Annotated in this window: 52 protein-coding genes, 1 tRNA gene and 1 pseudogene (2 of these 54 running past the window's edge); 24 read left to right on the forward strand and 30 right to left on the reverse strand. The window is 71.0% G+C overall.

The genetic code is table 11. From position 1 onward, the window contains the following. The 4 genes from KZ820_RS09185 to KZ820_RS09200 form a co-directional block, all read left to right on the forward strand. Positions 1 to 697: the 3' portion of a 5-oxoproline transporter, DUF979 family subunit gene (locus tag KZ820_RS09185; protein ID WP_219748558.1), read on the forward strand. It extends 203 nt beyond the left edge of the window; only the last 697 of its 900 coding nucleotides appear in the window; its start codon lies beyond the left edge, outside the window; its stop codon occupies positions 695 to 697. After that, entirely contained in the window at positions 694 to 1689 is a 996-nt protein-coding gene (locus KZ820_RS09190; RefSeq protein WP_219748346.1) for a DUF2891 domain-containing protein, read from the forward strand. The genes KZ820_RS09185 and KZ820_RS09190 overlap by 4 nt, the downstream gene beginning before the upstream one ends. A gap of 129 nt (positions 1690 to 1818) precedes the next feature. Further along, positions 1819 to 2442 (forward strand): YbhB/YbcL family Raf kinase inhibitor-like protein, encoded by a 624-nt coding sequence (locus KZ820_RS09195; RefSeq protein ID WP_219748347.1) that lies wholly within the window; start codon positions 1819 to 1821, stop codon positions 2440 to 2442. A gap of 5 nt (positions 2443 to 2447) precedes the next feature. Further along, the gene (locus KZ820_RS09200) at positions 2448 to 2909 is read left to right on the forward strand and encodes a DUF3429 domain-containing protein (protein WP_219748348.1); all 462 of its coding nucleotides are present in this window, start codon (positions 2448 to 2450) and stop codon (positions 2907 to 2909) included. A 27-nt stretch (positions 2910 to 2936) separates the two neighbouring features. Here KZ820_RS09200 and KZ820_RS09205 read toward each other — a convergent pair whose 3' ends face one another. Then, positions 2937 to 3845, reverse strand: coding sequence for a VOC family protein (locus tag KZ820_RS09205; RefSeq protein WP_219748349.1), 909 nt, complete (start codon positions 3843 to 3845; stop codon positions 2937 to 2939). Positions 3846 to 4344: 499 nt separating this feature from the next. Between KZ820_RS09205 and KZ820_RS09210 the strand changes: the two genes are divergently transcribed. From KZ820_RS09210 to KZ820_RS09240, 7 genes are read left to right on the forward strand one after another with little or no spacing between them, the layout of a single operon-like run. Then, positions 4345 to 5142 carry an SGNH/GDSL hydrolase family protein gene (locus KZ820_RS09210; protein ID WP_258047991.1) on the forward strand — a complete coding sequence of 266 codons (798 nt, stop codon included), beginning with the start codon at positions 4345 to 4347 and terminating at the stop codon, positions 5140 to 5142. Positions 5143 to 5144: 2 nt separating this feature from the next. Next, positions 5145 to 6776 carry an alpha-L-fucosidase gene (locus KZ820_RS09215; RefSeq protein WP_219748350.1) on the forward strand — a complete coding sequence of 544 codons (1632 nt, stop codon included), beginning with the start codon at positions 5145 to 5147 and terminating at the stop codon, positions 6774 to 6776. Further along, complete coding sequence (fucP, locus tag KZ820_RS09220) at positions 6773 to 8002, forward strand: L-fucose:H+ symporter permease (RefSeq protein WP_219748351.1); 1230 nt, start codon at positions 6773 to 6775, stop codon at positions 8000 to 8002. The genes KZ820_RS09215 and fucP overlap by 4 nt, the downstream gene beginning before the upstream one ends. Continuing rightward, positions 7999 to 8808, forward strand: a complete 810-nt coding sequence (locus KZ820_RS09225; RefSeq protein ID WP_219748352.1) for an amidohydrolase family protein — start codon at positions 7999 to 8001, stop codon at positions 8806 to 8808. Before fucP ends, KZ820_RS09225 begins: the two co-directional genes overlap by 4 nt. Next, positions 8805 to 9788, forward strand: a complete 984-nt coding sequence (locus KZ820_RS09230; RefSeq protein WP_258047993.1) for an aldo/keto reductase — start codon at positions 8805 to 8807, stop codon at positions 9786 to 9788. The genes KZ820_RS09225 and KZ820_RS09230 overlap by 4 nt, the downstream gene beginning before the upstream one ends. Beyond that, the gene (locus tag KZ820_RS09235; RefSeq protein WP_219748353.1) at positions 9785 to 10513 is read left to right on the forward strand and encodes an SDR family oxidoreductase; all 729 of its coding nucleotides are present in this window, start codon (positions 9785 to 9787) and stop codon (positions 10511 to 10513) included. Before KZ820_RS09230 ends, KZ820_RS09235 begins: the two co-directional genes overlap by 4 nt. After that, positions 10501 to 10860 carry an L-rhamnose mutarotase gene (locus KZ820_RS09240; protein ID WP_373369016.1) on the forward strand — a complete coding sequence of 120 codons (360 nt, stop codon included), beginning with the start codon at positions 10501 to 10503 and terminating at the stop codon, positions 10858 to 10860. Before KZ820_RS09235 ends, KZ820_RS09240 begins: the two co-directional genes overlap by 13 nt. 18 nt (positions 10861 to 10878) lie before the next feature. On the opposite strand, the gene KZ820_RS09245 is transcribed toward KZ820_RS09240, so the two are convergent. Beyond that, on the reverse strand, positions 10879 to 11667 hold the full coding sequence (locus KZ820_RS09245) for a GDSL-type esterase/lipase family protein (protein ID WP_219748354.1): 789 nt from the start codon (positions 11665 to 11667) through the stop codon (positions 10879 to 10881). A 225-nt stretch (positions 11668 to 11892) separates the two neighbouring features. Here KZ820_RS09245 and KZ820_RS09250 point away from each other — a divergent pair, with 225 nt between their 5' ends. From KZ820_RS09250 to KZ820_RS09275, 6 genes are all read left to right on the forward strand, one after another. Then, a complete protein-coding gene (locus tag KZ820_RS09250) occupies positions 11893 to 14796 on the forward strand; it encodes a TonB-dependent receptor (RefSeq protein WP_258047995.1) in 2904 nt (967 codons plus the stop codon). Between the two features lie 121 nt (positions 14797 to 14917). After that, positions 14918 to 17245: a glycoside hydrolase family 31 protein gene (locus KZ820_RS09255; protein WP_219748355.1), complete on the forward strand. Its 2328-nt coding sequence runs from the start codon at positions 14918 to 14920 to the stop codon at positions 17243 to 17245. 318 nt (positions 17246 to 17563) lie between these two features. Next, positions 17564 to 18352: an IclR family transcriptional regulator gene (locus KZ820_RS09260; RefSeq protein WP_132907302.1), complete on the forward strand. Its 789-nt coding sequence runs from the start codon at positions 17564 to 17566 to the stop codon at positions 18350 to 18352. 317 nt (positions 18353 to 18669) lie between these two features. Beyond that, a complete protein-coding gene (locus KZ820_RS09265) occupies positions 18670 to 19944 on the forward strand; it encodes an L-fuconate dehydratase (RefSeq protein ID WP_219748356.1) in 1275 nt (424 codons plus the stop codon). 164 nt (positions 19945 to 20108) lie between these two features. After that, the gene (locus tag KZ820_RS09270; RefSeq protein WP_219748563.1) at positions 20109 to 21560 is read left to right on the forward strand and encodes an ATPase domain-containing protein; all 1452 of its coding nucleotides are present in this window, start codon (positions 20109 to 20111) and stop codon (positions 21558 to 21560) included. Next, positions 21557 to 23590, forward strand: a complete 2034-nt coding sequence (locus KZ820_RS09275) for a hybrid sensor histidine kinase/response regulator (RefSeq protein ID WP_308462176.1) — start codon at positions 21557 to 21559, stop codon at positions 23588 to 23590. The genes KZ820_RS09270 and KZ820_RS09275 overlap by 4 nt, the downstream gene beginning before the upstream one ends. A gap of 34 nt (positions 23591 to 23624) precedes the next feature. Here the strand turns inward: KZ820_RS09275 and KZ820_RS09280 are convergent, their stop codons facing one another. The 3 genes from KZ820_RS09280 to KZ820_RS09290 form a co-directional block, all read right to left on the reverse strand. Further along, positions 23625 to 23888, reverse strand: coding sequence for a hypothetical protein (locus KZ820_RS09280; protein WP_219748357.1), 264 nt, complete (start codon positions 23886 to 23888; stop codon positions 23625 to 23627). Beyond that, the gene (locus KZ820_RS09285; protein WP_219748358.1) at positions 23885 to 24256 is read right to left on the reverse strand and encodes an SAM-dependent methyltransferase; all 372 of its coding nucleotides are present in this window, start codon (positions 24254 to 24256) and stop codon (positions 23885 to 23887) included. Before KZ820_RS09285 ends, KZ820_RS09280 begins: the two co-directional genes overlap by 4 nt. Positions 24257 to 24476: 220 nt before the next feature. Further along, positions 24477 to 25178, reverse strand: coding sequence for an NAD-dependent deacylase (locus KZ820_RS09290; protein WP_219748359.1), 702 nt, complete (start codon positions 25176 to 25178; stop codon positions 24477 to 24479). A gap of 71 nt (positions 25179 to 25249) precedes the next feature. Between KZ820_RS09290 and KZ820_RS09295 the strand changes: the two genes are divergently transcribed. Next, entirely contained in the window at positions 25250 to 25399 is a 150-nt protein-coding gene (locus KZ820_RS09295) for a hypothetical protein (RefSeq protein WP_183923435.1), read from the forward strand. Between the two features lie 17 nt (positions 25400 to 25416). Here the strand turns inward: KZ820_RS09295 and KZ820_RS09300 are convergent, their stop codons facing one another. From KZ820_RS09300 to phhA, 3 genes are all read right to left on the reverse strand, one after another. Then, positions 25417 to 25623 carry a hypothetical protein gene (locus KZ820_RS09300; protein ID WP_219748360.1) on the reverse strand — a complete coding sequence of 69 codons (207 nt, stop codon included), beginning with the start codon at positions 25621 to 25623 and terminating at the stop codon, positions 25417 to 25419. Between the two features lie 107 nt (positions 25624 to 25730). Beyond that, the gene (locus KZ820_RS09305; RefSeq protein ID WP_219748361.1) at positions 25731 to 26291 is read right to left on the reverse strand and encodes an FxDxF family PEP-CTERM protein; all 561 of its coding nucleotides are present in this window, start codon (positions 26289 to 26291) and stop codon (positions 25731 to 25733) included. A 191-nt stretch (positions 26292 to 26482) separates the two neighbouring features. After that, positions 26483 to 27355, reverse strand: a complete 873-nt coding sequence (phhA, locus tag KZ820_RS09310; protein ID WP_219748362.1) for a phenylalanine 4-monooxygenase — start codon at positions 27353 to 27355, stop codon at positions 26483 to 26485. Positions 27356 to 27378: 23 nt separating this feature from the next. On the opposite strand from phhA, the gene KZ820_RS09315 reads away from it, so the two are divergent. After that, the gene (locus KZ820_RS09315) at positions 27379 to 28032 is read left to right on the forward strand and encodes a TIGR02117 family protein (protein WP_308462177.1); all 654 of its coding nucleotides are present in this window, start codon (positions 27379 to 27381) and stop codon (positions 28030 to 28032) included. A gap of 142 nt (positions 28033 to 28174) precedes the next feature. Here KZ820_RS09315 and KZ820_RS09320 read toward each other — a convergent pair whose 3' ends face one another. Next, entirely contained in the window at positions 28175 to 28540 is a 366-nt protein-coding gene (locus tag KZ820_RS09320; RefSeq protein ID WP_219748363.1) for a hypothetical protein, read from the reverse strand. 111 nt (positions 28541 to 28651) lie between these two features. Here KZ820_RS09320 and KZ820_RS09325 point away from each other — a divergent pair, with 111 nt between their 5' ends. After that, positions 28652 to 29557, forward strand: a complete 906-nt coding sequence (locus tag KZ820_RS09325; protein WP_219748364.1) for a pirin family protein — start codon at positions 28652 to 28654, stop codon at positions 29555 to 29557. Here the strand turns inward: KZ820_RS09325 and KZ820_RS09330 are convergent. Further along, positions 29544 to 30557 carry a bile acid:sodium symporter family protein gene (locus KZ820_RS09330; RefSeq protein ID WP_219748365.1) on the reverse strand — a complete coding sequence of 338 codons (1014 nt, stop codon included), beginning with the start codon at positions 30555 to 30557 and terminating at the stop codon, positions 29544 to 29546. The two genes, KZ820_RS09325 and KZ820_RS09330, sit on opposite strands and share 14 nt — an antisense overlap. Positions 30558 to 31093: 536 nt before the next feature. Between KZ820_RS09330 and KZ820_RS09335 the strand changes: the two genes are divergently transcribed. Continuing rightward, positions 31094 to 31945: a LysR family transcriptional regulator gene (locus KZ820_RS09335; protein ID WP_258047997.1), complete on the forward strand. Its 852-nt coding sequence runs from the start codon at positions 31094 to 31096 to the stop codon at positions 31943 to 31945. Between the two features lie 222 nt (positions 31946 to 32167). Here the strand turns inward: KZ820_RS09335 and KZ820_RS09340 are convergent, their stop codons facing one another. After that, positions 32168 to 34690 carry a PhoX family protein gene (locus KZ820_RS09340; RefSeq protein WP_219748367.1) on the reverse strand — a complete coding sequence of 841 codons (2523 nt, stop codon included), beginning with the start codon at positions 34688 to 34690 and terminating at the stop codon, positions 32168 to 32170. Between the two features lie 400 nt (positions 34691 to 35090). Between KZ820_RS09340 and rplJ the strand changes: the two genes are divergently transcribed. Both rplJ and rplL read left to right on the forward strand, forming a co-directional pair. Beyond that, positions 35091 to 35606 (forward strand): 50S ribosomal protein L10, encoded by a 516-nt coding sequence (gene rplJ, locus KZ820_RS09345; RefSeq protein WP_219748368.1) that lies wholly within the window; start codon positions 35091 to 35093, stop codon positions 35604 to 35606. A 68-nt stretch (positions 35607 to 35674) separates the two neighbouring features. Beyond that, entirely contained in the window at positions 35675 to 36055 is a 381-nt protein-coding gene (gene rplL, locus KZ820_RS09350) for a 50S ribosomal protein L7/L12 (RefSeq protein ID WP_132909894.1), read from the forward strand. A 207-nt stretch (positions 36056 to 36262) separates the two neighbouring features. On the opposite strand, the gene KZ820_RS09355 is transcribed toward rplL, so the two are convergent. The 4 genes from KZ820_RS09355 to KZ820_RS09370 all read right to left on the reverse strand — a co-directional run bounded on the left by KZ820_RS09355 (position 36263) and on the right by KZ820_RS09370 (position 40775). Then, positions 36263 to 38098 (reverse strand): glycoside hydrolase family 15 protein, encoded by a 1836-nt coding sequence (locus KZ820_RS09355; RefSeq protein WP_219748369.1) that lies wholly within the window; start codon positions 38096 to 38098, stop codon positions 36263 to 36265. Continuing rightward, on the reverse strand, positions 38091 to 38903 hold the full coding sequence (locus KZ820_RS09360) for a glucose 1-dehydrogenase (RefSeq protein ID WP_219748370.1): 813 nt from the start codon (positions 38901 to 38903) through the stop codon (positions 38091 to 38093). Before KZ820_RS09360 ends, KZ820_RS09355 begins: the two co-directional genes overlap by 8 nt. Positions 38904 to 38913: 10 nt before the next feature. Further along, positions 38914 to 40047: a Gfo/Idh/MocA family protein gene (locus KZ820_RS09365; protein ID WP_219748371.1), complete on the reverse strand. Its 1134-nt coding sequence runs from the start codon at positions 40045 to 40047 to the stop codon at positions 38914 to 38916. Positions 40048 to 40130: 83 nt separating this feature from the next. Further along, on the reverse strand, positions 40131 to 40775 hold the full coding sequence (locus KZ820_RS09370) for a uracil-DNA glycosylase family protein (protein ID WP_219748372.1): 645 nt from the start codon (positions 40773 to 40775) through the stop codon (positions 40131 to 40133). A gap of 21 nt (positions 40776 to 40796) precedes the next feature. Between KZ820_RS09370 and KZ820_RS09375 the strand changes: the two genes are divergently transcribed. Further along, positions 40797 to 41444, forward strand: a complete 648-nt coding sequence (locus KZ820_RS09375) for a sulfite oxidase-like oxidoreductase (protein ID WP_219748373.1) — start codon at positions 40797 to 40799, stop codon at positions 41442 to 41444. A gap of 13 nt (positions 41445 to 41457) precedes the next feature. Here KZ820_RS09375 and KZ820_RS09380 read toward each other — a convergent pair. The 15 genes and pseudogenes from KZ820_RS09380 to KZ820_RS09450 form a co-directional block, all read right to left on the reverse strand. Beyond that, positions 41458 to 41534, reverse strand: a tRNA-Arg gene (locus KZ820_RS09380). 36 nt (positions 41535 to 41570) lie between these two features. Further along, positions 41571 to 41957 carry a hypothetical protein gene (locus KZ820_RS09385; RefSeq protein ID WP_219748374.1) on the reverse strand — a complete coding sequence of 129 codons (387 nt, stop codon included), beginning with the start codon at positions 41955 to 41957 and terminating at the stop codon, positions 41571 to 41573. Positions 41958 to 41967: 10 nt separating this feature from the next. After that, positions 41968 to 42630 (reverse strand): endonuclease III, encoded by a 663-nt coding sequence (nth, locus tag KZ820_RS09390; protein WP_219748375.1) that lies wholly within the window; start codon positions 42628 to 42630, stop codon positions 41968 to 41970. After that, on the reverse strand, positions 42627 to 43355 hold the full coding sequence (gene dapB / locus KZ820_RS09395; RefSeq protein WP_219748376.1) for a 4-hydroxy-tetrahydrodipicolinate reductase: 729 nt from the start codon (positions 43353 to 43355) through the stop codon (positions 42627 to 42629). Before dapB ends, nth begins: the two co-directional genes overlap by 4 nt. A 248-nt stretch (positions 43356 to 43603) precedes the next feature. Then, positions 43604 to 45109: a cell division protein FtsZ gene (gene ftsZ, locus KZ820_RS09400; RefSeq protein WP_219748377.1), complete on the reverse strand. Its 1506-nt coding sequence runs from the start codon at positions 45107 to 45109 to the stop codon at positions 43604 to 43606. Positions 45110 to 45226: 117 nt separating this feature from the next. Further along, the gene (gene ftsA, locus KZ820_RS09405) at positions 45227 to 46486 is read right to left on the reverse strand and encodes a cell division protein FtsA (RefSeq protein ID WP_132908983.1); all 1260 of its coding nucleotides are present in this window, start codon (positions 46484 to 46486) and stop codon (positions 45227 to 45229) included. Positions 46487 to 46508: 22 nt separating this feature from the next. After that, positions 46509 to 47483 (reverse strand): cell division protein FtsQ/DivIB, encoded by a 975-nt coding sequence (locus KZ820_RS09410; RefSeq protein WP_219748378.1) that lies wholly within the window; start codon positions 47481 to 47483, stop codon positions 46509 to 46511. Then, on the reverse strand, positions 47480 to 48496 hold the full coding sequence (locus KZ820_RS09415; RefSeq protein WP_308462191.1) for a D-alanine--D-alanine ligase: 1017 nt from the start codon (positions 48494 to 48496) through the stop codon (positions 47480 to 47482). The genes KZ820_RS09410 and KZ820_RS09415 overlap by 4 nt, the downstream gene beginning before the upstream one ends. Further along, a pseudogene (gene murB / locus KZ820_RS09420) lies at positions 48488 to 49417 on the reverse strand (UDP-N-acetylmuramate dehydrogenase); the annotation flags it as partial. The gene KZ820_RS09415 and the pseudogene murB, both read right to left, overlap by 9 nt. Continuing rightward, positions 49372 to 50790: a UDP-N-acetylmuramate--L-alanine ligase gene (murC, locus tag KZ820_RS09425; RefSeq protein ID WP_219748379.1), complete on the reverse strand. Its 1419-nt coding sequence runs from the start codon at positions 50788 to 50790 to the stop codon at positions 49372 to 49374. The pseudogene murB and the gene murC, both read right to left, overlap by 46 nt. Beyond that, positions 50787 to 51947, reverse strand: coding sequence for an undecaprenyldiphospho-muramoylpentapeptide beta-N-acetylglucosaminyltransferase (murG, locus tag KZ820_RS09430; protein WP_258047998.1), 1161 nt, complete (start codon positions 51945 to 51947; stop codon positions 50787 to 50789). Before murG ends, murC begins: the two co-directional genes overlap by 4 nt. Further along, positions 51944 to 53158 (reverse strand): FtsW/RodA/SpoVE family cell cycle protein, encoded by a 1215-nt coding sequence (locus tag KZ820_RS09435; protein WP_183923479.1) that lies wholly within the window; start codon positions 53156 to 53158, stop codon positions 51944 to 51946. The genes murG and KZ820_RS09435 overlap by 4 nt, the downstream gene beginning before the upstream one ends. After that, positions 53155 to 54456, reverse strand: coding sequence for a UDP-N-acetylmuramoyl-L-alanine--D-glutamate ligase (gene murD, locus KZ820_RS09440; RefSeq protein WP_219748381.1), 1302 nt, complete (start codon positions 54454 to 54456; stop codon positions 53155 to 53157). Before murD ends, KZ820_RS09435 begins: the two co-directional genes overlap by 4 nt. Further along, positions 54453 to 55523 carry a phospho-N-acetylmuramoyl-pentapeptide-transferase gene (gene mraY, locus KZ820_RS09445; protein ID WP_132908977.1) on the reverse strand — a complete coding sequence of 357 codons (1071 nt, stop codon included), beginning with the start codon at positions 55521 to 55523 and terminating at the stop codon, positions 54453 to 54455. The genes murD and mraY overlap by 4 nt, the downstream gene beginning before the upstream one ends. Continuing rightward, positions 55524 to 56062: the end of a UDP-N-acetylmuramoyl-tripeptide--D-alanyl-D-alanine ligase gene (locus KZ820_RS09450; RefSeq protein ID WP_219748382.1), read on the reverse strand. It continues 832 nt past the right edge of the window; the window shows 539 of its 1371 coding nt (coding positions 833–1371); its start codon lies off the right edge, out of view — the gene reads right to left on this strand; its stop codon occupies positions 55524 to 55526.

Consider the following 56062-nt stretch of genomic DNA (forward strand, 5'->3'; position numbering starts at 1 on the left):
GCGCCGCGGTGAGCCCGAGGCGGCGAGCGAGCCGCACGGCCCGCTGCTCGCGCTGGCGCTGGTGATCCCCGCCGCCGCGCTCGGCGGCACGCTGCTGTTCAAGCGTTTGCCGACACTGATCGATTCGCAGCAGGCCACGCTGGTGGCGCTGACGCTCGGCGTGCTCGTCGCGCTCGCGCTCGGCCACTGGCTGCTGCGCGCGCCGCCGCTCGCGGGGGTGCGCGCGGGGCGGCGGCTGCTCGACGAGATCGGCTGGGCCGCGATCATGCCGCAGCTGCTCGCCAGCCTGGGCGCGGTGTTCGCGCTCGCGGGCGTGGGCGACGTGGTCGGCGGGCTGGTCGGCGGCGCGATCCCGGCGGGGAGCGTGCTCGGCGCCGCGGTCGCCTATGGCCTCGGCATGGCGCTGTTCACGATCGTGATGGGCAATGCCTTCGCCGCCTTCCCGGTGATGGCGGCGGCGGTGGGCATGCCGCTGCTGGTGCGCCAGTACGGCGGGGACCCGGCGGCGGTCGCGGCGATCGGCATGCTGGCGGGCTTCTGCGGCACCTTGCTCACCCCGATGGCGGCGAACTTCAACATCGTCCCCGCCGCTTTGCTCGAGCTGCGCAACCGCTATGGCGTGATCCGCGCGCAGGCGGCGACCGCGCTGCCGCTGCTCCTCTTCAACGTGCTGCTGCTATGGTGGGTGATCCGATGACCAGGCTCGACCCCGCGCTCGCCGCACGCTTCGCCCGCATCACGCTCGACCATGTCGGGCGCGAGTTTCCGTACAAGCTCGACCATGTCCTCACCGGCGCGCACGACGCGGTGCCGCCGGCGACGCTCCACCCGATCTTCCACGGCAGCTTCGACTGGCACAGCTGTGTCCACGGCTGGTGGCAGCTGCTGACGATCCGCCGCCTGTTCCCGGCGCTGGCCGAAGCCGAGGCGATCCGCGCGCGCGCCGACACCATGCTGGTCCCCGCCAAGGTCGCGGGCGAGCTCGCCTATCTCGACCGGCCGACCAGCGGCGGGTTCGAGCGGCCGTATGGCTGGGCGTGGCTGCTCGCGCTCCACGACGAGGCGGACCGGCATGCCGCGCCCTGGGGCAAGGCGCTGGAGCCGCTGGCGCGCGCCTTCGCCGCGCGCTTCACCGCTTACCTCCCCAAGCTGACCTATGCGGTGCGCGTCGGCACGCATTTCAACACCAGCTTCGCGCTGGTGCTCGCGCGCGACTGGGCGCTCCGCCACGACCACGCGCTGGTCGAGCTGATCGACGCGCGCGCGCGCGGCTGGTTCGACGCGGACCGTGCCTGCCAGGCGTGGGAGCCGTCGGGGGACGACTTCCTCTCCTCGGCGCTGTGCGAGGCGCTGCTGATGAGCCGCGTGCTGCCCGCCGGCGCGTTCGCGGTGTGGTTCGACGCCTTCCTCCCCGATGTCGCGCGCGGCGAGCCGGCCACGCTGTTCCGGCCGGCGCACGTGTCCGACCGGAGCGACGGCAAGATCGCGCATCTCGACGGGCTCAACCTCAGCCGCGCCTGGTGCTGGCGCCAGCTCGCCGCCGCGCTCGGACCGCGCCATCCCGCCGCGGCGGCCATGCTGCACGCCGCCGACGCGCACCTCGCCGCCAGCCTGCCGCACCTCGACGACGATTACATGGGCGGCCATTGGCTCGCCACCTTCGCGCTGCTGGCGGTGCTATCGAGCTAGAGCCTAGAGGATATCGATCGATCCTCTCCTAGTCGGGAGGATCGATGAATGCCGAGCTAACCTCCGATGAGGTCCCCGCAACCAGCGGGCGCGCCGGCGGTTCACTGCGTATCACCCGCAGGAGGCGCTATGCTCGAACATGTTCCCCACTGGCTCGGCAGCCTGTTGCACAACGTCCGCGCGGGCCATGCCAAGCTGGTGATCGTGCAGGATGGGATCGTGCCCGCGGGCGGCGCGCAGCTAACGCTCTCCAGCCCCGCCTTCGCCGACGGCGCGCGGCTGCCCGAGCGCTTCACTGCCGACGGCGCGGGCGTGTCGCCGCCGCTCACCTGGAACGGCGTGCCAGCCGGCGCGGTCGCGCTGGCGCTGCTCGTCGAGGACCCCGACGCACCCGCGCCCAACCCGCTCGTCCACGCCGTCGTGTGGAACCTGCCGCCCGACTCGGCGGGGCTGGAGGAAGGTGCGATCTCGGCGGACGGGCGCGGCGCGTTCGACGGTTCGGACGTCGGCCGCAACAGCTATCAGCAGGAGGGCTGGCTGCCGCCCGACCCGCCGACCGGCCACGGCGGTCACGACTATGTCTTTCAACTGTTCGCGCTGAGCGAGGCGGCGGCGCTCGACGTCAGCCCGGGGCGCAGCGCGGTGCTGGAGGCACTGCGCGGGCGCGTGCTCGCCGCGGGCATGCTGAGCGGCACCTACTCGCGCGGCGAGCCGGCCGAGATCGGGCCGGTCGGCGCGGCGCAGCCCGCCTGAGCCGCGTGCGCGATCCGACCCCCCGCCCGCTGCCGGTGGTGCCGCGCTGGCTCGGCCTCGCGGGGTTGCTCCCGCCGGCGGGCTGCGTCGCGGTCGCGCTCGCGCTGCCGGCGCTGCAGCCGGCCGCGACGCTGGTGGGCGGGATCTACGCCGCCGTGATCCTGTCGTTTCTCGGCGGGCTGTGGTGGATGGATTCGCTCGAGCGCCGCGTCGCTGCGGCTGCGCCGTACGTGCTGGCGGTGGCCCCGAGCCTGGTCGCCTGGGCGGCGCTGCTGGCGTGGCTGCTCGGGGGCGCGCCGCCGGCCTCGTCGCTGCTCGCACTCGGCGCCGCGGTGCTGGTCTCCCCGCTCGCCGACCGCGCCGCCTCGCCGGCCGTGCGCGAGCTGCCCGGCTGGTGGGGCCTGCGGCTGACGCTGTCGGGCGGGCTCGGCGCCCTGACGCTGCTATTGGCGCTGCTGGCGCGATGACGTCGACCGTAAGGGGCTAGCCGTTCCTCACCCCTCCGGATCGGGTGCGGTGAAGGGCGAGCAACACGGCTCGGTCACCGCATGAAATTCCATCAGCTCGATGCGCGTGCCGTCGGGATCGTAGAGGTTGGCCTGCCACTTGCCGTCTAGCCCCATCTGCGGGCCGTCGTGGCGGCCGGTCATCTTCTTGCCGCGATACAATTCGGTGACGGCGGTCTGCATGTTGCGCACGCCGAGCGAGAGGTGGTTGAGCACGCCGAGCTGGCGCGCATCGAGCGACGCCTCGCTCACGCGCGAGCCCGCGCCGACCATCATATATTCGAGCCAGTCGCGCCCGTCGGGGGTCTGCTGCGACACCCAGTCGACCTTGGGGGGCTCGAACGAGCCGAACCAATAGGGGCGGAAGCCGAGCAGGGTGCGATAGAAGCCGTCCTCCTTGGCGCGGTCGCGCACGGCATGGCCGATATGGATGATGCGGCCGCTCACCGCGCCGGGTATCGCCGCGGCGCTGGTCTTGGTCTCGACGAACTGCACCTCATTGCCCTCGGCGTCGCTCGCGGCGAAGCGGCGCTCGCCCGCGCCCTGCTCCAGCGCGCCGACGCCGGCAGCGCCGCGCGCCAGCAGCCAGGAGCGCAGCGCGGCGGCGTCGGGGGTGCGGTAGGCGGCGTGCGCGAACAGGCTGGCGCCGAGCCCCGCGGGCGCGGGCAGCACCTCGACGAACTGCGTACCGCTGAACTGGAACCGCGCGCCGGCGGCATTCTCCGGGTCCGCCACCTTCCGCGCGCCGAGGACGCCGGCGTAGAAACGTTCCGACGCGGCCAGGTCGCGGCTGTACACCGCCAGATGCGAGATGCCGGTGATCGGCGGCCGCTCGGGCGCGCGAGCGCCGACCGAGAAGAACGCCGCGACGATCATCGCCGCCCGCGTGAGACGCATGTGAGACCCTCCCCTGCCGCGCCGAAGAAATGGCGTCAGGCCGGTAGGTTAGCTGGCGCTTGCGTGCGTGTCACGGGGCGTCGCGCGGAGACGAAAGAGCGTTGGGCGTGGCGCGTTGCCGTTCCCAGGCGCTTGGCCCCATGAACGTGGCATTACCTCGAGACGAGGCTCGACAAGCTCAGCCTCTCCTCAGCGCGAATGTGAAAGCGGGGGCCGGCCTCGATACGGTCTGTGCTTGTGGACGACGGAAGAGCTACCGTCGCTCGCGCTAACGAGGCACTGAGCTCGTCGAAGTGCCGTCTCGAAGCACCTCGCGAGCTGCTCCCTCACCAGCCATCCACTAGAGGCGCCGAGCGTCGCGCCGTCGACGAACAGGTCACTCGGTTCACCAGTGAAAGTCCGCTTCATCACCGGTTGCGTCCGCCCCTTCGCCCGTTGTAGCGTCGCGACAGGAGCGCTGCCCGACCGAGTGGCAGCGTCGGGCGAGGGAGAGGAAGCGTTGCGCGCATCGATCAGCTGGGCCGCCGCCGCGGCACTGCTCGCCACCGCGACCGTCGCGACGGCGCAGACGAAGGTACCCGGCGATCCGTACGCCGACGATCCCTCGGGCATCGTCGCCGACCCCTGCCCCGCACATCCCAAGCCGGCGGACAAGGCGGCGGGAACGATCGCGAACCTCCACATGCTCACGCGCGACCACGGCCAGCTGTGCCGCTACGCCGCCGCCAACCGCGCGCTGACGGCGAAGCCGCGGGTTGTCTTCATGGGCGACTCGATCACTGACAATTGGATCAACCTCGCGCCCGATTTCTGGCGCGACGGCCGGGTCGACCGCGGCATCAGCGGGCAGACCACCTCGCAGATGCTGCTGCGCTTCCGCCAGGACGTGATCGACCTTCACCCGCAGGCGGTCCACATCATGGCGGGCACCAACGACGTCGCAGGCAACACCGGCGCCGCCACGATCGAGACGGTCGAGGGCCATATCCAGAGCATGGCCGAGCTGGCGCGCGCCAACGGGATCAAGGTGATCCTCGCCTCGGTCCCGCCCGCCGCTGCCTTCCCGTGGAGCCCGGACAAGCGCCCCGCGCCGCAGATCGCCGCGCTCAACGCCTGGCTCCAGGCCTATGCGCGCCGCAGCGGCGCGACCTGGGTCGACTATCACCCGGTACTCGCCACGCCCGCAGGCGCAATGCGGGAGGGGCTGGCGAGCGACGGCGTCCACCCCACCGCGGCGGGCTATGCCGCGATGGCGCCGGTCGCGCTCGACTCGATCCGCCGCGCGCTCGGGCGCTGAGCATGACCGCGATCCAGCGCCGTGCCTTCCTCGCCGGCTCGGCCGCGGTGCTCGCCGCGCGCGCCGGTCTCGCCGCCAGCCCGACCGGCACGGTGAGCGGGCCGGTCCAGCCGACATGGGAGTCGCTGCGCTCGCACTATCGCGTCCCCGAGTGGTTCCGCGACGCTAAGCTCGGACTGTGGTCGCACTGGGGGCCGCAGGCGGTGCCCGAGCAGGGCGACTGGTACGGTCGCTTCCTCTACATGCAGGGGCATCCGGTCTACGAGCACCACCTACGCACCTACGGCCACCCGACGAAGGTCGGGATGAAGGACATCCAGAACCTGTGGAAGGCGGAGCGCTGGGACCCGCAGGCGCTGGTCGAGCGCTACAAGCGCGTCGGCGCCAAGTACTTCATGGCGCTCGCCTGCCACCACGACAATCTCGACTGCTACGACAGCCGCTATCACGCCTGGAACTCGCTGCGCGTCGGGCCGAAGCGCGACGTGGTCGGCACCTGGGAGCGCGCGGCGCGGCAGGCGGGGCTCAAGTTCGGCGTGTCGAACCATGCCGCGCACGCCTGGCACTGGTACCAGCCCGCCTACGCCTATGACCCCGAGGGGCCGCGCGCGGGCGAGCGCTACGACGCCTATCACCTGACCCGCGCCGACGGCCGCGGCACCTGGTGGGACGGGCTCGACCCGCAGCAGCTCTACACCGGCCGCCACATGGTCGCGCCCGACGGCATCCGCACCGCCGCGGCGATGGGCACGTGGCACGAGGCGCACGACGGTCAGTGGATCGAGACGCCGCCCCCGGCCGACCCGCGCTACGCCGCCCGGTGGCTGCTGCGCCAGGCCGATCTGATGGCCAAGTACAAGCCCGACCTCTGCTACATGGACGATACCGCGCTGCCGTTCGGCGCGATCGGGCTGGAGGCGGCGGCGGACTATTACAACCGCGCGATCCAGTGGCACGGCGCGCCCGATGTCGTGCTCACCGGCAAGAAGCTGGAGCCGCACCAGCTGGGCGGGATCGTCGAGGACGTCGAGCGCGGCTTCAGCGACCGGCTGCGCGCCGAACCGTGGCAGACCGACACCTGCATCGGCGACTGGTTCTACAATGTCGCCAGGCTCAACGACCGCAGCTACAAGACCGCCGAGGACGTGGTGCAGCGGCTCGCCGACGTCGTCTCGAAGAACGGCAACCTGCTGCTCTCGATCCCGCAGCCGGGTCACGGCGCGATCGACGCCGAGGAGGAGAAGATTCTGGACGCGATGGAGCGCTGGATGGCGATCAACGGCGAGGCGATCTTCGCCTCGCGCCCGTGGCGGATCTATGGCGAGGGGCCGACCCGGGTCGCCGCCGGCGCGCAGAACGAGGAGGCGGCCAAGCCTTTCACCGCCGAGGACGTGCGCTTCACTACGCGCGCCGGCGCGCTCTACGCCTTGTTCCTCAAGCCGCCCGCCGGCACCGCGCGCGTCGCCGCGCTGGCCGCGGCGCCGAACGCGCCGGTGGTGGAGCGCGTCACGCTGCTCGGCGGCGGCACGGTCGCGCACCGCCAGACGCCGCGCGGGCTGGAGCTCGACCTCGGCGGGCGCGCGCCGGGCGGGTTCGTCCCCGCGGTGCGAATCGACGGGCGCGGGCTGGCATGAGCGGCGCGTCGATGCGACGGCTGCCGCTGGTGCTCGTCGTCGCGCTCTTCTTCCTGTGGGGCGTCGCCAACAACCTCAACGACGTGCTGATCGCGCATTTCAAGAAGCTGTTCGTACTGAGCGATCTCGGCGCGGGGCTGGTACAGTCGGCCTTCTACCTCGGCTATTTCTGCCTCGCGATCCCGGCGGCGCTGACGATGCGGCGCTTCGGCTATCGCGCCGCGGTGCTGCTCGGGCTGTTGCTGTACGGCGCAGGCGCGCTGATGTTCTGGCCCGCCGCAGCGTGGCAGAGCTATCCCGCCTTCCTGCTCGCGCTGTTCGTGATCGCGAGCGGGCTCGGCTTCCTAGAAACCTCCGCCAACCCGCTAATGGCGAAGCTGGGCAGCGAGGACAGCGCGGCGCGGCGGCTCAATCTGGCGCAGGCGTTCAACCCGCTCGGCTCGATCACGGGCGTGCTGATCGGCAGCCAGTTCATCCTGTCGGGCCAGTCCGGACCGGTCACCGGCGAGGCCGCGCGCGCCGCCGAGGCGGCGGCGGTGCAACTGCCCTATCTCGTCATCGGCCTCGGCGTGCTGGCCTGGGCCGCGCTGATCCGGCTGACCTCCTTCCCGCCGGTCGCGACCGAGCGCGACATCGAGGAAGGCGTCGGCGCCGCGGGCGACTTCGCCGCGGTGGTGCGCTCGGCGCGGGTGCGCGGCGGCGTGGCGGCGCAGTTCTTCTACGTCGGCGCGCAGGTCGGCATCTGGAGCTTCCTGATCCGCTACAGCGAGGTGGCGGTGCCCGGGACGGGCGAGCGCACCGCGGCGCATTACCTGACGCTGTCGCTGGTGCTGTTCATGGCGGGGCGGTTCGCGGGCACCGCGCTGATGACGCGCGTCGCGCCGGCGCGGCTGCTCGCCGCCTTCGCCGCGATCGCCGGCGCGCTGACGCTGGCGGCGGCGCTTCTCGGCGGCGGGATCGGCATCGTCGCGCTGGTGGCGACCAGCTTCTTCATGTCGATCATGTATCCGACGATCTTCGCCGAGGCGGTGCGCGACCTCGGCGCGCTGACCAAGTCCGCCGCGGCGCTGCTGGTGATGGCGATCGTCGGCGGCGCGGTGTTCCCGGCACTGATGGGGCTGGTGTCGGACCGCAGCGGCTCGATCGTGATGGCGATGGTCGTGCCCGCAGTCTGTTTCACGGTGGTGCTGCTCTACGCTTTGTCGCTGCGGCGGGGGCGCGCGTGATCGACACGCACGTCCACCTCTGGCGCATCGGCGCCAACGGCCACAGCTGGCCTACGCCTGACCTTCCCGCGATCCACCGCGACTTCCTGATGGACGACTGGCGCGCGCTGGCGGGCGCGGCGGCGGTCGAGGGCGTGGTGTTGGTGCAGTCGCAGCCCGACGCGCGCGACACCGAATGGCTGCTCGCGCTCGCGGCGCAGGAGCCGCAGGTGCTGGCGGTGACCGGCTGGACCGACGTGGACGCGCCCGACGCGGTCGCCGTGATGGAGCGGCTGGCGCGCGCGCCCAAGCTGCGCGCGCTGCGCCCGATGGTGCAGGACCTCGCCGCCGACTGGTACGACGATCCCGCGCGCGACCCGGTGTGGGACGCGATGACACGCGCCGGGCTGGTCCTCGAGGCGCTGGTGCGACCGCGCCACCTGCCGAGCCTTGCGCGACTCGCGGCGCGGCATCCCGCGCTCACGATCGTGATCGATCATGGCGCCAAGCCGGTGCTCGACGACCTCACTGAGTGGCAGGCCGACCTGGCCGCGCTCGCCGTCCTGCCGCGGGTGCGCTGCAAGCTCTCCGGCCTGCTCACCGAACGCGGCCCCGCCGACCCGCCCGAGGCGGTCGCGCCCGCCGCCGCCGCGCTGATCGCGCTGTTCGCGCCCGAGCGGCTGATGTGGGGCAGCGACTGGCCCGTGCTCGCGCTCGCGGGCGACTATGCCGGCTGGCAGGCGCAGGCGCGCGCGCTGGTGCCGCGCGAGCACCACGACGCGGTGTTCGATGGCACCGCGCGCGCCACCTACGGGATCGCCGCATGACGCTGACGCTGCCGCCGCTCGGCATGGGCTGTGCCGGGATCGGCAACCTCTACCGCGAGGTCGACGAGGCTACGGCCGACGCCACCGTCGCCGCCGCGCTCGCCGCCGGGATCGGCTATTTCGACGTCGCCCCGCACTACGGCTTCGGGCTGGCGGAGGAACGGCTCGGCCGCGCGCTGGCGCGCCATGATCCGGAGGCGCGCGCGATCGTCTCGACCAAGGTCGGCCGGCTGCTGGTGCCGACCGACAGCGACGCGCCCGAGCGCCACGGCTTCGTCGCCGCGCCGCCGCTCGAGCCGGTGTTCGACTATGGCCATGACGCGGTGCTGCGCAGCCACGAAGCCAGCCTCGCGCGGCTGCGGCGAGACCGCGTCGAGCTGCTGTTCGCGCACGATCTAGGCGAGGTCACCCACGGCGCGGATGCCGAGCGCCACCTGCGCGCCTTCCTCGACGGCGGCTATCGCGCGCTGCGCGACCTGCGCGACACCGGCGCGATCGACGCGATCGGATTGGGCGTCAACGAGATCGCGGTGTGCGAGCGGCTGCTCGACGCGGTCGAGCTCGACGTCATCCTCCTTGCCGGCCGCTACACGCTGCTGGAGCCCGACGCCGCCGCCGCGCTGCTCGATCGCTGCGCACGGGTCGGCACGTGCGTGGTGATCGGCGGCCCGTACAACAGCGGGATCCTGGTCGAGGGCAGCGCCTCGCACGGCCACTTCAACTACGCCCCCGCGCCCGCCGAGGTGGTCGAGCGGGTCGCGGCGCTGGAGCGAGCCTGCGCGCGGCACGGCGTGCCGCTGCCCGCTGCCGCGCTGCAATTCCCCACCCGCGCGCCGGCGGTGGCGAGCGTCATCCCGGGCCTGGTCGGCGAAGCCCAGGTGGCGGACACGCTGCGTTACGCGCGCCATCCCATCCCCGAGCCGCTGTGGGACGATTGTCGCGCCGCGCTCGACGACATTTCAACGGAGACTTCTGCGTGAGCGAGCGTCTGGCGGGCAAGACCGCCTTCATCACCGCTGCGGGCCAAGGCATCGGCCGCGCCACCGCCGAGCTGTTCGCGCGCGAGGGCGCGCGCGTCATCGCCAGCGACATCGACCTCGCCAAGCTCGACGGCCTCGACGCCGAGACGCTCGCGCTCGACGTGCGGGACGCCGCCGCAGTCGCGGCGCTGCCGGCGCGGACCGGGGCGGTCGACGTGCTCGTCAATTGCGCCGGCTTCGTCCACAGCGGCACCATCCTCGACTGCGACGAGGACGCCTGGGCCTTCTCCAACGAGCTCAACGTCACCGCCATGTATCGCACGGTGCGCGCGTTCCTGCCGGTGATGCTGGAGCGCGGCGGCGGCAGCATCGTCAACGTCGCGTCGATCGCCAGCTCGATCAAGGGCATCCCCAATCGCTTCGCCTATGGCGCGACCAAGGCGGCGGTGATCGGGTTGACCAAGTCCGTCGCGGCGGACTTCGTCGCGCGCGGCATCCGCTGCAACGCGATCTGCCCCGGCACGGTCGACTCGCCCTCGCTCCAGCAGCGGCTGCACGACACCGGCGATTACGCCAAGGCGCGCGCCGACTTCACCGCGCGCCAGCCGATGGGGCGGCTGGGGCGGCCCGAGGAAGTCGCCGCACTCGCACTGTACCTCGCGAGCGACGAGTCCGCGTTCACCACCGGGCAGGCGCACATCATCGACGGCGGGTGGATCAATTGACCAAGCGCCACGTCCTGCTGCTCGACCTCGTCGACGAACCGGAGTCGATCGCGCGCTACGAGGCGTGGCATGCCGCCGGCGCTGTACCCAAGCCCGTGGTGGCGAGCATCCGCGCCGCGGGGATCGCGGCGATGCAGATCTTCCGCAGCGGCAACCGGCTGGTGATGGTGATGGACGTCACGGCGGCGTTCGACCCCACTGCGAAGGCGCACGCCGACGCCGCCGACCTCGACGTGGTCGCCTGGGAGACGCTGATGGACGGCTTCCAGCAACGCCTCCCCTGGGCGGCGGCAGGGGAGAAATGGGTCCAGGCGGGGCTGATCTTCGACCTCGCGGCGCAGGGGTGAGACGTCGGCGAGCTGTCGCTAGGACGGCAAGCGTGTCCGCGTCTTCTCCCCCAGCGCGCGCCGGATCGCCGCCTCGGCGACGGGCGCCATCAGGACGTAGCCGGCGCGTAGCGGGTGGATGCCGTCCGCAGTAAGATCGTGCCGCATCAGCCCGCGCCCGTCGACCAGCGCGGCGTAATAATCGGCGTAGACGTAGCCGCGGCGCGCACAGAAGGCGCGCAGCCAGGCGTTGAGCGTCCGCAGGCGCGCCGGATCGCGCTCACGCAGCACGTCGCGCGCCGCCGCCGTGTCGCCGTTGACGGGTAGCAGCGCGCCGAACACCACCCTGATACCGTGCGCGTCGGCGAGGTCGCCCAGCGCCTCCCAGTTCGCCTCGATCTGCGCGTCGCTCTCCTGCTGCAGGAAGCCCTGCACGTCGTTGACGCCGGCGAGCACCACCACCGCCGCGGGGTGCAGCGCGACCACGTCCTGATGGAAGCGCAGCAGCAACTGGCTCGTCACCTGGCTGCCGATCCCGCGATTGACATAGGGGCGGCCCGGGAAAGAGCGCGACAGGTCCCAGCGATCGGTGATCGAATCGCCCAGAAACACCACCCGCCGCTCGCCCGGCCGCGGCGCACCGAGCGCGCGGTTGGCCGCCGCGTAGAGGTAACGCTCGCCGAAGTCCTGCATCAGGCTGGGTACCAGCCGCGCCCGGAACGGCCCCAGCCAAGGGCCCCAGTCCCGCTCCGGGACGGTGCGGCGCTCTGGCGAGCTCTGGTACACCGGCTCGGCCGCGGGCGCTTCCGCCCACGCCGCCGTCATCATGACAGCTCCTACGGCAGCCAAGAGCAAACGATTGAATTGGAGCATCTTCCTCCCCCCGTCCGCTTGGGAGCTTAACATAGCCTAGTCGCTGGTGCGCGTGAAATTCATATATGAATATGATTGATCCTGCAGTAGTGAACGTTCTCGGGCGCCGCCGCAGCAACGAGACGCCCGCCGATGACAGGCCGCTGGCGCGATGCGTGCGCCGGCGCAGGGAGGACGAGGATGATGACGGGTAACGGGTTCATCGCGCGCCGCGCGCGGGCGCGACTGGCACTGACGGTGTCCGCGGCGGCGCTGCTGCTGGCTGGCGCGACCGCGCACGCGCAGACGCGGGAAGGCTCCCCTCCCACGGCTCAGCAGCCGGGCACGGGAAGCGGCGTCACCGCACCGAGCGGCGACCAGGGCATCGCCGATCCCGGCAGCGGCAACAGCGATGCCAGCGGCGGTGACGTCGTCGTCACAGGCGTCCGCGCCAGCCTCAGCAGCGCGCAGGGGATCAAGCGCTACGCCGACCAGATCGTCGACTCGATCGTCGCCGAGGACATCGGCAAGCTGCCCGATCGCAACGTCGCCGAGGCATTGCAGAGGATCACCGGCATCCAGATCCAGCGCAGCTACGGTGAGGGCAGCTCGATCGCGATCCGCGGGCTCAGCCAGGTGCGCACCGAGATCAACGGGCGTGACGTGTTCACGGCCAACAACGGTCGCACGCTGAGCCTGGAAGACGTGCCCTCCGAGTTGCTCGCCGGGGTCGACGTCTACAAGAATCCCTCGGCCAACCTGATCGAGGGCGGCATCGGCGGCCTCGTCAACCTGCGCACGCGCAAGCCGTTCGACTTCGACGGCTTCAAGCTCTCCGCGAGCGCGACCGCCAACTATTACGACCTGTACGACGGCACAAAGCCGCAGGCGAACCTGCTCGTGTCGGATCGCTGGCAGACCGGCGTCGGCGAGATCGGCGTGCTGCTCGACGTTGCCTATCAGGAGACCGCGTTCCGCCAGGACCAGATCTCCAGCCAGCCCTTCTACCTGCTCAACGACCAGCTGAACGCGAGCGGCCAGCCGGTCAACGCGACCGACTATGCCACCGCCCAGGGCCTAGGCCGGCTCGGCCAGCCGACGTACCTCTCGCACGGCGTCGGCATCGGCCAATATCTCGGCGATCGCCGCCGCCTCGGCATCGACGCCGCGGTGCAGTGGCGGCCGACCGACACGATCGACGTCACCGCCGAATATGTTCGCTCGGACTACAAATTCCGTTACGGCGACTACAGCTTCTTCGCCTACACCGGCGACAATCCGATCACGCCGGACTTCACCCAGCCGTTCACCTACGACAGCGAGGGCAATTTCCGCAGCGGCACCTTCGTCAACGTGCCGATCAACGCAAACACCAGCCTCGAACAGCGCCATTCCGTCACCAACGACTATTCGCTCAACGCCAAATGGCGGCCGAGCGACCGGCTGACGATCAACGGCGACTTCCAGTATATCCGCGGCGTCACCGACGGGCAGCGCTCGATCGTCATCCTCGCGTCCACCGCCGAGCGGCTGACCACCTCGGTCGGCAGCGGCGTGCCGTCGATGATCATCTCGCCTGACAGTGATCCTGGCAACGGCAACGGGCTGGTCAGCGATCCGGCCAATTACGCCTCGGGAGCGGGCTACCTCGATCATATCGAGCATTCGGTCGGCACCGAATATGCCGGCCGCCTGGACGCCGAGTACAAGATCGACGGCGGCTTCCTGAAGTCACTCGCGGGGGGGCTGCGCTACACCGACCGCTCGGCGGTGACCGACAGCTCGACTTATCAATATTACGGCCTCACCCGCGCGCTCTCGCCCGATCTCTATGAGCAGCGGCTGTTCCGCGGCGACCTCTATCGCGGCTTCCAGGACGTGCCCACCAGCGCGGTGTTCTTCAACCGCGATACCGTGCTCGACTATGGCGCGACGCGGCAGGCGCTGGCCCCGTTCGTCGATCCGTCGCAGCAGGCGGCGCTGCTCGCCGGCGTCGGCTACGCGCCGTCCGACCGCAACACGCAGGGCGAGAAGACCTATACCGCGTACGGCGTGGCGCGCTTCGGCAGCGGCGGCGCGGTGCCGATCGACGGCAATATCGGCGTGCGGCTGATCAAGACCAAGGTGAGCACCGCGGGCTTCGTCGGCTCGTCGCCGCGGGTGCAGACCGGCACCGACGCGATCACCGGCGCGCCGATCTACGGCAACGGCCCAATCACCTTCAATCCGGTGAACGTCGACTCGGACTACACCAAGGCGCTGCCGAGCCTGAACCTGGCGTTTCACTTCACCGACAAGCTGCAGCTGCGCCTCGCCGCGTCCAAGGCGCTGACCCGGCCGGGCTTCGACCAGCTCAATCCGAACATCACGATCTTCGAGAACAATCCCACCAACGGCCAGCGCACCGCTACCTCGGGCAACGCCGACCTTCGCCCGCTCACCGCGGACCAGCTCGACGCCAGCCTGGAATATTACTTCTCGCGCACCGGATCGATCTACGCGGCGGGCTTCTACAAGAAGGTCGACGGCTTCATCGCGACCATCACCGCACCGGAGACCTATTCGTTCAACGGGGTCGACTACGTCTATCAGGTCACCCGTCCGGTCAACGGTGACGACGGCAAGATCAAGGGCTTCGAAGTCGGCGGCAACACCTTCCTCGATTTCCTGCCGGGCTGGCTGTCGGGCTTCGGCGCGCAGGCGAACTTCACCTATGTCGACAGCAAGGCACCCTCGCCCGACGCGCAGGACACCAGCGGCGCGCAGCTCACCGTGCCGCTCGAGCAATTGTCAAAGTACAGCTACAATCTGATCGGCTTCTACGATCGCGGCCCGCTGTCGGCGCGGGTCGCGTATAACTGGCGCTCGAAATATGTTGTCACCACGCGCGGCAACGGATCGGGCAACCTGCCGATCTTCAACGACGCGCGCGGGCAGCTCGACGCCTCGGTGACCCTCACCGTGACGCCCAACTTCGGCCTGACCGTCGACGGCACCAACCTGACCAACACCGAGAACCGCACCTATTACGGCGTCGCCAGCCGCCCGCAGTCCTCGGTGCTCAACGACCGTCGCGTCAGCATCACCGCGCGACTGACCTACTGACGCGATGAGACGCCCGCGGGACGACCGCGGGCGTCACTCCGATGGTACCGCTACCGAAAAGCGCTTGAGCGATAACGTTCACTTGGGCAGAAGCCGTCATATCAATCGGAGGGGAAAGACGATGAACCGCAGGACGGCGCGCTGGGCGCGGACGCTACCGCTCGGGCTGCTCGCGCTCGGCGGACAGGCGGTCGCCGAGCCGGTCGCCACGGTCGACCGCAACGGCAGCCTCGTCGCGGTCGAGCCCTATGCGCCCAACATCGTCCGCGTCACCATCGCCACCGAGCGTGACCAGGCCGACGGCAAGCCCGGCTATGGCATCAGCGCCGCGGCCGACGCCGCGGGCTGGTCGCACAGCACCACCCAGGCGGGCGACGTCTTCGCCTCGGGCGCGCTGACCGTCACCGTCAAGGCGCAGCCGTGGCCCGGTGCGCCGAGTCAGATGCAGCGCTATTTCGCCCCCTCGCTGCCGCCGGTCTCGGTCGCGATCACCACCGCCGACGGGCGCACCATCACCATGGGCGGCTGGTCGATGGCGCCGCACACCGTCTCGGGCGAGAAAACCTTTCTCGCCGGCGCCAATTTCGAGGCTGATCCGAACGAGCATTTCTACGGGCTCGGTCAGAACCAGGAGGGGATCCTCGACCTGCGCGGGCGCACGATCGACTGCCGCCACTGGTACGACGCGCCGGCGGGCGAGCAGGTCTGCGTGCCGGTCCTCGTCTCCAGCCGCAACTACGCGATCGTGTGGGACAATCCCTCCGCCACCCGGGTCTCGCCGGGGATCCACGGTCAGACCCGTTTCGAGAGCGAGGTGGGCGACCGGGTCAGCTTCTTCGTCATCACCGGCAAGTCGAGCGACGAGCTCTACGCCGGCTATGCCAAATTGACCGGCAAGACCCCGCTCCCGCCCAAGGCCGCGTTCGGGCTGATCCAGTCCAAGGCGCGCTACGAGAGCCAGCAGGAGCTGATGGCGGTGGCGGACGGCTATCGCAGCCGCGGCTATCCGCTCGATATGATGGTGCTCGACTGGTTCCACTGGACCCGCATGGGCCAGCTCGACATCGACCGGAACTTCTTCCCCGATCCCGCGGGGATGAACCGCGAGCTGCACCAGCGCGGGCTCCACTCGATCATCTCGGTCTGGCCGCGCTTCGAGAAGGAGAGCCGCTACTTCAACGAGCTGGACGCGAAGGGCTGGTTCCTCAAGGACGCCGACGGCAAGACCGTCGACGGCCTGCCGGTGCGCTCCGACCGCGCCGGCGCGCTGATCGATTCGACCAACCCCGCCGCGCGCGGCTGGTTCTGGGGCAAGGTGCGCGACAACATCCTCAGCCAGGGCTTCGACTATCTCTGGCTCGACGAGACCGAGCCCGATCTCGTGCCCGACGGCTATTTCTACTCGATCGGGTCAGGCGACCGCTACCACAACGTCTTCCCGCTGCTTCACACCGACGGTGCGGCCGAGGGATCGCGGCGGGATCGTCCCGACTTCCGCAACATGATCCTGTGCCGCGCGGCCTATCTCGGCACCCAGGCCAACGGCTGCCTGTTCTGGTCGTCGGACATCCAGTCGACCTGGGAATCGCTGCGCCGCCAGGTGCCGACCGGTCTCAACATGACCGCCTCGGGCATCGCGCTCTGGTCGAGCGACACCGGCGGCTGGCAATATCCGGGCAGCAGCAAGCCCGCGCGCGCGCCGCTGCTCAGCCCGGCGGGCGCCACCGCGATGGGCGCGAACTATCCGGATTATCCCGAGCTGTTCGTGCGCTGGTTCCAGTATAACAGCTTCACCCCGACGCTGCGCATCCACGGCCAGCGCCCGGCGACCGCGATCTGGGACTATGGCGCCGCGGCCGAGCCGATCCTGGCGAGCTGGTCGAAGCTGCGCTACTCGCTGCTGCCGTACATCTACCCGCTGGCGCGGACCACCTACGAGACCGGCGCACCCTTCATGCGCGCTTTGTGGATGGATTTCGCCAGCGACCCGCAGGTGGCGACCGTCGGCGACGAATATATGTTCGGCCCCGCCTTCCTGGTGGCGCCCGTGACGGAGCAGGGCGCGACCAGCCGGCGCGTCTATCTGCCCGCGGGCAGCGACTGGTACGACTGGTGGACCAACCAGAAGCATGCCGGTGGCCAGTGGATCGACGCCGCCGCGCCGATCGAGCGCATGCCATTGTTCGTCCGCGCAGGCTCGATCGTGCCGATCGGCGCGCCGGTGGCGAACACGTCGGAGAAGCAGGCGCTGGCCGAGATCCGCGTGTTCCCTGGCCGCGACGCGACCGCCCGCTTGTACGACGACGACGGCACCACGGAGGCCTATCGCAAGAACGGCGGCCGCAGCGCGACGCTGCGCTGGGACGAGGCGGCGGGCCGGCTCACCGCCGCGGGCGCGCTGCCGACCGGCCAGTCGGCGGCGGGGCTGGTGAAGGTGGTGGGCCGGTAGCTCTGCGTGTCGCTGGGACGATGGCGTTCGTGACCTCCGTCGCTATCCCCACCGCCTCCACCTCCCTCACCGTCGTCACCTCCCTCATCGCCGCCATCCCGGACTTGTTCCGGGATCCACCGGCCCGCCTCCTCTTCGGCCACTGCTCGCGCGCAAGGCTGGATTCCGGAACAAGTCCGGGATGGCGGTTAGGGGGAGCGAGGTCGTCCGACGGTCGCCCCAGCTCCCTCCTCGCGACGAAGTCCTTGACCGCGCGCCCCCTCCCCCGCCTACACAGCAGGTAACAGGCGTCGATGCGCGCCACGGGAGGGGACGCCGATGATCGAGGACAGCGCGGGCGAGGACGAGCGCCGCTATCGCGCGCCCGCGCTGGAGAAGGGGCTCGACATCCTCGAGCTGCTCGCCGCCGCGCCCAGCCCCCTCACCTTCACCGCGATCGTCAACCGGCTCGGCCGCAGCCACGGCGAGCTGTTCCGCATGGTGCAGGTGCTCCAGTTCCGCGGCTACCTCGATCAGGACCCGAGCGACGACGGCTATTTCCTCACCGACCGGCTGTTCTCGCTCGGCATGAAACAGCCGCGCACGCAGAGCCTGGTCGAGGTCGCGCTGCCGGTGATGCGGCAGCTGTCGCTCGACATCCAGCAGTCGTGCCACCTCGCGTTGCACACGCTGGGCGAGATGGTGGTGGTGGCGCGGATGGAATCGAGCGAGCAGCTCGGCTTCTCGGTACGCGTGGGTTATCGCAAGCCGCTGGCGCAGGTCGCCTCGGGCGCGGTGCTCTACGCCTTCCAGCCCGAGGACGTGCGGCGCCGCTGGGAGGCGCTGCTCGACCCGCCGCTCTCACCCGAGGAGCTCGCCGCCTTCCGCGCGCACGCCGACGCGGTGCGCGAGCGCCGCGTCGAGTTGACCCCCAGCCCGTTCGTCACCGGCGTTACCGACATCTCCGCGCCGGTGATGCGCGGCGGGGCGGCGGCAGCGGCGCTGACCGTCCCCTTCCTCAAGAAGATCGGCGCCGACCTGCTGCCGCGCGCCGCCGCCAAGGCGGTACGCGCGGCGGCGGACGCGATCTCGGCGCAGCTCGTCGAGGCGGACAGCCGGCTCTATTGAGCCGCTCCACCCGCCGCCAGCCCGCCGCCCCCGGCGCTCGTTGCCGACCGTCCGCCCTCGCGCTTAACCGCCGCTGGCGTCATCCCGAGCTTGTCTCAGGATCCACCGTGCCGCACTCCCAGCACGTGAGGCGCTCGCGGCTTCGTGGATCGTAAAATGAAGTCAGGATGACGCCGGTCACTGTACAGGCGTCATCATCCCCGTTGTGCGCACCGGTGAACATTGGTAGCACCTGCGAACAGACCACCAGGGGGAGGCGGCATCATTTTGGGCTATCGCAACGCAGCTGTCGGCGCATCCGTGAAGGGGGCGGCGGCATGACCGTGATCACCGGCCTGCAGGTGCTCGACCTGCGCTTTCCGACCTCCGCCTTGCTCGACGGCTCGGACGCGATGAACCCCGATCCGGACTATTCCGCGGCCTATTGCATCCTCGAGACCGACACGCCGGGCCTCGAAGGCCACGGCCTGACCTTCACGATCGGGCGCGGCAACGACCTGTGCTGCGCCGCGATCGAGGCGCTGCGCCCGCTGGTCGTCGGGCTCGACCTCGCCACCGTGCGCGCGGACGGTGCCGCCTTCTGGCGTCGCGTCACCGGGGACAGCCAGCTTCGCTGGGTCGGTCCCGACAAGGGCGTGATCCACCTTGCCACCGGCGCGGTCGTCAACGCGGTGTGGGACCTGCTCGCCAAGGAAGCGGGCAAGCCACTGTGGCGGCTGGTCGCAGAGATGACGCCGGCCGAGCTGGTGCGGCAGATCCCCTTCACCTACCTCACCGATTACATCACCGAGGAGGAGGCGCTGGCGCTGCTCACCGCGCGCGCGGCGGGCAAGGAACAGCGCATCGCCGAACTCGAGCGCTCCGGCTATCCCTGCTACACCACCTCGGCGGGCTGGCTCGGCTATTCGGACGAGAAGCTCGAGCGGCTGTGCCGCGAGGCGATCGCCGAGGGCTTCCGCCACGTCAAGCTCAAGGTCGGCGTCAGCCTCGACGACGACGTCCGCCGCGTCGGGATCGCGCGCCGCGCGATCGGCGACGACGCGGTGCTGATGATCGACGCCAATCAGGTGTGGGAGGTCGGCCAGGCGATCGATCACGTCAACGCGCTCGCCTTCGCGCGGCCCTGGTTCATCGAGGAGCCGACCAGCCCGGACGACGTCGCTGGCCACGCCGCGATCCGCCGCGGCGTCGCCCCGGTCCAGGTCGCGACCGGCGAGATGTGCCAGAACCGCATCGTGTTCAAGCAGTTCATCGCCGAGGGCGCGATCGACGTGGTGCAGATCGACGCCTGCCGCCTGGGCGGCGTCAACGAGGTGCTGGCGGTGCTGCTGATGGCGGCCAAGGCCGAGCTGCCGGTCTGCCCACACGCCGGGGGCGTGGGGCTGTGCGAATATGTCCAGCATCTCGCGATGATCGACTATCTCTGCTTCGCCGGCACCGCCGAGGGACGCGTGGCGGAATATGTCGATCACCTTCACGAGCACTTCCTGGAGCCCTGTGTCGTCCGCGACGGCGCCTATCAGGCACCGACCGCGCCGGGCTATTCGATCGAGATGCGGCCCGAGACGCTGGTGGCGTACCGCCACGGCTGAGCCGGGAAAATCCTCCCCGCTCGCGGGGAGGATCGTGCTCCACCTGCCCTGATCCCGCTCAACGCGCTGGCGCTACCCTCCTCGCGCGGCTGTGCTAGGGTGCGCGCCGACGCGAGGCGGAGGACGAATTGCCAGTAATTAGCGCAGGCGACGCGCGGATCGGGATCGCCGGGCTCGACGACGTGCTCGGCGGCGGCCTGGAGCGCGCGCGCACCTTCCTGACCGAAGGCAGCCCCGGCACCGGCAAGACCACGATCGCGCTGCAATTCCTGCGCGCCGGCGCGGCGCTGGGCGAGCGCTGCCTCTACGTCACGCTGTCCGAGACCGAGGACGAGCTGCGCGCCACCGCCGCGTCGCACGGCTGGGACCTCGCCGGCGTCGAGATCTACGAACTCGTCCCGCCCGAGAATTTGCTCGACGAGGAACAGCAGCAGAGCCTGCTCTACTCCTCCGACCTCGAACTCGGCGAGACCACCAGGCGGATCTTCGAGGCGTTCGAGCGCACGCGCCCCGATCGCGTGGTGATCGACAGCCTGTCCGAGATCCGGCTGCTCGCGCAGAGCTCGCTGCGCTACCGCCGCCAGATCCTGGCGCTGAAGCACTATTTCGCGCGAAGCGGCGCCACCGTGGTGATGCTCGACGACCTCACCACCGACACCAACGACAAGACCGTCCACTCGGTCGCGCACGGCGTGATCCGGCTGGAGGAGCTCGCCCCCGATTACGGCGCCGAGCGGCGGCGGATGCGCGTGATCAAATATCGCGGGCGGCGCTATCGCGGCGGCTATCACGACTTCACCATCCTCACCGGCGGCGTCCACGTCTACCCGCGGCTGGTCTCGGCCGAGCACAAGAGCGACTTCGCGCGCGACCTCGTCACCACCGACACGCCCGAGCTCAACGGGCTGCTGGGCGGCGGCATCGAGCGCGGCTCCAGCGTGCTGGTGCTGGGCCCGGCGGGCACGGGCAAGTCGCTGCTCGTCCTCACCTTCATCGCCACCGCGGTGGCGCGCGGCGAGCGCGCCGCGATGTTCGTGTTCGACGAGGAGATCGGCACCCTGGTGCAGCGCGCCCGCGCGCTCGGCATCGATCTCACCGCCATGGTCGAGGCGGGTAGCCTCACCTTGGAGCAGGTCGATGCCGCCGAGCTGACCCCGGGCGAATTCTCGGCGCGCGTGCGCCGCTGCGTCGAGGAACATGACGCGCAGACCGTCGTGGTCGACAGCCTCAACGGCTATCAGGCGGCGATGCCCGGCGAGCAGGCGCTGGTGCTCCACCTCCACGAGCTGCTGCAATATCTCAACAGGCGCGGCGCGACGACCTTTCTCACCGTGGCGCAGCACGGTCTGGTGGGCGGGATGAGCACGCCGGTCGACGTAACCTATCTCGCCGATACCGTCATCCTGCTGCGCTATTTCGAGGCGCTCGGCCGGGTGCGTCGCGCCATCTCGGTGATGAAGAAGCGCACCGGCCCGCACGAGGACACGATCCGCGAATATCAGATCGGGGCGCGCGGCATCACACTGGGCGAGCCGCTGACCGTCTTCCAGGGCGTGCTCGGGGGCGTGCCCGAGCTGCGCGGCGACCCGGCGCTGCTTCGGCGCGAGGACGCGTGAAGCGCACCACCGTCTCCGAACGCGCGCTGGTGCTCGCGCCGCGCGGCCGCGACGCCGCGGTGGCGACCGAGATGCTCGCCGAGGCGGGGCTGGAGGCGCGCGCCTGCGAGACGCTGGCTGATCTAGTGGCCGAGCTCGATCGCGGCGCCGGCTACGCCATCGTCACGGAGGAGGCGGTCGCCACCGCCGACGTGCGCGCGCTGTCGCGCTGGATCGGGGAGCAGGAGGAATGGTCCGACGTGCCCTTCATCCTGCTGACCAGCCGCGGCGGCGGGCTGGAGCGCAACCCCGCGGCGGTGCGCCACCTCGAACTGCTCGGCAACGTCACCTTCCTCGAACGCCCCTTCCACCCGACCACGCTGATCAGCCTCGCGCGTGCCGCGATCCGCGCGCGGCGGCGGCAATACGAGGCGCGCGCGCGGATCGTCTCGATCCGCGAGAGCGAGGCAAGGTTGCGTACCTTGTTCGATACGATGGACGAGGGCTTCTGCGTGATCGAGTTCCTCGACGGCCCAATCGGACCGCTGAGCGACTATGTCCATGTCCAGGCCAACCCGGCCTATGAGCGTCATACAGGGATCGCGAACGTCGTCGGGCAGAAGGTGCGCGACATGGTCGGCGACGAGGCGGAGGGATGGATCGAGCTGTACCGCGGCGTGCTGACCAGCGGCGAGGCGATCCGCTTCGAGCGCGAGCTGGTCGCGACGCGGCGCCACCTCGAACTCGCCGCCTTCCGCGTCGAGCCGGCGAGCCGGCGCGAGGTGGCGGTGATCTTCCAGGACGTGACCGAGCGCAAACGCGCCGAAATCGCGCTGCGCGAGCTCAACGAGACGCTGGAGCGTCGAGTCGCTGCCGCGATCGATGAGCGCGAGCTGGCGCTGGCGCAGCTGCACGAGGCGCAGAAGCTTGAGACAATCGGCCAGCTCACCGGTGGCGTGGCGCACGATTTCAATAACCTGCTCACCCCGATCACCGGCGCGCTCGACCTGCTCGGCAAGCGCTACGCCGAGGACGCGCGCGCGGCGCGGCTGATCGACGGCGCGCTCCAGTCGGCCGAGCGCGCGAAGACGCTGGTGCAGCGCCTGCTCCAGTTCGCGCGACGCCAGGCGCTGGAGACCCGCGCAGTCGACACCGTGGCGCTGGTCGAAGGAATGCGCGACCTGATCGCCAGCTCGGTCGGCGGCCGGGTCGAGCTGAAGCTCGTGCTGCCCGACGACCTGCCGCCGGCGCTGGCCGACCCCAACCAGCTGGAACTCGCGTTGCTCAACCTGTGCGTCAACGCGCGTGACGCCATGCCCGAGGGTGGTCGGCTCACCGTGATCGCCGCGACCGAGGCGATCGGCCCAGGTTCCGCTCTACGCCTCGCACCCGGCGCCTATGTTCGCTTGGCGGTGATCGACACCGGTACCGGCATGGACGAGGCGACGCTCGCGCGCGCGATCGAGCCCTTCTATTCCACCAAGGAGCGCGGCAAGGGCACCGGGCTGGGCCTGTCGATGGTGCACGGACTCGCCGCGCAGCTCGGCGGCGCTTTCGTCATGACGAGCAAGCCCGGCCAAGGCACGCGAGCCGACCTCTATCTGCCGGTCGCGGAGCGTGACGCCGAGGCGGGCGCCCGCCAGCGCGCGGGCGAGCGGATCGCCGAGACCCGCCCGCTCGCGGTGCTGCTGGTGGACGACGAGGATCTGGTGCGCACCGGCACCGCCGAGATGCTGCGCGATCTCGGCCATCAGGTCACCGAGGCGAGCGACGGCGCCGCGGCGCTGGCGGCCCTCGACGACGGCCTGTCGGTCGACGCGGTGCTGACGGATTACATGATGCCGCGGACGAACGGCGCCGAGCTCGCCGCTGAGATCCACCGTCGCCGCCCCGACCTGCTGGTGCTGGTGGTGACGGGCTATGCCGGCGGCGACCTCGCGCTGGAGCTACCGCAGCTCGCCAAGCCGTTCCGCCGCGCCGACCTCGCCGCCGCGCTCGCGGCGCTGACGAGCGGCGGCAAGGTGGTGCGGCTGGCCGAGCGACGGCGCTAGCCCGACACAGCGGGCGGCCGATCGCCGCCTCGCCTCACGCGCCGAAGCCGTCGCTGTTCTGCGTGCGCGCGCGCAGCCTCGCCGTGTGTACCGCGGCCGCGGTGAGCGCGTGGCCGCGTCGCTCGGCGCGCAGTACCTGCGCCACGCGCTTGCCGTGCACCATCAGCGGCAGACCGAGCAGCGCGACGACGAAGAGCGGCACCATCAGCGGCGAGCGATCGAGCAAGAGACAGGCGGAGCAGGCACCGCCGGTCAGCATGACGCCGCTTAGGCGCCAGGCGAGATCGCGCCGGGTCACGCCTGCCCTCCGGCGATCACGCGGGCCCCGGTACGCGTCAGGGCGCGCGTCGTCGCTGCGGAGGTGACGGTGGGCGCCAGGACGATGTCCGGCGCGAGGTCACGCTCCTGCGCGAGCGCCGCGATCATGTCGGCGCACTCAAAGGAAACACCGATCGCCGCGTCGTCGAACGTCGCTGCGACGGCGCGGGCGCGCGTGATCGGCGCGGGTGCGCCGTCAACGCCGCGTGCCTCGATCGCGACGAAGCCGAGCATGCGCGCGTGCCGCGCCGCTGCGAGCAGCAGCGCACCGTCACCGCAATCGGCGTCGACGATCCGCACCGCGCGGCGCCCCGCCTGGCGCAGCCCGGTCAGCGCCAGCGCCAGCACGGGCCAGCGCGCGTCCGCCGTCGGGCCGGGGCGTGACACGGCGGACCGCCAGGGCGTCGATCGATAGGGAACCGACGGGGGACGAAGGTGAAGCCGCACCATCTCGCGTCATAGCCTCGCATGATCGGGCTTTGAGCGCCCGCCGACTCCAGCTACGAGGCGACGCATAGACTTGCGAGAGCGATCGCGATCGATCGCGTAGCGCGCGCGTATTGCGGGCTCAGCTCGCCAGCAGCCCGTCGACCCAGGCCGGCACCAGCACGCCGGCCGGTCCCAGCCGAGTCTCGTCGAACCAGGCGCTGCCCGCCGAGCGCTCGAGGTTGAGCTCGAGCGTCGCCGCGCCGCCCGCGTCGGCGGCGCGTACGAAGCCGGCGGCCGGATAGACCGCCCCCGAGGTGCCGATGGAGACGAACAGGTCGGCGCGCGCCAGCGCGGCCTCGATCCGTTCCATCTCGTACGGCATCTCGCCGAAGAACACGATGTCGGGACGCAGCGCGGGCGCGCCGCACGTCCGACAGCGCGTCGCGGGCGGCAGCGCGCCATGCCAGGCGTGGCGCGCGCCACAGGCGGCGCACAGCGCGGAGCGCAACTCGCCGTGCATGTGGAGCAAGCGTCGCGCGCCCGCGCGCTCGTGCAGGTCGTCGACGTTCTGGGTCACGATCAGCAGTTCGCCCGGCCAGGCGGCGTCGAGCCGCGCCAGCGCGTGATGCGCGGGATTGGGCGCGACCGCGTCGAGCGCGGCGCGCCGCAGGTCGTAGAAGCGGTGCACCAGCGCAGGATCGCGCGCGAGCGCCTCGGGCGTGCAGACGTCCTCGACCCGATGTCCCTCCCATAGGCCACCCGGTCCGCGGAAGGTGGCGATGCCGCTCTCGGCCGAAACGCCGGCGCCGGTGAGGATGACGATGTTGGCGGCGGCGGTCATGCTCCAGATGATATCGCCGCGGGTGAGGAGCGGCTAGCCTCGCGTCGGGGCGCGAGACAATGGAGCCGAGGATGCCGCGAGAACCGGGCCGCTATGCCGCCAGACGCCTGCTGATCGCGATCGCGATCGGTGTCGTCGCGATCGTCGCGGTGATGCTGGTGTTCAAGAACAGTGCCCACAACCCTCGGCTGACCGAGCACAACCATCAGGTCGACGACTGAGCCGCATAGCGTCTCGATCAATCGGGCATGACATAGGCGAGCGCCTCGCGCGCGATCCGCTCGACGCGGCGGACGGCGTAACGCGCGTCACCCAGCGCGACATAGCCACCGGCGGTGGGCAGAGACGCCTCGTCGCGCTCGCAGAGGAAGCGCTTCGGCTGATCCTGGCAATAGGTCACGCGGGTGGTGCCCGCGAGCGACGGCGTGGTGGGTCGGCTCAACATGGTGCGATGTCCTGGCGGCCGGCGCTCAGCCGGCGCGGGGTGGGGGCGGCGCGATCCCGCGCCGCCCCCGATGCGCCGACTCACGCCGACGTGCAGCGAGACGGTCCTCAGACCGCCTGGCTGAAGCGCACCGTGGTGCGACGGCGACGCATGGCGTAGCCCACCACGCCGAAGCCCATGATCATCATCGCCCAGGTCGCCGGCTCGGGCACCGCCGAGCTGACCGGGGTGAAGGTGGCCTGGCCACCGTACGCGCCATTGCCGCGCGACACGCCGTTGACCACCAGACGGTTCAGCTGGCCGGCGACGATCGGCACGTTGTTGGTGAAGGCGACCTCGAACGCGCCGCCCGCGGTCTTCGTGATCTGCGCCGCGATGTCGTTGATCGTCACCGAGGTGAAGTCGAGATCGTTGGCCGACCCGAGGTCGGTGACGCTGGTGGTCACCGTACCGCTGCCCAGGCCGTTGGTCGGCAGGGTGAAGGTGAAGGTGTCGGAGAAGACGCCGGCGGCAATACCGGTCGCGAAGAACGCCCCCGAGAAGGTGCCGTTCGGGCCGGCGGTCGCCTGGAAGTTGGGTGAGCCCACCGGATAGGTGGCGGCGGCGGCGGGGGCAGCGGCACCGATCACCGCGGCGGCGGCAGCGGCGATAGCGACAACAGATCTCATGTACGAACTCCCTGACTGGAACACGACTTCGGTGCGCGAAGCCGTCGCTCAGAATGCCCGAGAGCGCGGATCGGAGTGACCCTCTTGTTGACCCCGCCTGCCCCAGCGCGAGGCAGTCAAAACAAGTGCATATTGATTTTCTTCGGGAACTTTTCCGCGTGTGTGGTAACGTGACCGTCGCCGGGCGGCGCCTACGCCTCTGCCGCGCCGCCCGCATGCGCCTGAGAGCCGCGCGTGATCACCTCGTCTTCTGGCAGGATCGTCGCGACCGGCACGTCGGGCTGCGCCAGGATCTCGCCGTAGAGCGGCGCGAAGTCGGTCTCAACGGTCGCGCGCAGCAGCGCGTCGAAGCCAGGGATGACGAAGTAGTTCTGCTGGAAGTCGTCGATGCGATAGTCGGTTCGCATCACCCGCTTCAGGTCGAACGCGATCCGGTGAGGACTGTCGCTCTCCAGCGCGAACCGGGTCTCCGCCGCGGAGGAGACGATGCCCGAGCCATAGATGCGCAGGCCGTCGCCCTCGTCGATCAGGCCGAACTCGACCGTGTACCAGTAGAGCCTGCCGAGCTGCTTGAGCGCGCCGAGCTCCAGCGCGCGCTGCCCGCCGCGGCCATAGGCCTCGAGATAGTCGGCGAAGACCGGGTCAGCGAGCATCGGCACGTGGCCGAACACGTCGTGGAAGACGTCGGGCTCCTGGATATAATCGAGCTGGTCGGGCCGGCGGATGAAATTGCCCGCGACGAAGCGGCGGTTCGCCATATGATCGAAGAACACCTCGTCGGGCACCAGCCCCGGCACCGCCACCACCTGCCAGCCGGTCAGCTTCATCAGCCGCTCGGACAGTTCCTCGAAGTCCGGGATGCCGGGCTTCGACAGGTTGAGCACCTCCAGCCCGCGCAGATAAGCGTCGGCCGCGCGCCCCGGCAGCAGCGCGCGCTGGCGCTGGAACAGCGTGTCCCAGGTGGCATGTTCCTCCGCGGTATAATGCGACCAGTCCTGCGCGACGGTCCAGTCGGTCGCGGCGCCCGGCGGCGGGGAATCGAGCACGTGTGTTTCCTCGGTCATGCGACGCGGTATAGCATGGCCGCGTGGCCCGCCTATCCGCCTTGCTCGGTCGCCTGCTCGCCGCGCTCGCGCTGCTGCTGTTCGGCTATGCGGTCGCGGGGAGCGTCGGCGGGCTGATCCCGCGCAACCCGGGCTGGCGCCCGCCGCCGAAGGGCGTCACGATCTGGGTCGAGGACAATGGCGTCCACACCGGGCTGATATTGCCCAAGCGCGCCGCCGGGATCGACTGGACCGCCGACTTCCCCGCCGCCGACCTCGCCGACCCGCGCTACGCCGGCCATGACCATGTCGCGATCGGCTGGGGTGAGCGCGGCTTCTATCTCGGCACGCCGACATGGTGGGACGTGCGGCCGGGCGTGCTGCTCGGCGCGGCGTTCGGCAGCGATTCGACGCTGGTCCATGTCGAGCACGTGCCGCGCCCGCTGCTCGGCGACGACGTGCGCGCGATCGTGTTGCGGCCGGAGGAGTATCGCCGGTTGGCAGCGGCGATCCGCACCAGCCGCGCCGCGGGACCGGCCGTACGCGGCTATTATGGCTACGACGCCTTCTACCCAGGCGCGGGGCGGTACGATGCGATCACGACCTGCAACGCTTGGACCGGGCACACCTTGGCGGTGGCGGGCGTACGCGTCGGGCGCTGGACGCCGTTTCCCGCGACCGTGATGCGGTGGTTCTGACGTGAGCGGATACCAGCCAACTCGCTGGTGCCCCGGCGAAGGCCGGCGCCCCGGTGGGCACGCTTCTTAGACCCACCGACGCCACTCGAACCGGCCCCCCGGCCTGCGCCGGGGCACAAGAGCAGAGCGTCGGCGGGCAGCCTCAGTTCGCCGCGCCGGTCTGGTTCGCCATCTCGCCGCGCGTCGCCGCGAGCGTCGGCGCCGGGCCGGTCGCGGGGCGGAGCGACTCGCGCTCGGACTCGGGTACCGGCGCGGTCGGGTCCGGCCGGAACGCCTCGGGCGCGCGGGTCGTGCCCGGCGTCGGCGCGTCCGCGGCCAGGTCGGGCGCGGCGTGCTCGGCGTCGTCGGCGGGGAAGTAGCGGTCGAACCAGCCGAACTTCAAGGCCGCGCCGATACCCGCGGCGACCGCGCCGATCAGGCCGGCGGCCGCGATCGCGCGGTCGCGGCGGTGGTGATCCGGCTTGTAGCCGCGCTTGCTCTTGCCCTTCGGCTTGCTCTTCTGGGTCATGCGCGCGTCAACGGGCGGCAGGCGCGCGCGTTCCGCCGCCGCCGAGACCCAAAGGTTTCCGCCGCGCCGCCAACCTGCTAGCCCAGCGGCCCGCAACCCGAGAGACGCGCCATGTCGACCCGCGACGACCTGATCCTGCAGACGCTCGAGCCCGCCACGCACGATCTCGGCGGCTTCAAAGTGTATCGCACCCTGCCCCATCGCGAGCGCACGATGGTGGGGCCGTTCCTGTTCTTCGACCAGATGGGGCCGGCGCACCTGCCCCCCGGCGACGGCGTGGACGTGCGCCCGCACCCGCACATCGGCCTGTCGACCGTCACCTACCTGTTCGACGGCGCGTTCCAGCACAAGGACTCGCTCGGCACCGACGCGCGGATCACGCCCGGCGCGGTCAACCTGATGACCGCCGGGACCGGAATCGTCCACTCGGAGCGCTCGCCGGCCGACGTGCGCGCCGACGGTCCCGCGCTCGCCGGCATCCAGACCTGGCTGGCGCTGCCGGACGGCCGCGAGGACATCGCCCCCGCGTTCGAGCATGTCGGCGCGGGCGAGCTGCCGATCGTCGAGGCCGGCGGCGCGCGCGCCCGCGTCATCATGGGATCGCTGTGGGGGGCGCGCGCGCCGACCACGACCTACGCCGACACGATCTACGCCGACGTGGTGCTCGATTCCGGCGCGAGCGTTCCGATCGACCTCAGCACCGACGAGCGCGCGCTCTATCTGGCGGAGGGCGAGGCCTCGCTCGACGGCTTCGCGCTCGAACCGCGCAAGCTCTACGTGCTGCGCCCCGGCACCGCCGCGACGCTGAGCTCGGCGCTGGGCGGGCGCGCGATGCTCGCCGGCGGTGCGGCGTTCGCGACCAAGCGCCATGTCTGGTGGAATTTCGTCCACTCGTCGCGCGATGCGATCCGCGAGGCCAAGCGCGCCTGGATGGCGGGCGAGTTCGCGCGCGTGCCTGGGGACGAGAAGGAGTGGATCCCGATCCCCGAGGTGCCAAAGACCGTCAGCTACCCGTGACCGCGGCGGGCGACGGCGCCGGCGCCGGCGTGTCGGTGCGCTCGGCGTAGCGCCGCGCCAGCACCGCGCAGACGAACAGCTGGATCTGGTGGAACAGCATGAGCGGCAGCACGATCAGCCCGACCGAGGCGGCGGGGAAGAGGATCGCCGCCATCGGGATACCGCTCGCCATGCTCTTCTTCGAGCCGCAGAAGACGATCGCGATCTCGTCCTCCTTGCTGAAGCCGAGCGCACGGCTGGCGGCGCGGGTCGCGAAGAGCACTAACGCCAGCATCACGCTGGCGATCGCGACGATCGCGACGAGGTCCACCACCGACACCTGCGTCCAGATCCCCGCGACCATGCCCGCGCTGAAGGCGGCGTAGACGACGACCAGCACCGAGCCCCGGTCCACCGTCGCGGTCAGCTTCGGGTGGCGCAGCAGCCACTGGCCGATCAGCGGGCGCAGCAGCTGGCCGGCGACGAAAGGCAGCAGGATCTGCACCGCGATCTCCTCCAGCGCGGCGAGCGACACGCCCCCGCTCACCGCGGGCATCAGCTGCGCGACAAGCAGCGGGGTGAGCAGCGTGCCGACGAGGTTCGACAGCGAGGCGCTGCACAATGCCGCCGGGACATTGCCGCGCGCGATCGAGGTGAAGGCGATCGACGACTGGACGGTCGAGGGGAGCAGGCTGAGGAACAGCAGCCCCGTGACCGCCGGCGCCGGCAGGAAGGGCGCGGTCGCCGCCGCGGTAGCGAGGCCGATCAGCGGGAAGAGCACGAAGGTGCTGGCGAATACCAAGGCCTGCAGCCGCCAGTGCGTGAGCCCCGCCCAGATCGCTTCGGGCGCGAGCCGCGCGCCGTATAGCAGGAACAGCAGCGCCACCGCGACCGTCACTGCGCCGTCGGCGACGCTGGTGAAGGCGCCGCGCGCGGGCAGCAGCGCCGCGAGCGCGACGGTCGCGATCAGCAGCAGCAGGTAGCGATCGACGCGCGGCCAACGGAAGGGACGGGAGAACATGCGGGACCTTTCGTTCGTGGCGGCGTCGGTTGCTCAGGGTGCGGCTTCGGTCACATGGCGCTGACAGTAGCCGCCGCTTCATTCAGAGACGTCGCTCTTCGAGGATGTGTCACCAAGCGGGGAGTGCCTGTCATCGCCACGCCTCCTCGCACCGGCATCCCTTCATAGCCGCACCGTCTGCCCCCTCCCCTTCACCCTCGCGGGGGCGAGACCTCTGCGAACTGCTGCGCCGCCGTCATCCCCGCCTTGAGCCGGGATCCATGGTGCCGGAGAAAACAACGGCTTAGGCGTACGCGGCACGATGGATCCCGGGTCAAGCCCCGGATGACGAGAAGGTTTCGCAGAGGTCTCGCGGAGACGGGATCCAGAACGCTGACGCCGCGCCTCCAGCCGTGAGGCCCGCGCGTCTGGATTTCCGCCTTCGCGGGAGTGACGGAAGGAAGCCCCTGGGCGTCCTCTCGACCCTCATCTAGGCCATGATAACTCATGCACAAACCCGATCGCCGCGATATCGCTTATCATCTATCGTGATGAACATGCCCGACATTGCGCTCGATCTCCTCCGCACCTTCGTCACCGTCGCCGAGCACGGCAGCTTCACCGGCGCGGCGCGCTCGCTCGATCTGCGCCAGTCGACGGTGAGCCAGCACATTCGTCGGCTCGAGGCGCAGGCCGGGCGGCGGCTGATCGACCGCGACACGCACCGGGTCGCGCTCACCCCCGACGGCGAGGCGCTGCTCGACCAAGCGCGCGCGGTCCTGGCGGCGAGCGAGCGGCTCGCGCGTCACCTCGCCGCGGTGCCGCTGCGTGGGCGGCTGCGGCTCGGCGCGTCGGAGGATTTCGTGCTCTCGGCGCTGCCCGACGTGCTCGCCGGCTTCGCGCGCCGCCATCCCGAGGTGGACCTCGAGCTGCGCGCTGGGCTGAGCGAGCACCTCTACGAGGCGTTCGATTCAGGGCAGCTCGACCTCATCTTCGTCAAGCGCCGCAGCGGCGACCGGCGCGGCACGCTGGCATGGGAGGAGCCGATCGCCTGGGTCGGGCGCGAGGGCTGGCGCGCTGACGCGGACGCGCCGCTGCCGCTGCTGCTCTACCCGCCGCCGAGCGTCACCCGCACGCGCGCGATCGCCACGCTCGAGGAGGTCGGGCGGACGTGGCGGGTCGCCTTCACCAGCGCGAGCCTCATCGGGCTGAGCGCGGCGGCGCGCGCCGGACTGGGCGTGATGCCGCACTCGGCGCGGCTGCTCCCCGCCGGACTGGCGGTGCTCCCGTCTGGGGAATCACTGCCGCCGCTGCCGGCGATGGAGTTCGTGGTGATCGCGCCGGGGCACGACCCCGCGACGGCAGCGCTGGCGGCGGCGATGCTAGGCTGGTCGCGCCGGGTGCGGTGATCGCCGCTCGGCCAGATGATCAAAGCCCGTTCCTTTCACCGTCACCCCGGCGAACGCCGGGGTCCAGGTGGGACGGCCGTCGTCGTTGAGTCGCCACGTCACTCAACTGGGCCCCGGCTTTCGCCGGGGCCGCAGAAGAGAAGGGTTTGCGTCTCCCAAGCCAATCGATCTGAGCGCCAGAGCACACAAATGCCGCGCGTCGACCGGGCGGCGGTCTGCGCGTCAGAGGCCGACCACCCCGCCGTCGGTCTTGGTGATCACGATCGTGGCCGAGCGCGGACGCGTCGGGCTGGTCACCGCGCCCGCCTGGTTCGCGGGCCAGCTCGACGTGATGTTCGCCGGGCCGCCGTTCTCACCCGGATGCTGGATGTTGACGAACAGCGAGCGGCCGTCCGGGGTCGAGGTGATGCCGGTGATCTCGCACTCCTTCGGACCGACCAGGAAGCGCTTGAGCTTGCTGCCCGGCGCCGCACCGATACGCGTGGTGGCGGTGCTCGTCGTGGTGCTGTTGGCCGCGGTAGTCAGCGTGTTGTTGACCACGCGCGTGCCGCCGTCGCCGACGCTGCCCGGCATCGCGGCGAGCAGCATGCAGTTAGTGACGTCGGTGTAGGCGCCGTCGTCGGTCTCGATCCACAGCACCGGCGCGACCTGCCCGCTGGCGTTGCTCGGCAGGCCGAACCATAGCCCATCCGGCGAGGAGAAGTCGTTGCTGGCGTCGAGGCCCGATAGGTTGATGTTGGTCGGATCGAGGTCAGCGCCCGAGCCGAAGGCGTAGATGTCCCAGGTGAAGCCGGTCGCCTCGGTGGTGTCGCCGGTCTCGCGCAGGCGGATGACATGGCCGTTGGCATTGCCGCGCGTCGCCTGCGCGCTGGTCGGCGGGTCGGCGTTGACGACGTCGCCCTGCGGCAGCTTGGGATCGGTGTAGGCGCGCGGGTTGGCGGCGTCGGTGGTCGCGGGCGTGCGGGACGAGTTGTTGGTGAGCGTGCAGTACATCTCGCCGTTGACCGGGTTGACCGCGGTCCACTCGGGCCGATCCATCCGCGTCGCGCCGAGCACGTCGGCGGCGAGGCGCGCGTTGATCAGCACGTCGGCCTGGTCGGCGAAGGCGTAGCTCGCGTTGGCCGCGGTCAGCCCGTTCTGCCCGAAGGTCAGCGGCAGCCAGGTGCCGCTGCCGTCGGCCTCGAAGCGGGCGACGTAGAGCGTGCCGGTGTCGAGATATTTGTCGCCGGTGGCGAGACGGTCGCTGGGCGTCGCGTCGGCGGCGACCCAGGGCGTCGCCGAGACGAACTTGTAGATATATTCGTTCTGCGCGTCGTCGCCCATGTAGAAGGCGGGGCGGACGCCCGCGACCACGCGGCCGGCCATGCAGCCCTCGTGGTTCATGCGGCCGAGCGCGGTGCGCTTCCGCGGCGTAGAGGTCTGCGTATAGGGGTCGATCTCGACCACCCAGCCGAACTGGAAGGGCTCGTTGCGGAAGTCGGCGGTGCCGTCCGCGGCGGCGCTGGCGCCGGCGGTGGCGTTCCAGCGCGCGAAGACGGTGCTGGTCGCGTCGGACGGCGTCACCGTCGTCCAGCCGTAATTGCCGGCGCGGCCCTCGCTGATGCCGTAGCGGGTCAGCGACACGTTCTGCTTGGCATTGCCCGTGGCGGTGCGCACCGCGGCGTCACCGGCCGTGCGGCGGAAATAACCCGCCCAATTCTCCTCGTTGGTGAGGTAGGTGCCCCAGGGCATGTAGCCATTGGCGCAATTGTTGATCGTGCCGCGCCCGGTGGTGCCGTCGGCCGCGTAGAGCGTGCGCAGCGCCGCGTTGCCGCGCACCGGCCCGTTGAACTGCACCGGCGTGTTGGGAGTGATGCGGCGATTGAGCGCGCTGCCCTGGACATAGCTCCACGCGCCGGTGTTGCTGGCGCGGGTGACCTCGATCACCGAGACGCCGTGCGCCTCGATCTCCTTGATCGCCTCGGCCTCGGGGCGCGGCGACGGCGACGGGCCGTTCGCGTGGAGATAGGCTTGGGTGATGTTCTCGTGATTGAGCACGAGCACGCCGCGCGTGTTGTTGGTGGTGTCGGGGGCGCTGCCGCTCGCGGCGAGACCGAAGAACGACATGCCATCGTGATGGTCGCCGGCGCGCTGTGCGAAGTTGGTGTCGCTGCCGTCGTTGGCATAGGCGGCGACGCTCGCCGCGATCGGGTCGCCGAGCCGGTAGAGCACGGTCACCTGATAATCCGACGGCACGGTGACGACGTCGTTGAGGTTCTTCGCCACCGCGGTGAAGGCGAGCGTCGCCGGCAGTACGGTGACGGTCGAGCGCGCGCTGCTCGAGCCGCTGCCGCCGCTGGCGGTGAACTCGAAGACCAGCGCCGTCGATTGCGCGACGTTGGGCGCGGTGAAGGTGATCGAGTTGCCGCTCGCGATCACCGGCACGGTCGGCCCGCTGACCTGGGTGAACTTGGTCGTGCTGGCATTGTCGGTCGCGGTGGCGGTGAGCGTCACGACGCGGCCGCCCTGGGTCTGAACGTTGACGCCGTCCGAGACGGTGATGACGTCCTGCTTGTCGTCGTCGCAGCCGGCGAGCAGCGCGCCGCCGAACACCGCGGTGGTCATCGCGCTCATTCCACCCATAAGCTGGCGGCGCGAGTAGCGGCGCGCGACAAGGTCGGCGAGATGCGGGTTGCGGGTCGGGTTGGTGTCGACGTCACCGTCGTCGTAGGACGCGGTGGCGAGGCTGAGCTGCTGGTCGGTCATGACGCTCCCTGGGCGCTATGTGCTTGTACCGACGCCTATTGGCCGCGCTCCAAGGCACGTGCGCGACAGTTTGATGAGAGGGGAGTGACGTGAGCGTTACGTCTGCGTGACAGCGGCTACCCGCTTGACTGGCGCGCGCGTTCCGCTATGTACCGCCCCGCGCGTCCCGCCCCCGGGCGATGACGCACCGTCCGAGACAGCGGGTGGCTCCAGGGCCTTAATTCCCCGCCGAGACGGGGACAGGACCAACGCGGCCGCGGCGCGCCCTCAGAGGCGCGTGGTGCCGCTGCCCGCACGGGCTCCCATTCCCCATCGCTGGACACTGCCGCCGAGCGCTCGCGCGCGGCGGTTCGTACCCGGACAGGCGACCTCGGCCGTCTGTCCTAACGTGGAGAATGGCATGGATCGTAGTCAGAAGACCGCGGCCGTCGCCGAGCTGAACGATACCTTCTCGAAGGTCGGCGTGGTGGTCGTCACCCGCAACCTCGGGATGACGGTGGCGCAGTCGACCGACTTGCGCAACCGGATGCGGGACGCCGGCGCGAGCTACAAGGTCTCGAAGAACAAGCTTGCCAGGATCGCGCTCGACGGCACGGACTATGGCTCGCTCAGCGATATGCTGACGGGTCCGGTCGGCCTGGCGTCCTCGACCGATCCGGTCGCGGCGGCCAAGGTAGCGGTCGACTTCGCCAAGACGACCGACAAGTTCGAGATCGTCGGCGGCGCGATGGGCGCGACCGCGCTCGACCTGGCCGGCGTGCAGGCACTGGCGACGCTCCCGTCGCTGGACGAGCTGCGCGCCAAGATCGTCGGCCTCATCGTGGCCCCGGCCACGAAGATCGCCACGATCGCCCAGGCACCGGCCGCGCAGATCGCGCGCGTCCTCGCCGCGCACGCGGAGAAGGAAGCCGCCTGATCGGGCAGCTGACCGGCATTTGTTTGTGAACATGGGGCACCTGTCCCCGCTTGATAGGAAGTAAGATCATGGCAGACCTGAACGCGCTGGTTGACCAGCTGAGCGAGCTGACCGTCCTCGAGGCCGCCGAGCTCTCGAAGCTGCTCGAAGAGAAGTGGGGCGTCTCGGCCGCCGCGGCCGTCGCCGCTGCCCCGGCCGCCGGTGGCGCGGGCGCGGGTGCGCCGGCCGCCGAGGAGAAGACGGAGTTCGACGTGATCCTGACCGGCGACGGTGGCAAGAAGATCAACGTCATCAAGGAGGTCCGCGCGATCACCGGGCTCGGCCTGACCGAGGCGAAGGCTCTCGTCGAGGGCGCGCCGAAGCCGGTCAAGGAAGGCGTGAGCAAGGACGAGGCCGAGAAGGTCAAGAAGCAGCTCGAGGAAGCCGGCGCGACCGTCGAGCTCAAGTAAGCCGATATCCGGATCCCGCGGGTTCGCCCGCGGGTCACGGGCTCAGCAGCAGCGGGGCGGCCTTCCTGGCGGAAGGTCGCCCCGTTCGCGTTGGTGCGAGGTCGATCGAACGGTGTGCGGCACTTCCTCCGGCAGCCTCGATGACGAAAGTGACTTTGCGACCGCGCCGCGACGTTGCAACGCGGCTTCGCTTGCCCCATCGCGTCCTCACGGCTGCCAATTGGGCCGGTATCCCGGATCGAGCCGGCGATCGAGGAAATAGGCCGCGCTGATGAAGGCCAGATGCGTCAGCGCCTGGGGAAAGTTGCCCAGCGCCGCGCCGCGGCGGTCCAGCTCCTCGGCGAACAAGCCGAGGTGGTTGCCGTAGGCGATCCCCTTCTCGAGCATGAGCTGCGCCTCTTCCAGCCGCCCGGCGCGCGCGAGGCACTCGGCATACCAGAAGGTGCAGGTGGTGAAGGCGCCCTCGCCGCCCTCCAGCCCATCGTCGTCGCGGTAGCGATAGACCAGCCCGTCGTCGCGCAGCTGCGCGCCGATCGCGTCGAGCGTCTCCAGCCACACCGGATCGGTCGAGGAGACGAAGCGCACCAGCGGCATCATCAGCAGCGCGGCGTCGAGCGCGGTGCCGCCGCGCTCCTGGACGAAATAGCCGTGCACGGGGTGGCGGAAGTTCGCCCAGACGTCCGCCACGATCGCGTCGCGCGCCTCGGCCCAGGCGACCAGCGGCGCGGGCAGCGAGCGCTTCTTGGCGAGCCGGATGGCGCGATCCAGCGCGACCCAGCACATCACGCGCGAGTGGAGGAAGTGGCGCGGCGGCCCGCGCATCTCCCAGATGCCGGCGTCGGGCTCCTGCCAGTGCGCGATCACGAAATCGACGATGCCGCGGACGTGCTGCCAGCCCGCATGGCTCATCGCCGCGCCATATTTGTTCGAGAGATAGGTGCTGTCGAGCAGCTCGCCGAAGATATCGAGCTGGGTCTGCGCGTGCGCGGCGTTGCCGATCCGCACCGGCCGGCTGCCGGCGTGGCCGGCGAGATGGTCGAGCTCGTGCTCGTCGGCCGCCTCCGATCCGTCGATCGCGTACATCACGCGGATCGGATGCTCCTGGTCGGCCTGCATCACGCGCTCGCCCGCCCAGCGGCGAAAATGCTCGGCCTCGTCGACGAAGCCCAGCCGCATGAAGGCATAGACGGTGAAGGAAGCGTCGCGGATCCAGGTGGCGCGATAGTCCCAGTTGCGCCCAGCACCGGTCGCCTCGGGCAAGGCGAAGGTCGCCGCGGCGGCGATCGAGCCGTGCCGCGCCGAGGTGAGCAGCTTGAGCGCCAGCGCCGAGCGCAGCACCTGCTCGCGCCACCGGCCCTTGTAGCTGGCATGGCCGAGCCAGCGGCGCCACGCCCGCGCGGTCGCGTCCACCGCGGCCTCCACCGGCGCCGCGTCGGGACGGGTGAGCGAGTCGTCGCCGAGCACGAACCAGGCGCTGTCGCCCGCCGCCAGCGTGAAGTCCGCGATCGCCTCGCCTTCTCCCTTGCCGACGATGAGCGGCATCGAGGCGTGGAGCCGCAGCGCGAGGTCCGCGCCGACGAAGCGCACGCTGCGGCCTCCGCCCTCCACTCGCGGCACCTCGCGGGCATAGTCGAAGCGCGGGGCGCAGCGCGCGTCGAAACCGACCGTCCCCTGTGTGACGGTGACGCGACGCAGCAGACATCGCGCGCCGAGCGTCCCGACCGCGTCGGGATGCGGCATCAGGTCGAGCACCTCGGCGCTGCCCTCCTGTGCCATCCAGCGGGTCACCAGCACGTTGGTGTCGGGCAGGTAGAGCTGGAGCCGGCGCGCGTCGGCGAGGCGGGGTGCGAGCCAGAAGGCGCCGCCCTTCTCGTCGTCGAGCAGGTCGGCGAAGATCGTCGGGCTGTCGAGCGCGGGCCAGCACAGATAGTCGATCGTACCGTCACGCGCGACCAGCGCGGCGGTCTCGAGGTCGCCGATGATGCCGCGATCGCCGATCGAGCGCGGCGGGACGCGGCGACCGGCTGCCCCCGCCTCACCCATTGTCGCGAAACTCGGGGTACAGCGTCATCCCGCCGTCGACGAACAAGGTCGTGCCGGTGACATAATCGGCGTCGTCGGAGGCGAGCCACACCGCCGCACGCGCCACGTCCTCGGGCTCGCCGATCCGGCCATAGGGGATCAGTTGCAGCAGCTTCTCCAGGGCCTCGTCGGTCTCCCACGCGTCCTTGTTGATCGGCGTGCGGATCGCGCCCGGGGCGATGGCGTTGACCCGGATGCCGTCGCCGGCGACCTCCTGTGCGAGCGAGCGCGTCAGCATCCTCACCCCGCCCTTGGCCGAGGCGTAGTTGACGTGCCCTGCCCAGGGAATGACCTCGTGGACCGAGCTCATCGCGATGATCGTGCCCGCGCTGCGCGCCGGGCGACGGTCGCTCGGCTGCGCGCGGAAGCGGCGCACCGCCTCGCGCGCGCAGAGGAAATGGCCGGTGAGGTTGACCCCGATCACGGTGTTCCACTGGTCGAGCGAGAGGTCGGCGATGGCGGCGTCCTGCTGCACGCCCGAGTTGGCGACGAGCACGTCGACGCGACCGAAGGCGGCGGCGGTCTCGTCGAAGAGGCGAACCACCTCCTGTTCCTGCGAGACGTCCGCCTCGATCGCGACGGCGCGCCCGCCCGCGCGCTCGATCCGCTCGACCAGCTCGTCGGCGGGCTCGCGCTGCGAGCGATAGTTCACCGCTACCGCGGCGCCGGCGCCGGCGAGCGCCTCGGCGACAGCGAGGCCGATGCCCGAACTCGCGCCCGTGACGATCGCGCTGTGGCCGGCGAGCGGCCGCGCCGGGTCGGTCATCTGCGCCACCTCAGTCGCGCGTCGGTGAGGAGGCGTTGACCGGCTCGGGCGCCGACACCGCGCGCAACGTCTGGAGCTGCGTCTCGGGATCGATGCGGCGCGTGCGCTGCTTCACCTTGACCGGCTCGGCCTTGCCGCTGCGCATCGCCGCGACCACCGCCTCGATCACCGCGAGGTCGGCAAGCCCCTCCTCGGCGTCGGGCTCGGGATCGCGCTCCTCGAGGATGCAGTCGCTGAAGTAGCGCAGCTCGCCGCCGAACTGGTCCGTCGCGGCGAAGGTCTCGTGCGAGTCCTTGCCGCCGACGCTGCGGAACTGCTCCAGTCCCTGGCCGAAGCCGTAGGCGGGGTTCATCTCGATCGAGCCCTTGGTGCCGACGACGATGAGGCTGTCGACGGCGTCGGCGGCGTAGCTCACCGTGAACTGCGCCAGCTTGCCGCCGGGCAGCCGCAGCGTGGCGGCGACCGTGTCGTCGAGGTCGCCCAGCCCCGCCGACGCGTGGCGCACGCCGACCGCGGACACGACCTCGACCGGCTCGGCGCCGAACAGATAGCGGATCGCGTTGATCGGGTACGGCCCCATGTCGAACAGCGGGCCCGCCTCGATGCCGTGGTGCGCGCGGTGGTTGGCGGGATCGAGCGGCTGCGAGAACAGCGAGGTGAAGGCGATCAGCTCGCCGATCTCGCCGGCGCGGATGCGGCGGATCGCGTCGAGCGTGGCGGGCTCGAAATGGAGGCGATAGGCCGTCATCAGCTTGGCCTTTCCGCGCTTGGCGGCATCGGCGATCCGCTGCGCCTGTTCGCTCGAGACCTCGAGCGGCTTCTCGCACAGCACGTGGATACCCGCCTCGAGCGCGGGCACGGCGAACTCGGCGTGACGCCAATTCGGGGTGGCCAGATAGAGCGCGTCGATCTCGCCGCTCTTCAGCAGCGCGGCGAAGCTCTCATAGCCGTAGAGGTGCTTGACGCCATATTTCTTGCCGAGCTTGGTGAGCTTGACCGGGTCGCCCGAGACCAGCGCGGTGATCTCCGAGTTGCCGGTGTGCTTGACGCCGGGCATCAGCGCTTCCTGCGCGATGTCGCCCAGGCCGACGATGGCGTAGCGCACCTTGCGCCCGCCGAGCCCCAGTGCCGACGCGATGCTCATGCCTGTCTCCGCTGCGTTCATTCGAGGAACGCCGCAACCGCTCGGGAGCGGGGGAAGGTTCCGCTGGCGAGCGGCCGCGCGCGCTATCTCAGCGCCGCCGCCACCGTCGCGCGGAGCGCCGGCAGCACCTCGGCCTCGAACCACGGGTTGCGCCGCATCCACAGCTGCGAGCGCCACGACGGGTGCGGCAGCGGGAACAGCGCCGGCCCATAGGCGCGATAATTCGCCACGCGGGGCGTCAGCGCTCCCGGACCGAGCACGTGCGCCTGGGCGTAGCTGCCGACCAGCAGCGTCAGCCGTACCTCCGGCATCGCCGCCAGCAGCGACTCGCGCCACCGCGCCGCGCAGGCGCGCGGCGGCGGGCGGTCTCCCCCGGCGGCGCGACCTGGGTAGCAGAAGGCCATCGGCAGCGTCGCGACACGCGCCGCGTCGTAGAAGGTGACGGCGTCGATCCCCATCCAGTCACGCAGCCGGTCGCCCGAGGCATCGTCGAACGGCCGGCCGCTGGCGTGGACCTTGCTGCCCGGCGCCTGGCTCGCGATCAGCAGCCGCGCGGTCGGCGATACCTGGATCACCGGTCGCGCGCCGAGCGGCAGCTCCGCGGCGCAGGCGGCGCAGGCGCGCACTTGCGCGACGAGCTGGTCGAACGTCTCCACCACGACGGAGGTAAGCCGCGCCGACGGCCGCGCAAGGGAGAGGGGCTTGGCCGCGGCGTCCGCGCGCGCCATCTTGCACGGCGGAGACGCGCGATGGATGACCTACCCCCCGACAGCAAGCTCACCCGCTCGAAGCGGCGCTGGGCCGAGGAGCATAAGTTCGCCGATGCCGCGCCGCCGGCGGGCCGCGAGCGGCTACCGCCCGGCCAGCATCTCGTCACCAACTGGCCGGTCCTCGACCTCGGCCAGACGCCCGACATCGCGACGGCGCGATGGCGTCTCGAGCTCGGCGGGCTGGTCGAGCGACCGGTCACGCTCGACTGGGCCGGCTTCACCGCGCTGCCCGAGACCCGCTCGCGCTCAGACATCCACTGCGTGACCACCTGGTCGCGCTACGACAATGACTGGACGGGCGTGAGCACGCGCGACCTGCTCGATCTGGCGCAGCCGCGCGCCGAGGCGCAGGCGGTCATGCTGCACGGCTATGACGGCTACACCACCAACGTGCTGCTCGCCGACTTCGCCGCGGCCGACTCGCTGGTGGCGCACGCCTGGCAGGGAAAGCCGCTGACGCGCGAGCACGGCGGCCCGGCGCGGCTGGTCATCCCGCACCTGTATTTCTGGAAAAGCGCCAAATGGATCCGCCGGATCGACTTGATCGCGCGCGACACGCCCGGCTTCTGGGAGGTTAACGGCTATCACCTGCGCGGCGACCCGTGGAAGGCGGAGCGTTATGGGTGAGGAGGAGAAAAGCTGGCGCACCCGACAGGATTCGAACCTGTGGCCTCTGCCTTCGGAGGGCAGCGCTCTATCCAGCTGAGCTACGGGTGCCGGTCGGGTGCGACTAGCAGGGTGCGCGGCGCCGCGCTACCCGCTTTTCGCAGTCCGGCGCGCGATCGTCACCGGCTGGAACGGCGCCAGTCCGCAGCTCGCGCCACGCATCCCACCGGTCGCGTACAGCACGGTGATGATGTCCTGCGCGCACAATTGCCCGATCGAGGTGGCGTAGCCGAAGCGCCGCTCGAAGCCGAGCCCGGGGCAGGCCTGGGGCAAGGTCACGCGGTAGTAACGGTCACCGGCGGTGTGGAAGTCGATCACGCGGTCGCTGCGCACGAGGCTCTCGCGCAGCGCGGTGATCGGCACGCACGTGCGCGCCTCACCCGCGGGGACCGCCTCCGGCACCCTCGGGCCACGGTCGCGCGCCAACGCAGCGCCCGACACCAGCACCAGCAACATCGCCAACCAGCCGCGCATCGTCACCTCCTCAGCCCGCGCGCGCCGCGGCCTGCTCGGGCGGCGGTGTCTTGGGCTTGAACGCGCAGAGGTCCTGCTCGATGCAGCGCCAGCACTCGGGCCGACGTGCCTTGCAGACGTAACGGCCGTGCAGGATCAGCCAGTGATGCGCGTGGACGCGGAAGGGCGCGGGGGTCACCGCGTCGAGCTTCTTCTCCACCGCGAGAACGGTCTTGCCGCGCGCCAGCCCGGTGCGATTGCCGACGCGGAAGATATGCGTGTCGACCGCGAAGGTCTCGTCGCCGAACGCCACGTTGAGCACGACGTTGGCGGTCTTGCGCCCGACGCCAGGCAGCGCCTCGAGCGCGGCGCGATCGCGCGGGACGTCGCCACCGTGCCGGTCGAGCAGCGCCTGGCTCAACGCGATCACGTTCTTGGCCTTCGTGTTGAACAGCCCGATCGTACGGATGTGCTGCTTGAGCCCCTCCTCGCCGAGCGCGACCATCGCCGTGGGCGTGTCGACCTCGGCGAACAGAGCGCGAGTGGCGCGATTGACCCCGGCGTCGGTCGCCTGCGCCGACAGCACCACGGCGACCAGCAGCGTGTAGACGTTGACCGACTCGAGCTCGGTCTCGGGATGCGGGTTGGCCTCCGCCAGCCGCCGGTAGAATTCGGCGACCTCGCGCCGGGTCACAGCCCGAGCACCTCCGCCATCGCGTAGCGCCCCGGCGCGCGGCCGACGAGCCACAGTGCCGCCTTGACCGCGCCGCGCGCGAAGATGCTGCGGTCCTCGCCGCGATGGCCCAGCTCGACCCGCTCGCCCTCGCCCGCGAAGACGACCGAGTGATCGCCCACGACCGAGCCGCCGCGCAGCGAGGCGAAGCCGATCGTACCCTCGGTACGCGCGCCGACCAGCCCGGCGCGGCTGTCGACCCGCACCTCGGCGAGCCGGGTCGCGCGCCCCGCGGCCGCGGCCTCGCCGAGCAGCAGCGCGGTGCCCGAGGGGGCGTCGACCTTGTGGCGATGATGCATCTCGACGATCTCGATGTCCCAGTCGGCGCCGAGCCGCGCCGCCGCCTCGCGAACCAGCGTCTGCAGCAGCGTCACGCCGAGCGAGGTGTTGCCGGTCTGAAGCACGGGGATGAGCGCGGCGGCCTGCTCGATCAGCGCGTGGTGCGTCGCGCTCAGCCCGGTGGTGCCGATCACGATCGGGGTGCGCGCCGCGACCGCGGCGGCGAGATGCGGCTCGAGCGCGGCGGGCGTGGAGAAATCGACCAATACGTCGGCGGCCTGGGCGAGCGGCAGCGGGTCGCCGCCGGCGTCGACTCCGCCCGCGATGGTGCAGCCCTCACCCTCGGCGATCGTCGCGATCGCGCGCCCCATGCGACCGTTGCTGCCGTAGATGCCGATGGCGGTCATGTCGCGTCACTCGTTCGGGGCGGATCGGAGAACGAGCCTTGCCACGGCGCGCGCGGGAAGGACAGTCGCGCGGTGAACGGCGTGGGACGCGTGGCACGCGACCGCGGCGGGGGGCACGCGGTCACGGCTCGCCGCGTCTCGACCCGTCAATCGTCACCCCCGCGCAGGCGGGGATGACGGCGAGGGACAGCAGACGCCCTCCCCCCAGCGACGCATGTCACCACGAGGCCACCCGGCCTCGCGTCAGCTCACTGGTTGTTCTGGCGGTGCAGGAAGCGCGGCAGGTCGCCGCCCTCACCCTCGTCGCTGCGGCCGCCAGCATTGCGGGTCGCGTTCTGCATGCGCTCGAACAAGGTACCGCCAAGCTTGACTCGCGGCTGCGGCGGCGCGTCCTCGCCTTCCCCGCCCGGTGCGAGGAAGCGGCGGCGCGCGGCCTCGCCCGCGGGCGCCTGCGGCGTCGGCGCGGGCATCATCGAGTCGGCACCGAGCAGCAGCTCGTCGTCGGCCGGGGCGGCGGGCGCCGGGGCCGGCTCCATCACCGGGCCAGAGGTGGTCGGTGGCACGCCCTGCGCCATCGCGCCGGCGGCGGCGCCGCTCGGTTGCTGCGGCGGCACCTCGGGGGTCGGCTGGTAGGCGCTCGGGACCGGCGCCGGCGACGGAGCCACGGGCTGCGGCGCGGGCGTCGGAGCGGCGGCGCTCGGCGTGGCATCGCTGCGGCGCGGTGCCGAGAAGCTGAAGGTGCGGGCCGGCTCGGCCGGAGCGCTGCTCGCCGGCGCGGCGGTGCCGACGCTGTTCTCGATGCCCGTCGCGACCACCGAGACGCGGATCTTGCCCTCGAGCTCGGGGTTGAACGCCGACCCCCAGATGATGTTGGCGTCGGGGTCGACCAGCTCGCGGATGTGGTTGGCGGCCTCGTCGACCTCGAGCAGGCGCATGTCGTCGCCGCCGGTGATCGAGACGATCACGCCCTTGGCGCCCTGCATCGACACGCCGTCGAGCAGCGGGTTGGCGATCGCCTTCTGCGCCGCGATCAGCGCGCGATCGTCGCCCTCGGCCTCGCCGGTGCCCATCATCGCCTTGCCCATCTCCTGCATCACCGAGCGGACGTCGGCGAAGTCGAGGTTGATGAGGCCGGGCATGACCATCAGGTCGGTGATGCCGCGCACGCCCTGCTGGAGCACCTCGTCGGCCATCTCGAAGGCCTGTTTGAAGGTGGTGTTGGCGTTGGCGACCAGGAACAGATTCTGGTTCGGGATCACGATCAGCGTGTCGACGAACTTCTGCAGCTCCTCGATGCCCGCGTCGGCCGATTTGGCGCGGCGGTTGCCCTCGAAGCTGAACGGCTTGGTGACGACGCCGACGGTCAGGATGCCCATGTCGCGCGCGGCCTTGGCGATCACCGGGGCGGCGCCGGTGCCGGTGCCGCCGCCCATGCCCGCGGCGATGAAGCACATGTGGCTGCCCTCGAGCAGGCGCGACAGCTCGTCGATCGTCTCTTCCGCGGCGGCACGGCCGATCTCGGGGCGGCTGCCCGCGCCGAGCCCCTGCGTGATCTTCGCGCCGAGCTGGATCTTCTGCTCCGCCTCGGACTGTTTCAGCGCCTGCGCGTCGGTGTTGGCGACGAGGAACTGCACGCCCTGCACGTCGGCGCGCATCATGTTGGCGATGGCGTTGCCGCCGGCGCCGCCGACCCCCACGACGGTGATGCGCGGGGTGAGATCGTCGAGATCCGGGGTGATGAATTCGATGCTCATCGCGTGCTTACTCCGTCCGCTCCGCGCCGCCGTCACTCGCGCGGTTAATTTTGACCGATGTGCAACAACGAGGCGCCGGGCGAAAGAGGAAACACCGCGAAACGCCCTGTAGCCGCGTCAATAATTCGCCTTGGCCGCCTGCACGAGCTTCCAGAAACCGCGCAGGCCGCGCTGGCGGTGGACCATCTGCTGCGACGGCACGAGCCCGCGCAGGTCGATCGGATCGCTCGCCGCGAAGAAGGCCAGCCCCGCCAGCGTGGCGAAACCCGGCCCCGAATGCGCCTCGGGCAGCCCGGTCAGCCCCTTGGGTCGGCCGACCCGGACCGAGCGGCCGAGCGCCTGCTGGGCGTAATCGGCGATGCCCTTGAGCTCCGCCCCACCGCCGGTCAGCACCACCTGGCGCCCGACCGGCCCCTCGAACTTCAGCTCCTTGAGCGCCGCCTGGATCTCGCTGGTGAGATGCTCGAGCCGCTGCCGGATCACCGCGATCAGCGCCGCCTTGGTGATCTGCAGAGCCTCCGAACCCTCGTCGTCGGTGCGCTCGCGGATCGTCACCATCTCATGGTTGTCGCGCGGCGAGGCGTTGGCCGAGCCGTGGAAGCATTTGATCCGCTCGGCCTGGAGCCGGGTCGTGCCGAACGCCGAGGCGATGTCGTCGGTGATGTCAGCGCTGCCGTACGGGATCGACTTGAGCCCGACCAGCATCGAGCCCGCGAACAGCGAGACGTTGGTGATCCCCGCGCCGATCTCGACCAACGCGACGCCGAGGTCGCGCTCCTCGGCGCTGAGGCAGGCCAGTCCGGTGGCGACCGGCGCGGCGATGATCGACTTCACCTCGAGGTGCGCCGAACGCACGCACAGGTCGAGGTTGCGCACGGGCGAGCCGTCCGCGGCGATGACGTGGATGTGGACGCCGAGCCGGTCCGCGTGGAGCCCCAGCGGCTTCTTCACGCCGGTCAGCCCGTCGAGCGTGTACAGCGCGGGCTGGGCGTGGAGCACCATTCGCCCGGCCGGGTCGATCGACTGGCGCCCTTCCTGGAGCAGCGCGTCGATATCGGCCTGTTCGATCCGCATGCCGCCCAGCTCGGCCTCGATGAACGCCTCGTCGCTCACCAGCCCGCCGGCCGAGAAGCCCGCCCAGACGTTCTCGATGTTGAAGCCGGCGATCCGCTCGGCCTGCTCGACCGCCTCGCGCACCGCGACCTCGGTCGAGTCCATGTCGGCGATATAGCCGCGCTTGACGCCGCGGCTCTCGCGCTGGCCGGTGCCGAGCACCACCAGCTCGCCGCCGTCGCCCTTCTGCGCGATCATCGCCGACACCTTGGACGAGCCGATGTCGAGTGCGGTGATCAACCCGTCCGGTGCTGCCTTGGCCATGCTGTCCCCCTCATGTCCTCTGTCACGCCTCGCCGACGCGCGTCGTTTCCCGCGCGCGCGTCGCCGTCGTCTCGTTGCCGCTGCCGCCGTCGGTGGCGTTGCCCGCCACCGCGTCGGCGCTGCCGTCGTCCTGCAAGCGCTGGTGCAGGTCCTGCCCCGGCCTGCGCGCCACCAGCTTGGCGGGATCGCGCAGGTCGAAGCGGACCCAGCCCTTGCCGAGCAGCGCGCGCGCGCCGTCGAGCTGCGCGAACTTGATCAGCGCCTGCGCCGCGCCGTCCTGCGGCAGCGCCAGCGTCTCGCCGGTGTCGAAGGTGAGGTCCCAGCGGCGGTTGCCGATCCAGGTGGCGGCACGGATGCGCGGCTTGAGCGCGGGTGCGGCGGCGAGCAGCGCCTGATAGCCCGCCTCCTGCCGGTCCGCCCCCGGGCCGATCACCAGCGGCAGGTCGGGCATATGCGCGGGATCGACCGGGGCGAGCAGCCGCCCGGTCGGGTCGATCAGCGTGAGCTGGCCGTTGTCCTGCCAGATCGCGGCGGGCTCACGCTCGGTGATGTGGATCAGCAGCCGGTCGGGCAGCCGCCGCGCGACATAGGCGTCGGCGATCCAGCCATAAGCGAGCAGCCGCTCGCGCACGCGCTCCAGGTCGACCCGCAGCATCGCGCGGCTCGGCTGGTCCTCCAGCGCGATCGCGTAGACGGTCTCGCGGTCCATCCGCTTGAGCCCGGTGATGTCGACCTGCTCGACCTCGAGCCCGGCGCGCCCCGCCGCCTCGGCGATCCCGACGCCGATCGCCTGCGGCACGCCCAGCACGGTGGCGAGCGACAGCGCCGCGGCGCCGACTCCGCCGAGCAACGTCCAGGTCACCGCGCGGCGCAGCGTCTCCTCGCTGACCGGCAGTCGCGCGATCAGCCGGTCGCCGAGCGACGCCTTGGGCGCGCGCCGCCGGTTGTTGACCGCGCGTCGAGGCGGAGGGCCGCCGCGCTTGATCGTGCGGCTCACCGCGCCGCATCCTTCGCGCGCGCGGCCGCCTTGGGCGCCGGCGCGCGCATCGCGGCGTCGACGATCGCCTGCACCAGCTCGGCGTAGCTCATCCCGGTGTGGCGCGCCTGCTCGGGGACGAGGCTCAAAGCGGTCATGCCCGGCTGAGTGTTGACCTCGAGCAGGAACAGACCGTCGACGCCGCGCTCGTCGTCCCAGCGGAAATCGGAGCGACTGCACCCGCGGCAGCCGAGCACGCGATGCGCCTGGAGCGCGAGGTCGCGGCAGGCCTCGGCGATCTCGTCGGGCACCGGCGCGGGGAAGAGATGCTCGGTCATGCCGTCGGTGTATTTGGCGTCGTAATCGTACCAGCCCGACTTGGGCCGCAGCTCGGTGACGCCGAGCGCGCGCGGGCCATCGGCACCGTCGAGCACCGCGGTGGTCAGCTCGCGCCCGCGGACGTACGGCTCGGCGAGCAGCTCGTCGAACTCCTGCCACGGCCCCGCGGTGTCGCGTCCGATCGGGCTGCCGTAATTGCCGCCCGCGGTGACGATCGCGACGCCCACCGACGAGCCCTCGTTGACGGGCTTGAGGACATAGGGGCGCGGCAGCGGGTCGGCCTCGAACACCTCGGCGGAGCGGACGATGCGCCCGCCCGGCATCGGCACGCCGGCAGGGACGAGCACCTGCTTGGTCAGCACCTTGTCGATCGCGATCACCGAGGTGGCGAGCCCCGAGTGGGTGTAGCGCAGCCCCATCAGCTCGAGCAGGCCCTGGACGCTGCCGTCCTCGCCGGGCGTGCCGTGGAGCGCGTTGAAGACGAGGTCGGGCGCCGCGGCGGCGAGATCGGCGGCGACGGTGGGGGTGAGGTCGACGCGGGTGACGCGGTGGCCGAGCGACTCGAGCGCCTCGGCGACGCCGGCGCCCGAGTTGAGCGACACCTCACGCTCGGCCGACCAGCCGCCCATGAGGACCGCGACGTGGAGACGCCTAAACTCCTCCCCATGCCGGGGAGGATCGAGTTGAACGCCCACGCGCTGTATCTCCCATTCCAGTTCGACGCCGCTCGCGGCCTTGACGCGCGCGCGCACGTCCTCGCCCAGCGTCTCGATCTCGGCGCTGCTCGCGGCGCCCAGGTTGAGCAGGAAGTTGGCATGCTTCTCGCTCACCTGCGCGTCGCCGCGGCGCAGACCGCGGCAGCCGGCGGCGTCGACCAATTCCCACGCCTTCGCGCCCGGCGGGTTCTTGAAGGTGGAGCCGCCGGTGCGCGAGCGCAGCGGCTGGCTCGCCTCGCGCGCGGCGGCGATGCGATCCATCTCGGCCTGGATCGCGGCGGGCTCGCCCGGCACGCCGCGGAAGGTCGCTCCCACCACCACCGCCCCGTCGGGCAGCGCCGAGTGGCGATAGCTGTAGCCCAAATCGTCGCGCGACAGCGTCCGCCGCGTGCCGTCACGCAGCACCACCTCGGCCTCGACCAGCACATCGGCGGTCTCCCGACCATAGGCGCCGCCATTCATCCGAACGAAGCCGCCGACCGTCCCCGGGATCGAGCGCAGGAACTCGACCCCCGCCACGCCGGCGTCGCGCGCGGTGGAGGATACGAGGATGCCGCTCGCCCCGCCGCCGCAGCGCAGCCGCGAGTCGCCGATCGGCTCCACCCTCGCGAAGGCCTTGCCCAGCCGGATCGTCACGCCCGGCACGCCGCCGTCGCGCACGATCAGGTTCGAGCCGAGCCCGAGCGGCAGCACCGGCACGCGCGGATGGAGCGCGGCGAGGAAGGCGGCGAGATCGTCCGCGTCGGCGGGCTCGAACAGCCACTCGGCCGCCCCGCCGCTCTTGAACCAGACGAGCGGCGCCAGCGCGGCACCGGGGGTGAGCCGCCCGCGCACCGGAGGGAGCGTCGCGACGCTCACCGCCGCTGCGCCGAGATCGCGGCGGCGAGCCCCGCCGCCCATTTGGTGATGTCGCCCGCGCCCAGGCAGATCACCTGGTCGCCCGCGCGCAGCTCGCCCGCCAGCGCGGCGGCGAGCGCCGCGGCGTCCTCGACCTGCTCGGCCTGGCGATGGCCGCGGTCGCGCAGCCCCGCCACCAGCGCGGCCGAGTCGACGCCGGGCACCGGCGCCTCGCCCGCGGCATAGACCGGGGTGACATAGACGAGGTCGGCGTCGTTGAACGCGCCGCGGAACTCCTCCATCAGGTTACCCAGCCGCGAGTAGCGATGCGGCTGCACCACCGCGATCACGCGACCCTGAGCGGACTCGCGCGCCGCGGCGAGCACCGCGCGGATCTCGACCGGGTGGTGGCCGTAATCGTCGACGATCGTCGCCGCGCCGCCGTCCAGCGCGACCTCCCCCACCTTGGTGAAGCGCCGCTTCACGCCGGAGAAACGCTCGAACCCCTTCTGGATCGTCGCGTCGTCGATGCCGAGCTCGAGCGCGACGCCGATCGCCGCCAGCGCGTTCTGAACGTTGTGGCGCCCCGGCATCGGCAGGTCGATCCCCTCGATCGAGCGCACCGCGCCGTCGCGCGCGCGCACCTGCGCCTCGAAGCGGTTGCCGCCGGGATAGGGGGTGACGTTGACGCCGCGCACGTCGGCCGAGGCGGCGAAGCCATAAGTGACGATGCGGCGGTCGCGCACGCGCGGGATCAGCGCCTGCACCTCGGGATGGTCGAGGCACAGCAGCGCCGCGCCGTAGAAGGGGACGTTCTCGACGAACTCGACGTACGCGTCCTTGGCGCGATCGAAGCTGCCGTAATGGTCGAGGTGCTCGGGGTCGATGTTGGTGACCACCGCGATCGTGCCGTCGAGCCGCAGGAAGCTGCCGTCGCTCTCGTCCGCCTCGACCACCATCCAGTCGCTCGCGCCGAGCCGCGCGTTCGAGCCGTAGCTGTTGATGATGCCGCCGTTGATGACGGTCGGATCGACCCCGCCGGCGTCGAGCAGCGCCGCCACCATCGACGTGGTCGTCGTCTTGCCGTGCGTGCCCGCGACCGCGACGGTCGACTTCAGCCGCATCAGCTCGGCGAGCATCTCGGCGCGGCGCACGACGGGAACGCGGTTCTGCAGCGCCGCCTCCACCTCGGGGTTGCCCCGCTTCACCGCGGTGGAGGTGACCACCACCGCGGCGCCCGCCACGTTGGCGGCGTCGTGCCCGATCGTCACCTTCATGCCGCGCGCACGCAGGCCCTCGACGACATAGCCCTCGGCGACGTCCGAGCCCTGTACGCTATAGCCGAGATTGTGCATCACCTCGGCGATGCCGGACATGCCGATCCCGCCGATGCCGACGAAGTGGATCGTCCCGATGTCGGTGGCGACCCCCCTCACGCGAACGCTTTCCGCTGCTGAACGCGCCCGATCGGCAGCCGCGACGCGGGCGAGTCGAGGCTCTCGACGAGGTCGGCGAGGTCGCTCGCCGCCTCGGGGGTGCCGCAGGCGCGGGCGCGCGCCGCGGCATTCTGGAGCGCTTCCGGGTCGAGCCCGAGTTTCTGCATCTGCTTGGCGAGCTCGCTGGGGGTGAAGGCCGATTGCGCGATCGTGCGCGCGCCGCCGGCGCGGGTGATCTCGCGCGCGTTGGCGGTCTGGTGGTCGTCGGTGGCGCTGGGCAGCGGCACCAGGATGGCGGGGCGCCCCGCCGCGGTCAGCTCGGCGATGGTCGAGGCGCCCGCGCGCGCGATCACCACATGCGCCCAGCCGAGCTGCTCGGGCAGGTCGGGCAGATAGGTGGCGAGGTCGGCCGCGATCTCGAGCCGCGCGTAGGTCTCACGCGCGGCGTCGATGTCCTCGATGCGGGCCTGGTGCGTCACCTGGAGCCGGCGGCGGAACGCGACCGGCAGCATCGCCAGCCCCTCGGGCACCACCTGGCTCAGCACCGACGCGCCCTGGCTGCCGCCGGTGACGAGCACGCGGAAGATGCTGTCCTCGTCGAGCAACGGATAGGGCTTGGCGCGCAGCGCGAGCACGCTCTCACGCACCGGGTTGCCGACGTGATGCGCCTTGCCGCTGTGGCGCGGGCGCAGCCGCTCGGTCTCGGCGTAGCTGGTCGCGATCGCGTCGACCTTGCCCGCCACCAGCCGGTTGACGCGGCCGAGCACGGCATTCTGCTCATGCACCGCGGTGCGGATCCCCGCCGCGAACGCCGCCGACAGCGCGGGATAAGCGGGGTAACCGCCGAAACCGATCACCGCGGCGGGCTTGAACGTGCGGTACAGCTCCGCCGCCATGGCGCGGCCCTGCATCATCAGCCGCGCCGCCTTGGCCCAGCCGAGCGGCCCGCCGGCGAAGCGCCCGGCGGGAATGACATGGGTCTGGACTCCCTCGAACAGGCCGGGGAAGCGCACCCCGCGCGCGTCGCTCACCAACGCGACGCGGTGGCCGCGCTTGGTCAGCTCGGTCGCGAGCGCGGCGGCCGGCACCATATGGCCGCCGGTCCCGCCCGCGGCGAGCACGAAGTGGCGCGGGCGGAAGTCCTGCACGGGCGTCATTCGGCGTTCCATCGCGTAATGTAGGGGCTGCGCAGCAGGAACGGGTTGCGCCGCGTGAACGCCAGCAGCAGTCCCATGCCGAGCGACAGCGCCACCATCGACGATCCGCCGTAGCTGATGAACGGCAGCGTCATCCCCTTGGACGGCGCCAGCCCCGTATTGACCGCCATCGAGATCAGCGCCTGCGCGCCGAACTGAACGGCCAGCCCCGAGGCGGCGAGCAGTTTAAACGGGTCCTGCTCGTCGAGCAGCTTGACGAACACGCGCACCACGAGCGCCAAGAACACCAGTGCCACCACCATGCAGGCGAGCAGCCCGAACTCCTCGCCGATCACCGAGAAGATGTAGTCGGTGTGCGCTTCCGGGAGGCCATATTTCACCGTGCCGCCACCCGGCCCGGTGCCGAACCAGCCGCCCGAGGTGAGCGTGCGATGCGCCGCGTCGGTCTGAAAATGGTCCGCCGCACCCTCGCCTTCCACGCCGGGGAAGAGGAAGGCATCGATGCGCGCGCGCGCGGTGCTGTAGAAGAGGTACGCCGCCACCAGCGCCGCGGGCACCATCGCGACGAAGCCCATGATCACGCGCGTCGGCGTCCCCGCGATCGTGACGAGCGCGAGCCAGATGCAGCAGAAGATCACGGTCTGGCCGAAATCGGGCTGGAGCATCAGCAGCAGCGCGATCAGCCCGGTGAGCCCCGCGGTGATCATCGTCACCGGCAGTTCCTCGTCTCGCGACTTGAGCGACAGCAGCCACGCCACCGCGACGACGAAGAAGGGCTTGAGGAACTCGGACGGCTGGAACTGCGCGAAACCGAAGCCGATCCAGCGCCGCGCGCCGTTCACCATGACCCCCGCGAACGGCACGATCATCAGCAGCGCCACGCACACCGCCGCGCCGATCAGCGACATCCTCCGCGCCGCCGTCACCGGCAGCATCGACACGCCGAACAGCACCGGCAGCGACACGCCCGCCCACAGCAACTGGCGCCAGAAATAATGCAGCGGCGCGAACTTGAGGTGCTCGCCCGAATAGCGCGACGCGCTCGCCGGCGATCCCGCCGCGACCGCGATCAGCCCGATCGCGATTAGGAACAATGCGAGCAGCAGCAGCACGCGGTCGATGTCCCAGAACCAGGTGCCGAGCGGCGACGGGTCACCGCGCCCGCCGCGCCCCTTGAGCCCCGCCCGCTGTGCCCTGCTCACGTCGGTCATGCCAGCGCCTCCACTGCCGCGCGGAACACCGTACCGCGATGCTCGTAATCGCGGAACTGGTCGAACGAGGCGGCGGCGGGCGACAGCAGCACCACCTCACCGCGCCGCGCCTCGGCCGCGGCGATCCGCACCGCCTGCTCCAGCGTCCCCGCCTCGGCGACGGGTACGCGGTCGCGCAGCAGCGCGGCGAAGCGCGGGCCGGCCTCGCCGATCGTATAGGCGCGCACCACGTTGCCGAAGTGCGGCGCGCAGGCGTCGAGGTCGTCGCCCTTGGCGCGGCCGCCGAGGATCCAGTGGACGCGCGGGAAGGCGGCAAGCGCGGGGGCGGCGCTCTCGGGGTTGGTGGCCTTGCTGTCGTCGATCCAGGTGACCCCGCCCAGCGTCGCCACCCGCTCCATCCGGTGCGGCAGGCCGTTGAACGTCTCCAACCCCGCCTCGACCGCGGCGCGGTCAAGGCCGAGCGCCTCCGCCACCGCGATCGCGGCGAGCGCGTTCTGCGCGTTGTGCGAGCCCTGCAGCGAGGGCCAGCGCGACTGGTCGAGCAGCGCGCCCGGCGCGATCGTGGTGATCGTCTCGCCGCGGTGCGCGAAACCTTCCGCGATCGCCGCCGAGGCGGCGTCGCCGGTGCCGATCACCGCGCGGTGGTGCGGCGACTGCATCGCGAACAGCCGCGCCTTGCTGGCGGCATAATCGGCGAACCCGGCATAACGGTCGAGATGGTCGGGGGTGACGTTGAGCAGCACTGCGACGTCGCAGTCGAGCGTCTGCGTCAGGTCGATCTGGTAGCTCGACAGCTCGAGCACATAGACGCCGCCCGCGGGTAGCGGCGCCTGGGCGAGGATCGGCAGGCCGATGTTGCCGCCCATCCGCGCGGGCACACCCGCGGTGTCGAGCAGGTGGTGGATGAGCGCCGTGGTGGTCGACTTGCCGTTGGTGCCGGTGATGCCGACGACGCGGTGCGGCGGCAGATCGGCGCGCGCCTGCGCGAACAGCTCGATGTCGCCGACGATCGGCACGCCCGCCGCGCGCGCCGCCGCGGCGAGCGGGTGCGTGTTGAGCGGCACCCCGGGGGAGACGACTAGCGCGTCGAAGCTGCCGAGGTCGAGGGTGGCGAGGTCGGCGATCCGCAGATCCGCCTCGCGAGCGGCGAGCATCTGGTCGCGCTTCGCCGCGTCGCTGTCCCACGCCGTCACCCGCGCCCCCCCGGCGGCGAGCAGCGCACGCACGGTCGCGGCGCCCGAGCGTGCCAGCCCGAGCACCGCATAATGTCTGCCAGCCCAGGCGCCGGAGGTGATCACCGCAGCTTCAACGTGGAGAGACCGGCGAGCGCCAGCACCAGCGCGATGATCCAGAAGCGGATCACCACCGTCGGCTCGCTCCAGCCGAGCTGCTCGAAATGGTGGTGGATCGGCGCCATTCGGAAGATCCGTTTGCCGGTGCGCTTGTACCAGAACACCTGGATGATGACGCTCAATGCCTCCACCACGAACAGCCCGCCGATGATGCCGAGCACGATCTCGTGGTGCGCCACGACCGCGATCGTGCCCAGCGCACCGCCGAGCGCGAGGCTACCGGTATCGCCCATGAACACCGCCGCGGGCGGCGCATTGTACCACAGGAAGGCGAGCCCCGCGCCGACCATCGCGCCGCAGAAGATCGCCATGTCGCCCGCGCGCGGCACGTGCGGGATGCCGAGATAGTCGGCGAACTTCACGTTGCCGACCAGATAGGCGATGATCATGAACGCCACCGCGGCGATGATCACCGGCATGGTGGCGAGCCCGTCGAGCCCGTCGGTGAGGTTCACCGAATTGCCGAAGGCCACGATCGTGAAGGCCGCGAACAGCGGATAGGCATAGCCGAGGTCGATGAAATAGCGGTTGGTGAACGGCAGATAGAGCGCCGAGCCGTTCTCCTGCATGATGATCCAGGCGGCGATGCCCGCGATCAGGAACTCGAGCAGCAGCCGGGTCCGCCCCGACACGCCCGCGGTGCTCGCCTTGCGCACCTTGTCATAGTCGTCGAGGAAACCGATCGCCCCGAAACCGAGCGTGACGCACAGACACGCCCAGACGAACGGGTTGGCCAGGTTCATCCACAGCAGGATCGACAGCACCAGAGAGGTGAGGATCATCAGCCCGCCCATCGTCGGCGTGCCGCGCTTGGCGAGGTGGGTCTGCGGCCCGTCGGCACGGATCGGCTGGCCCTTGCCCTGCCGCACGCGCAGCCAGCCGATGAAGCGCGGCCCGATGATCAGGCCGATGAACAGAGCGGTCGCCACCGCCGCGCCGGCGCGGAAGGAGAGATAGCGGATGAGGTTCAGCCCGCCGGGGAAACCCAGATGCTCGGCGATCCAGTACAGCACTCAACCCACCTTGTCGGCGAGCGCGGCGACCAGCCGCGACAGCCCGACCCCGTTCGATCCCTTGACGAGCACCGCGTCTCCCGGACGGAGCAGGGCGCGGACCTGGTCCAGCGCCGCGGCGGCATCGCGCACATGGACGAAATCGACCTTCCCCTCAAGCGCCTGCGCGAGCGGTGCCATCGCCTCGCCGACCAGCACGGCCATTTCAACCCGCGCCGCCATCACCGCCGGGGCGAGCGCCTCGTGGTACGCGGCCGAGCCCTCGCCGAGTTCGCGCATCTCGCCCAGCACCGCGACGTGGCGCCCCGGCTCCTGCGCCAGCACCGCCAGCGTCGCGCGCATCGAGGCCGGGTTGGCATTGTAGCTCTCGTCGATCAGCAGCGCGCGGCCCTCGCCCACAGCGACGTCGCGTCGTGCGCCGCGCCCCGCCAGCCCGCCGAGCTCGCCCAGCGCAAGCCCGGCGAGCGCGAGGTCGGCGCCGACCGCGTCGACCGCGGCGAGCACCGCCATCGCATTCGACACCCAATGCTGGCCCGGCT

The organism is Sphingomonas citri (assembly GCF_019429485.1).
In the GTDB taxonomy this organism is placed as follows: domain Bacteria; phylum Pseudomonadota; class Alphaproteobacteria; order Sphingomonadales; family Sphingomonadaceae; genus Sphingomonas; species Sphingomonas citri.

What these genes read in the sequence shown, in the direction of transcription:
- KZ820_RS09365 (WP_219748371.1), bottom strand. Translation starts at nt 40,047, where the DNA reads ATGAGCATCGCGTCGGCACTGGGGCTCGGCGGGCGCAAGGTGCGCTAC.
- fucP (WP_219748351.1), top strand. Translation starts at nt 6,773, where the DNA reads ATGAGCGGCGCGTCGATGCGACGGCTGCCGCTGGTGCTCGTCGTCGCG.
- KZ820_RS09255 (WP_219748355.1), top strand. Translation starts at nt 14,918, where the DNA reads ATGAACCGCAGGACGGCGCGCTGGGCGCGGACGCTACCGCTCGGGCTG.
- KZ820_RS09325 (WP_219748364.1), top strand. Translation starts at nt 28,652, where the DNA reads ATGTCGACCCGCGACGACCTGATCCTGCAGACGCTCGAGCCCGCCACG.
- KZ820_RS09245 (WP_219748354.1), bottom strand. Translation starts at nt 11,667, where the DNA reads ATGATGACGGCGGCGTGGGCGGAAGCGCCCGCGGCCGAGCCGGTGTAC.
- KZ820_RS09290 (WP_219748359.1), bottom strand. Translation starts at nt 25,178, where the DNA reads ATGACCGCCGCCGCCAACATCGTCATCCTCACCGGCGCCGGCGTTTCG.
- murG (WP_258047998.1), bottom strand. Translation starts at nt 51,947, where the DNA reads ATGACGCCCGTGCAGGACTTCCGCCCGCGCCACTTCGTGCTCGCCGCG.
- KZ820_RS09340 (WP_219748367.1), bottom strand. Translation starts at nt 34,690, where the DNA reads ATGACCGACCAGCAGCTCAGCCTCGCCACCGCGTCCTACGACGACGGT.
- KZ820_RS09375 (WP_219748373.1), top strand. Translation starts at nt 40,797, where the DNA reads ATGGATGACCTACCCCCCGACAGCAAGCTCACCCGCTCGAAGCGGCGC.
- KZ820_RS09305 (WP_219748361.1), bottom strand. Translation starts at nt 26,291, where the DNA reads ATGAGATCTGTTGTCGCTATCGCCGCTGCCGCCGCCGCGGTGATCGGT.
- KZ820_RS09370 (WP_219748372.1), bottom strand. Translation starts at nt 40,775, where the DNA reads ATGGCGCGCGCGGACGCCGCGGCCAAGCCCCTCTCCCTTGCGCGGCCG.
- KZ820_RS09435 (WP_183923479.1), bottom strand. Translation starts at nt 53,158, where the DNA reads ATGACCGACGTGAGCAGGGCACAGCGGGCGGGGCTCAAGGGGCGCGGC.
- KZ820_RS09300 (WP_219748360.1), bottom strand. Translation starts at nt 25,623, where the DNA reads ATGTTGAGCCGACCCACCACGCCGTCGCTCGCGGGCACCACCCGCGTG.
- KZ820_RS09330 (WP_219748365.1), bottom strand. Translation starts at nt 30,557, where the DNA reads ATGTTCTCCCGTCCCTTCCGTTGGCCGCGCGTCGATCGCTACCTGCTG.
- KZ820_RS09335 (WP_258047997.1), top strand. Translation starts at nt 31,094, where the DNA reads ATGCCCGACATTGCGCTCGATCTCCTCCGCACCTTCGTCACCGTCGCC.
- KZ820_RS09260 (WP_132907302.1), top strand. Translation starts at nt 17,564, where the DNA reads ATGATCGAGGACAGCGCGGGCGAGGACGAGCGCCGCTATCGCGCGCCC.
- KZ820_RS09205 (WP_219748349.1), bottom strand. Translation starts at nt 3,845, where the DNA reads ATGCGTCTCACGCGGGCGGCGATGATCGTCGCGGCGTTCTTCTCGGTC.
- rplJ (WP_219748368.1), top strand. Translation starts at nt 35,091, where the DNA reads ATGGATCGTAGTCAGAAGACCGCGGCCGTCGCCGAGCTGAACGATACC.
- KZ820_RS09195 (WP_219748347.1), top strand. Translation starts at nt 1,819, where the DNA reads ATGCTCGAACATGTTCCCCACTGGCTCGGCAGCCTGTTGCACAACGTC.
- KZ820_RS09190 (WP_219748346.1), top strand. Translation starts at nt 694, where the DNA reads ATGACCAGGCTCGACCCCGCGCTCGCCGCACGCTTCGCCCGCATCACG.
- ftsA (WP_132908983.1), bottom strand. Translation starts at nt 46,486, where the DNA reads ATGGCCAAGGCAGCACCGGACGGGTTGATCACCGCACTCGACATCGGC.
- rplL (WP_132909894.1), top strand. Translation starts at nt 35,675, where the DNA reads ATGGCAGACCTGAACGCGCTGGTTGACCAGCTGAGCGAGCTGACCGTC.
- KZ820_RS09230 (WP_258047993.1), top strand. Translation starts at nt 8,805, where the DNA reads ATGACGCTGACGCTGCCGCCGCTCGGCATGGGCTGTGCCGGGATCGGC.
- phhA (WP_219748362.1), bottom strand. Translation starts at nt 27,355, where the DNA reads ATGACCGAGGAAACACACGTGCTCGATTCCCCGCCGCCGGGCGCCGCG.
- KZ820_RS09360 (WP_219748370.1), bottom strand. Translation starts at nt 38,903, where the DNA reads ATGACCGACCCGGCGCGGCCGCTCGCCGGCCACAGCGCGATCGTCACG.
- KZ820_RS09215 (WP_219748350.1), top strand. Translation starts at nt 5,145, where the DNA reads ATGACCGCGATCCAGCGCCGTGCCTTCCTCGCCGGCTCGGCCGCGGTG.
- KZ820_RS09250 (WP_258047995.1), top strand. Translation starts at nt 11,893, where the DNA reads ATGATGACGGGTAACGGGTTCATCGCGCGCCGCGCGCGGGCGCGACTG.
- dapB (WP_219748376.1), bottom strand. Translation starts at nt 43,355, where the DNA reads ATGACCGCCATCGGCATCTACGGCAGCAACGGTCGCATGGGGCGCGCG.
- KZ820_RS09385 (WP_219748374.1), bottom strand. Translation starts at nt 41,957, where the DNA reads ATGCGCGGCTGGTTGGCGATGTTGCTGGTGCTGGTGTCGGGCGCTGCG.
- KZ820_RS09355 (WP_219748369.1), bottom strand. Translation starts at nt 38,098, where the DNA reads ATGGGTGAGGCGGGGGCAGCCGGTCGCCGCGTCCCGCCGCGCTCGATC.
- KZ820_RS09295 (WP_183923435.1), top strand. Translation starts at nt 25,250, where the DNA reads ATGCCGCGAGAACCGGGCCGCTATGCCGCCAGACGCCTGCTGATCGCG.
- ftsZ (WP_219748377.1), bottom strand. Translation starts at nt 45,109, where the DNA reads ATGAGCATCGAATTCATCACCCCGGATCTCGACGATCTCACCCCGCGC.
- KZ820_RS09265 (WP_219748356.1), top strand. Translation starts at nt 18,670, where the DNA reads ATGACCGTGATCACCGGCCTGCAGGTGCTCGACCTGCGCTTTCCGACC.
- KZ820_RS09320 (WP_219748363.1), bottom strand. Translation starts at nt 28,540, where the DNA reads ATGACCCAGAAGAGCAAGCCGAAGGGCAAGAGCAAGCGCGGCTACAAG.